Source organism: Bradyrhizobium erythrophlei (assembly GCF_900129425.1).
Taxonomy (GTDB): Bacteria; Pseudomonadota; Alphaproteobacteria; order Rhizobiales; family Xanthobacteraceae; genus Bradyrhizobium; species Bradyrhizobium erythrophlei_C.
In genome coordinates, this window is sequence record NZ_LT670817.1 from 908375 (window position 1) to 966045 (window position 57671).

The window sequence follows — 57671 nt, forward strand, 5'->3', positions numbered from 1 at the left end:
GCCGATATGGGCCAGATGCACCCGGATCTGGTGGGTGCGGCCGGTCTCGAGCTGGCAGGCCAGCAGCGCCGCGACCGGTTTACCGTCGCGCCCGTTGAAGGTTTCCTGGATTTCCCAGTGGGTGATGGCCTCACGGCCTCCCTCGCGGACCGCCATTTTCTCCCGGGCATGGGGATGGCGGTCGATCGGGGCATCGACGGTGCCGCGCTGCCGGTTCGGTACGCCCCAGACGAAGGCCATGTAGCCGCGCCGCATCGCGCCGGTGCGGCCGTGGTCGGCAAATTGCTCGGTCAGCGATTTGTGCGCCCGGTCGTTCTTCGCCGCCACCATCAGCCCGGTGGTATCCTTGTCGAGCCGGTGCACGATGCCCGGACGCTTGACGCCGCCGATCCCGGACAGGCTTGTCCCGCAATGGGCGATCAGGGCGTTGACCAGCGTACCGGTCTCATGGCCGGCGGCGGGATGCACCACCAGGCCCCTGGGCTTGTCGATGACGACGATGTCGTCATCCTCGTAGACGATATCGAGCGCGATATCCTCGCCGGAGGGCTCGGCGGCGACCGCTTGCGGCACGTCGATTGTGATCGTATCGCCTGCGGCGACATGATAAGCGGGGTCGCGGATGGGGGCGGTTTTGAGGGTGACCTGGCCGGCGAGGATCAGCGCTTTCAGCCGCGAGCGTGACAGCTGCGGCAGGCGCACCGCGAGCACCCGGTCGAGCCGGGGCGAGCCCTCGTCGCCGGCGACGGTGACCTCAAGCCTTTGACCGCTATTCGAAGACGAGCCTTGTTCCAAAGATGAGCCTTATTTCCCTGAAGGGTCTCGTATGACCGAAACCGTTGTGCCCGAACCGACACAAGAACAGGCCGCGTTGTTCGCGAAGGTGCGGCGGATGATGCTGATTGCGGGCCTTACCACGACGCTGGCGGTAGCCGCCGTGCTGATCGCCATCGGCTACCGTCTTTTTCGGTCAGAGGGAAGCGCCGTCGCCACCGACGTCACGGCGACGCTGCCGAAAGGCGCCCGCATCGTCGCCACCGGCACCGCCGGCGACCGGCTGGTGGTGACGCTGGATGTCGGCGGTATGACCGAAATTCGCACCTTTGATGCGCGCACGCTCAGGCCCACGGGCCAGCTGAAATTCGTCAGCGAACCCTGACGCATGATTCCCCGAAGCAGGCCTCGGGCTTGGCCCCAAAACTTGACCCCCAAAACTTGACCACAAAGGCTTGACCCCAAGGCGTGGGCGACGGGACCGGGCTGTTCCGTCGGACCGCCAAACCGACCTTGCAGCCAACGGATTTCAAGGCTATTGCCTCAAGCCGCACGCTCCCTTCGTCTAGCGGTTAGGACACGGCCCTCTCAAGGCTGAAACAGGGGTTCGATTCCCCTAGGGAGCGCCAGCAGCTTTTGAAGCCCCGATAATTCAAGAAGTTAGCGCAAATACTGGCTTTGTCTGCCCTCGACTGGTAGCAAATGCTGGTAGCTTTCTGATGCACTCGATGCCCTACCTAATCAAGAATCCTGCAGGCACTTGGTGCGTTCAGCGCAAGGTCTCTGAGAAGCTCCAAGCCGCCGTTGCCCGCATCCTTGGTGGCAAGAGGTCAACACAGGTCTACCTGAAGAAGTCGTTGGCAACGAAGGACCGCCGTGAAGCGACACGGCGCGCCCCGCATGCTCTCGCCGACATAGACCGCACTCTTCGAGAAGCTGCAGCGCTCTCACAGACGAAGCCCAAAGCCGCTGTACGCACCACTCTTACCGATGCCGAAATCAAGCGCATGGCGGAATACGTCTACGCCAACGCTCTCGCGTGGGACGAGCGCCCAAGGTACGGGCGCGATGAGATGAAGCGAATGGAGGCGGAGCACATCCGTCTGGAAGGCCGCCCGTTGAGCGGGCCCTGGCTTTTTCCATAAGAGACGTTGCCTCAGTACGGGTTCTCACCAGAGCAGTTGGCTCTGGTCCGTGAGCATCTCGTGGAAGACCTTCAGAACATGCGCGAGTATCTTGCCCTTGGCGATATCTCGGCGGTCGAACACCACATAACCGAAGCGTTGGACGCCTTTCAGATCAACCTAGACAGAGAGAGTGCGGCCTATCCTAAGCTGGGCATTGAGGTGCTCAGGGCCTACGTGCGCGCACTGCAGGACATCGAGCGGCGCAATGCGGGCGAGCCCGTGTCGACGCCACCGCTCCCCACGGCCCCCAGCACCGCAGCATCAGGTAAGGGGCTATGCGTACAAGAGGACCACTCGGTGGCCCTGGGGCAGCGCAAGATTTCCGCGAGCGATCCGGCGTCAACGTGGTGGCCGGGCGAGCGATAGTAATGGTCGCGCCTTGCCGGTAGGAAGACGGCGTCGCAATTTTCGGAGAGATAGGTGGCACGTACAGCGAAAACAGTACGATGGACCCGTCACGCGTTTCTAAAGGCTTTGGAGGAACTGCCGCCCGGATTGTATCAGGAGAGATGGATAAAGTGGGTCTCGAACTACAACAGAGGCCGGAAGCGAAAGAACGCATCCGCTAAAACCATCTACAATCGGGTGCAACAACCATCGTGGATTTTATGGCTTGCCGAAGCAGGCGGAATCGATAAGGCTTCGATCCGGGACGCGAAGAAGAGGGCCGCCGGTCACGATAAAAACCAAACGCGCACCAAGGAGATGCGGGTTACCTTGAGTTGGGCGCGAATTGCAGGCCAACTTGAGCAGATACCGTCTAGGAAACATCTCACCGAATATCACACCACGACGGGTCTCGGCGGTAAGGAGCCGACTAAGAATAAACAAGAGCGAAATAGTTCTAGTGCGGCTAGCGATTCCTATTCCAGATATGTGGAAACTTACGAGGTCGAAATCACGCCCGCGCACAACACCCTCCAAAAACGGTTCGAATGCTTCCTTTCGAGGGATGGAGCAACAGAACTCAAGCCCAACGTGGATGGTGTCGATTTGCGCTATCAAGACGAGACCAAGGGAACGATTTTGGTGGAAATCAAGCCCTGCGAACGCGCAAGCGCTCGATACGCGATCCGAACCGCAATCGGGCAGTTACTCGACTATGAGCAACGTGTGAAGAAGCACGCGTCGCTCCTAATTGTCGTTGGGACCAAACCGCTGGAGGAGGATCGGCTCCTCGCGACGTCCAACGGCTTTGGCATCGCGTATCCTGCCAAAGGATTATTCGAGGTTCTGTGGCCAACCTTGAGAACGAGGTAGGGAGCAAATGTTGCTTCGCAAATGCTTTCGGAGGTGCTCAGACGCCGTGGCCGATCTACCAGATTGCCGCTGCGCCAAGACTTTCTGCGCGACCACGACCACGCCGCGTAACAAGACCTTGCGTAAGTCATCGCACTCGTACGCGACGCGTTGGAGCACAAGGCAGAACGAGAACAGCATGGCAGTGCGCGGTTCAAGTGGACTGTTCTTTTGCGTCGTCTTCTGCTTGCGATGCCGGCCCTCAGTGGGCGGTCTATATGCCTCGACGCAGTGGGAGCTGTTGAGGCATTTTACCGCGCCGTAGCGCGTCGGCGGAAATCAGTGGGTCAATGGGCTTGTATTACCTGGGCCAGCGAGGGCCGCCCGGAAATGGGTTTATGACCCCCTTTTTGGCTTTCTTGACGGCCTTCGCCTTTTTGGCCGCTGCTTTGGCTTTTCGCGGAAAGTGCGGGCCGCCTGGAAACGGGTTGACCTGCTTTTTGGCTTTTTTGACTGACTTCCGCTTTTTGCCTTTCCCTGCTGCGTTCTTCCTGGCTGCTTTACGCGTCTTCGCCTTTTTCGCGGTCTTCGATGCTTTGGCCATAATCATTACCCTTCCTATTACGGAGATGGCAGGAGCATAAATTGCTGGCTCTTGCGTTGGTCGACGGCATAAACGGCCAACGTCTCAGAAGGTGTACCTCCACCAATAACGCGCGCACCCAAGACTAACGAGGTTCCGAAGCCAGCGCGGCCGCGTTCTCTGTCACCGACCACAACAGCATTGGTCGGCGCGAAAATGAAGGCCCGCAAACTGCTCAAATACGCCGTAGCACTTGTTGGCAAAGCCAAACCGACCGTCACTTCATGCATATCGGTCCTCTTCACCTCTCCCGTCAAGGAGGCGTCCGTAAGCTGAAAGGCCGTGCCCGTTGGTGTGAACGTAATCTTTGGTGTCGCTGAGGCGTCGAGCGTCGTCGTGAATGTCAGATCGTCGGTCATAGTGGGAGGCGCAGTAGGTTTTGCTTTCGTCCCTGCTAAGTTTCCGAACAAAGTGAGGTCAAGATAGTCGTAAACCATCCTGTCCATGCCAATATGGCCGACGATAGGATAAACGTAGTTGGCTTCAACGAGGTACCCATCGCAGTCTCGACGGCCACCTTCCCTCACAGTCGTGTTTAGCTTGGTGAGCAGATTGCTGAATGTGTCGGTAACCGTGAAACTACGCTCGTTATTGCGCTTTCGCGTCACGGACCCGCCGAGACCCAACTTGAACAAGGAGTTTGATGGTCCGCCTTGAAGGTTTGCAGCCCCGGCCGAGAGGTCATTATTTTCGGTCATCGTCAGATCGAAGTTGTAGGCAACGCCGATGGAATAGAAGATATCGACCACGTTTCGAACTTCTTGAAACTCGTCTCCTTTGAAGAGAGCTGAACTAAAGCCAGAAATTTCATTTGGATTGTTCTTGTACCGCGCCGCTAGAGTTCGGGCGAGGGGAACACCCGCCTGACTTGGATGATCCCGGCCGAGGTCTTCGAGCCACGTAACGAGAGCCTGAATAGCTGCGTCCCGGGTTTCGCAGCGAATCTGCTGAACAATTTGCGGTGTAGTTACGCCTGTATAATCATCAGGCAAAGGGTGGATGGCGCACGCCGCGAGGAAGACCAGCCCCGGAAACATAACCGCCAAGCGCCATGACATGTTGCGCCTCGATCCACTGTTCAAATATCAATCGATAAAATGAATTACACGCTAAGCGTGCATCAAAATCTGCTCGTTAGCAATAGGCGGTCGGCGCGATTTAGCTTCGGCCACAAATAATCGGTGTTCGCATGACCAAGACCTGACGGACCTAATCGGCTCGTCTTAGCCCGGCAGCGGCTGGCCAGCGAAGCCGACAAATCTGACGCCGGGGATGTCGGCCATTTTGAGAACCGTAGGTCGACCGGAGGAGGACCCCCAGTCCCATTGGGGCTGCCCAGCTTGATGTCGCGCTCCTTCGCGGCTGCAAGGTTGTTCTCCGAGATGTTACGGCCAACAGGCTTCGCGTATAAGAAGATTAGCCCTTTGGGACAGAAGTTGATCGTGATTATTGAAGTGGCTACGGAAACTAATGCGAGCACGGCAATTCTTCGAACGCTTGAGTCCCACGTTCCTCCTCCGGGCGATGCCCTGCAAGAGTGGCTGGTTAGCGCTGAGCGGGATGGCGTGGGCCTTAACACAGGATGAGCATGATTATGACCATGTGATCCTATAGAGTCGTCGCCTACTGGAGGGGCACATCAGGATTTGCTGTCGATAGACGTCCCACTCGACTATCCGAAATCGTCGTGTCGTATCGCTCGATGAACTTCAGTAGCTTGTCGCGATCGCTGTTGAATTTATCGCCCCATTTGCCGATCGCATTTCCGACAGCCATGATTAAACCAAAAAGATCAAACGGCTTCGGTGCGCTTGATGCCGCCAACGGCATGGTGAAGGCACCGCCGCCCACGAAAGGCATAATCGGCGAAACTTTCCCCGCAATGACCTTTCTTGAAGAAAGGTTAGTCATGTGCAGAACCGAATTTCGGAACTCCCATAACTCGTCCGCCGAGATGCCGAGCGGTTCAAGGTCAACATACGCCGTAACCCATCTCGCGAAATTGCCTGACGAATCGCCGTGCTCCACAAAAGCGAGCGTATCGACACACGACATCAGCAGTTTGGAACACGACACATAGAGCTTCGCATTGAAGAGCGTGCGAATAGCCTTGAAATAGTCGTCGTGGATAAGGTCGGTGAATCGGAAGCCTTTCTCGCTGGTGTATTCCACGAGGTAGTCGGGCATGTTTCCCCAACCTTCTTGGTGGGTCACCGCGTCGCCACGGTAAGGCCCGCTCCCAATCTGTTTGTCTACCTTCGGCAAACCATCAACGATCGGAGTGATGCAGTACATTGGCGCTGGACGGGCCCGAAAGTGAACGAACGCTTCTTCAAAATATTGGAGGGGCTGTCCATAACGATAGACCGCAAGCCATTCTTCGGGCGTGAAGCTTCGGGAAAGACGAAACCGACGAGCGATCGAGTGATCTTGATCAATTTTCGACAGGAGGAGATCAATCTTCTCGCTATCACTTCCGTCGAACTGGTGATGACGAACTCCATACTCGGTCGCCGTTCCCTCGACGAAATAGACGAAGATGTTGAATATCCGTTCGGTCGACATCGACACTGCCTCAAATCAGTAGTTCTTCATTTATGGCAGAGCTCCGCGACATTTCTGAACCGACCCGCAGCGCGAACTCGCCGTTCTCGACCGCATGCGCCATCGGAGCAAATTCGGCGTCGAATTTCGCAAGCACCTTCTCGCACGGAGATTTGGTTGGCAGTTGACGCCAGCGCCACGTCGTCTCCCATTTCGACACGATCGGCGTCACCCTGAGCGGGTCGACACTACTTCTCAGCGTAGGGTTGTCCAGTGCGGAAAGAGTTGCTTCGCCTGTGCCACAATTGCATTGATCGGCGCTAGTTGGCCTCATTTGCCAGAATTATCCAGGGTTGTAAGAGGCTAGATGTGCTACGTTGCGGTATTGATAGGGGGTTGAGAATGATCGCCAAGACCGCCTGCATTGTTACCTGCCGCTGTGCAAACGCATACCTCGACTGGAGCCTCCGGCCATGTGTCCAGCGCATTTACGATTCGTTAACGCTCGCGAAGGCCGTAGGATTTCAGCAACGCAACGAACTCCTGAACAACGTCGTCGGGCGAGAATGGGGGCTTGCGCTCGCGTAGGGCGTCGAGCACGCCAGCGTAAGCGGAACGGACATCAGAGGCGTCAGCATTGTTACCCGTAAGACGCTTGAACCAGCTTTGAAAAGGGCCAGAGAATTCATCAAACGAGGCTGCTACGACGTTCGGATAACTACACCCGAAGGCCGCATTTATCATTCGTCAGAGTTCGGGGATCTTCCACGGACACCCGTCGCGAGGCGCCCAACTCCAAAGCAGTCTCCTGCACCGTAAATGGTCTACCAGACTATATTTTCTTGGCGCCACCAATTGCGTGAGACGACGAAGTTCGCCACTCGGTCGTCAGTGGCATCAGATCGGAACGACTCAAAGCGGCTAAATCTCGAATTTATCCGCCAATTGCGATAATCAAGTTCGCGAGGGAAGCCGGAAGGCGTTGCCGTGGCTCCCTCGCATTTTTGATTTAGTAGCCACCAAAGCCGAAGGCGCCGCCGATCACACCACTGGCGATCGCGGCCGCGGGATTGTAGCCGCATCCACGGTTATAGCCGTAGTATCCATAGTAGCCGTTGCAATAGCCGCCGCCGTAGGCATAGCCGCCACCGTAACCGCGACGGCCGGCAAAGTGACGTCCGCCGTAACCACCCCGGGCGCGACCTGCCATCGCATGTCCACCACCCATCGCGCGACCTCCCATGGCATGACCGGCGTGCCCTCCGCCTCCGTGGCCTCCATGTCCAGCGGCCAGGGCACCGGTCACCGGCACGCAACCGAGGCCGACCGCGGCCACGAAAGCAATCAGTTTACGACGAAGCATGTAGCTCTCCTGTCATGATGGATTTGAACGCTATGACAGGATGAAAAGCTCTGTCTCGACGAATGGTTGCAATCCGCGCCAACACATTCGCGTGCACGGCAGTTCGCGATGCCGCCGTTTGCCACAAGGTCCCGCCGACGGTTCCGTGGCCGACGCTGGAGCGACGCGCACCGCATCGCCATATATCCCGCGCCCGCACTGCAGGATTGTTTCGCATTGTTTCTCTGCGTCGCTTCTCTGCGTCGTCTGTGGCTGCAGCCTTTTTCGTTGGATCCCATCGCGCGATCAGCCGAAATCGCAATGCGCGAGAGCTCAATTCATTCGCATCGATGTGATTTCGCGCGCCCAGGCTTTTGAATCTCGAAGCAAAAGCGGGCTGAACAAAAAAAGAAATTTGGATCACGCGCCAAGTCGTTGGTAGCTGTAAGTCGTTCCGTCGCGCCTCGATCGGCCTGGACGCGCGCCCGACGGGCAAATCACTGCTCGACCGCTTCCGCGACGTGTCCAGCCCCTTTTGAAAAAATATTCTGTTTTTCCGAAGACGCAAATCACCTGTATATTCCCACCGTCCTGTCCCAACAGAGGGGGCGTTGCGCAACGTCACCGACGCGGGGCTTGGATGCGGTGGACGCGGATGGTGCTCCTGACGAGGGTACTTGAGGCGGACGGCGAAGACGTGTGGTCCTGACACCCCGACGCTGGTGTCAAGTTTGCGGAGCGATCCGCGTAACGACGGTGGCAAGAAAGCCGATCACCGGGGAGAGCGCGGTATAAGCCGTAAACCATTGCGTGGGGAATGCCGGGTGATTCCGGTGTGACCTGACTAACGCGTGTGCTCACTACCACTACCCCTGCACGCGCGGCGGCGGGCGCATCGGGCGCCCGGCATTCCCTGCGCCCTCTGTTCAGAGAGGGCGAAACGAGCAGGCCAAACCTCGCGCAACACATGCGGCGAGATCGCGGAGCTGTGTTTTGCAACGATCAGATGATGCAAACTCACGCTGGAATGATCGCGCCAGCCGCACCAATTAAAGTAGCTCGGCTTCTCCTTCGGTGGGACGAAATGCTTGTGGCCGTTTTATCAGGATTTTTCAAAGCGCCCTTCGTCTCCCCCAGGGAGCGCCACTCTGCTTCAGATTGCCGCTTGCGACACGTCGTCAAAGAAGTGCAATCGGTCGGGATTGAGCGCGAGACGAAGCCGGTCATGAACTTTGGCCTGGACGCTCGGTTCGACCGCGGCCACCATCGAGTTGGGACCCGCCTTCACGTCGAGAAGGATCTGCGATCCGAGTTTCTCGATGACCTCGATCACGACATCGAAGCTGAGGTCCGTCGCATCGCTGTTGGACGCCACGCGAAGGTCCTCGGGACGGATTCCGAGTATCACCTTCTTTCCAACATGCCGACGGAGCTGGCGAGCGACCGCGTCCGGCAACTTGATGCGGATGCCCTCGTGGTGGGCCCAGAGGGCGCCCTCGCCGTCGGCGAGTGCGACCGTCGCGAAGTTCATGGCTGGGGAGCCGATGAAGCCGGCGACGAAGCGGTTGGCAGGCTCGTTGTATAGCTCGAGCGGCTCGCCTATCTGCTGAACGACACCATCCTTCATGACAACGACACGGTCTCCGAGCGTCATTGCTTCGACCTGATCGTGGGTCACATAGACTGCGGTGGTGCCGAGGCGATCGTGGATCTTCTTTATTTCCACGCGCATCTGGACGCGCAGCTTGGCGTCGAGGTTCGATAGCGGCTCGTCGAACAGGAACACCTGTGGATGCCGAACGATGGCGCGGCCCAAGGCGACGCGCTGCCGCTGGCCGCCGGAGAGCTGCCGCGGCTTGCGTTTCAGGTGTCCCTGGATGCCGAGGATTTCCGCCGCCACCTGCACGCGTTTGGCGATCTCGGCGCGATCGAACCGCCGCATCTTCAGGCCGAACGCCATGTTGTCGTAGACGCTCATGTGCGGGTAAAGGGCATAGTTCTGGAACACCATCGCGATGTCACGATCCATCGGCGGCAGTTCGTTGACGACCCGCTCGCCGATCAGAATTTCGCCCGAGGTGATCGATTCGAGCCCAGCCACCATCCGCAGAGTCGTCGTTTTGCCACAGCCCGAGGGGCCGACAAGAACCACGAATTCCTTGTCGTGAATCTCAAGGTTCAGATCCTTGACGGCATGGAATTCGTCAAACTTCTTGTTCAAGTTCCGTATAATGACCGGTGCCATCGCTCTCTCCGGCGTATTTGCTCACCCCTTGACGGACCCGGTGATGCCGGCGACGTAGTACTCGACGAAGAACGAATAGATGATCGCCACGGGCACCGAACCAAGAAGCGCGCCGGCCATCAGCGAGCCCCAGTAGAATACGTCGCCGCGGACCAGCTCCGACGTAATGCCGACGGAGACCGTCTTCTGCTCCGGCGAGGACAAAAAAACGAGGGCGTAAATGAATTCGTTCCACGACAGGGTAAAGGCGAAGATCCCGGCCGAGAGGATACCCGGCACCGCGGCCGGGAAAATGATGTAGACCATCGCCTGCCACCGCGTCGCGCCGTCGATGCGTGCGCATTCCTCGAGCTCGCGCGGGATCGCCTTGAAGTAGCCCATCAGCAGCCAGGTGCAGAAGGGGATGAGGAAGGTGGGATATGTGAGAATGAGCGCCCAGGGCGTGTCGCCGAGGCGGAAGTTGCGGATGATATCGGCGAGCGGAATGAACAGCAGCGTTTGCGGCACAAGATAGGTAATGAAGATTCCGGTGCCGAGGCTGCCGGCGAACGGAAATTTGAGCCGGGACAGCGCGTAGCCGGCAAGAAGCCCGCAGAAAAGCGAGATCGCCGTTGCAAGCACGGAGATGAAGAAGGTGTTCAGCATCCATCTGCTGAACAGCGTCTCCTCCAGCAGGTAGCGGATGTGGTCGAGCGTCGGATGGAGCGTCCAGAACGGCGTGTAGTTCGGCGCCATCCACGGCCGGTAAAGCTCGGCGTCAGGCCGTACCGTCGTCACCATCATCCAATAGAACGGGAACAGCAGCCCGACGACGAACAGCACGAGCGGGAGATTGAAAAAGATCCAGCGCCGCCAGCGCGCACCCTCGATCATCATAGCGTCTCCACGCGGCGGATATAGAGAAGCTGCACGACGACGACGACGAGCAGCACCGGGAACATGGCGAGCGATATCGCCGCGCCCTCGCCCAGCAGACCCGTGCCGACGCCGATCTGATAGGCGTAGGTGGCGAAGAGCTGCGTGGCGTTTGCCGGTCCGCCGCCGGTCAGAATATAGACGAGCTGGAAATCGGCGAAGGTCTGGATCACCGAGAACAGCACAACGACCATGGTGACCGGCAGCAACAGCGGCCACGTAATATAGCGGAAGCGCTGCCAGGGCCGCGCTCCATCGATTGCGGCGGCCTCTGCCAGCTCCGGGCTGATGGTCTGCAATCCAGCCAGCAGGCTGATCGCGTAGAACGGCACGCCGCGCCAGATATTGACGATCATCACCGAGACGAGCGCCAGAACGGGATCGCCCAGCCAGTTGATGCGAGTGCGGATGATGCCGAGGTGAAACAGCGTCCAGTTAATGACGCTGAAGGTCGGATCGAACATCCACTTCCACGCAAAGGTCGAGAGCACGGTCGGGATGATGAAGGGCAACAGGACGAAGGCGCGGGTCATGGCCTTCCCCCTGAAATGGCGGTTGAGCAGCAGCGCAAGCCACAAGCCCAGCGCCAGCTTAAAGACGGTCGTCACCGCCGTGTAGAGGATGGTGTTCCAGACTGCGGTCCGGAAGATGCTGTCGTTCAGCAGCAGCGCGAAATTCTGTAGCCCGACGAATTTTCCGGGCACGCCAACCTTCGCGTCGGTCACCGCCAGCAGCACGCCCCTGATGAAGGGATAGGCGATGAAGAGGCCGAGCAGCACCGCCGTCGGCAGCAGGAGAAAGAAGGCGAACCAGCGTTCGTTCTCAAGGACCCGCGTGACCGGCCCGCGCCGCGACGTGGTGACATAGGGCTTTGCACCGACGATGGATTCGACGGCCATCGAGCGTACCCCCGAACCTAATGCGGAAGCACTGCGGCTGCGCGCCGCAGCGCCGAGCCGATAACGAAACTACTGCGCCGGGGCAGAGACTTCAAGCGAGATGGATCTTCGCGACCTCCTCGTGCGCCCATTTCACAGCGTCTTGCGCCGGCGTGCCTTGTATCGCCTTGGCGGTCATGTCGACGATGATGTACTTGCTCAGCACCTCGGCCGCGTGCCGGTCGGCCTGTCCGGCGTAGCCGGGGAAACGCCCCGCCCGCGCGGCCGTCCGGAAGGGCAGCATCACGGGGTCCTTATCCCAGAGCTTGTCCTTCTCCCAAATCGTGGTCGCCCCAACGGAGTAGCCCTGCTGCGAATCGAACCACGCCTGATAGACCTGTTTCGAGGTGATCCAGCGCAGGAACTCCTTGCCGGCCTTTGGGTCCCTCACATACTTCATGAGCATGTTCGACATCGGGAGGTGATAGCCGAACTGGCCGGCTGCGCCCTTCGGCAGCGGCGCGTGCAGAATGTCCTGAAAAAGGGGCTGGCCGGTTTCGGTAAGATAGACGTCGGGCTTGCGCTTGGCCTCAAGATAAATCGACGCGCCGTTTAACGTGCTGCTGATCGTGCCTGCGAGGAAGGCCCGGTTGTTGCTGGTGTCGTCCCAGGCGAGTCCGCCGTCATCATAGGCGTCGCTCCAAAAGCCAACGGCGAACTCGACCGAATCGACCGTCTCCTTCGAGTTCAGCACCACCGTCTTGCCGTCCGCTTCGATCTCCTTGCCGCCCCATGACCAAAGATACGGATAGGCATAAGTCGGCGGGTCGCCGAAGCTGTGGCTGACCGCTTGACCCAATGGCCGGCCCTTCGCCTTGAGCTTCTTGCCGGCCTCGCGATATTCCTCCCAGGTTTGCGGGAATTTCGGCGCGTCGTAGCCGATCTCCGCGAACCAGGATTTCCGGTACGCCAATTGTGCGCCGAGCACGCACCACGGCACTGCGATCCATTTCTCGCCGTCATTGGCGACGACGTGTGATTCCTCATAGAAGCCGCCTTGCGCTTTGCCGATCTCCTCGGCCACGTCGCTCACGTCGACGACACTCTCAGGATAGAGCTGCGCCCAGTTGTTGAGCGCGCAGATCACGTCCGGCCCAGTGCCGGACTGAATCGCCGAGGTGGTCCGTGCCTGGATGTCGTTGCCGTTGATCGTCTCGATGTTGAGCTTGATGCCAAGCGTCTTCTCGCATTCGGGCGCGATCACTTTGCGCAGTACCTCGTCTGACGCAGGAACAAAATCGTTCCAGCGCAGCCAATGGATCGTCGTCCCCTGTGCGTAGGCCGGCGCTTGCCTCAGGGCGAGAATTGCGGCGATTCCGCCGGTTTTTGCTGCGACTGCACCCCCGCTGGAAAGCGCAAGAAGCTTGCGTCGAGTTATGCGGGCCATGATTGTCCTCCCTGTTATTTGTAAGTCGGGGCCTCCTTTTTTGAGCCTCGCCAAAAGACTTGGGAGTGACGGATTTGAGATTCAATGCCGGGCTCGCCCGATAGCCATTCCTGACGTGCTTGCTGCACTGCAGGCATCGGCCGCGGCGGTCCTTGCGGTGCAGCGAAACATCTTTGAAACGCGCCGACAGGTCTTTCAGTCTCAGGCCGCCGTTATCAGGGAAAAGAGGCTGCAAACCCTCGAGAGGTGTCAGAAGCTTGCTGCCATCGGCAAGCCCGGCGCGCCACCGGCCCAGATACATCGGGACGTCGACGGTCATGAGGAACGCCGGGTAGGCTGAAATCCTGTTATCGCGATGGCGAGGACCGGAGCGCCCTATTCCGCCGCCCGGTTCGGAACGAGGTCATGTTGCTCTTCAGCCTTGGAATGGGTTCCGGGCTGGTGGTCACTGTGCGATCGACGCGTGAGCTTGCTCAGATAGATGTAGATGATCGGGGTCGTGAACAGCGTAAGAAACTGTGACAGCAGAAGGCCGCCGACGATTGCAATGCCAAGCGGACGGCGCAACTCCGAACCAGCTCCCGATCCGAGAGCCAATGGGAGACTGCCAAGCAAGGCCGCCATAGTCGTCATCATGATGGGACGAAAGCGCAGCAGGCATGCTTCGTAGATGGATTGCTCCGGTGTCAAATGCCGGTTTCGCTCCGCGACCAAGGCAAAGTCGATCATCATAATTGCGTTCTTCTTCACAATTCCCACGAGGAGAATAACGCCAATTAACGCGATCAGGGAGAAATCGTAGCCGAGAACGATCAGGGCCAAAAATGCTCCGACGCCTGCCGAGGGCAGCGTCGAAAGAATCGTAATGGGATGGATAAAACTTTCGTAGAGAATCCCGAGAACGATGTAGACGGCGATGACCGCAGCCGCGATCAGGTAAGGCTGGGTTGCCAACGATGTTTCGAAAACCTTGGCCGATCCCTGATAGAGGGCCGTGAGCGCAGCAGGCTTTGCGATTGTCTGTTCCGCATTCTGAATTGCGGTGATTGCCTCGCCCAGGGAGTGTCCTTGTGCGAGGTTGAACGACAACGTTACCGAAGGGAACAGATCCTGATGGTTGATCGTGAGTGGGGAGACCGAGATCTCGGATTTCGTCAGCACGGATAACGGTACCATCTGTCCTGTCGCCGACGGCACGTAAAGCTTCTCGAGTGAAGACGCGTCTTCCTGAGAGCTGGGCGTGGCTTCAAGGATGACACGGTGCTGATCGAGTTGACCAAAAATTGTCGCGACCTGCCGCTGTCCGAATGCATCGTAGAGCGTATCGTCGATGACCTGCGGTGAAATCCCCAATCGGCCGATGGCGTCGCGATCGATCTTGAGCATCATGCGGGGCGCAGTCGCCTGCAGATCGCCGGTCACGTCCTGCAGTTCCGGTAGTGACGAGAGCTTCGCCAGCATGATCGGGGCCCATTTGAAGAGCTCGGCAACGTCGGGATCCTGCAGGGTGTATTGATATTGAGTCTTGCTGACGCGGGCGCCGATCTGCACGTCCTGGCGGGCTTGGGCGAAGAACGCGATCGCCGGCACCCGGGCGGTCGTTTTCCGCAGCCGGTTGACGACATCGGTCGCGCTCGCCTTGCGCTGGCTTAGGGGCTTGAGGTCGATCATCAGGCGAGCGCTGTTCACGGTGGGATTGGCGCCGACCCAATAGTAAACCGTCTGTACATCCGGATCGGCCATCACGACCCTGGCCAGTTCATGCACCCGTTCCACCATGGCCGCGTAGGAAATGTCCTGGGCGGCTTCTGCGGTTCCCTGGATGGTGCCGTTGTCCTGCTGCGGAAAGAAGCCTTTGGGAATGGCAATGTAGAGCAATGCGGTGGCGGCAAGCGTCACAGCCATCACGGCTATCATCGTCAGCCGGTGGCGTAGCGTCCAGCGGAGACTGGCCGCGTAGGCGTCCAGCGATCGCGTGAAAGCGGCATCGAGAAAAGTCTCGATCGTTCCGGGTTTCGAGTGGTTCTCGTCCGCCCGCAGCAGCCAGCCGCACATCATGGGCGTCAGCGTCAGGGCGACAATTCCCGAGATGACGATCGCCACGCTCAACGTGACGGCGAATTCGCGGAACAGCCGTCCGATCAGTCCGCCCATCAGCAGCAACGGCAGAAAGACGGCTATCAGGGAAAATGTCATAGAGAGAATGGTAAAGCCGATCTCCCGCGATCCGATCAGGGCCGCCTGCAACGGGCGCTCGCCGGCCTCGATATGGCGAATGACATTTTCCACCATCACGACGGCGTCGTCGATGATGAAGCCGACCGCGATGGTGAGCGCCATCAACGATACGTTGTCGATGGTGTAGCCGACCAGGTACATCACCGCGCAAGTCGCCAGAAGGGAGACCGGGATGGTGACGCTTGGGATCAACGTGGCGCGCGAATTGCGCAGGAACAGGAACATGACCAGCACGACAAGGCCTATGCTGACGGCCATCGTGAACTGGACGTCGCCGATCGACGCTCGGATGGTCTGGGTGCGGTCACCGAGGATTCGCACAACGATCGAAGGCGGCAGGGTGCGCTGCAGCCCCGGCAGCGCATCTTTGACCAACTGGACCGTTTGGTTGACGTTGTAGCCGGGCTGCTTGTGCACGTCGATGACGATGGCCCGCTCGCCATTCAGCCATGCGGCCTCACGAACGTTTTCGACGCCGTTGACGGCCTTGCCGAGGTCGCTGATTCGGACCGGCGCCCCGTTGCGGTAGGCGACGATCACCGAATTGAAAGCCGACGCGTCGAAAATCTGGTCGGTCGTGTCGAGCGTCAAGGATTGCCTTTGGCCGTCCAGAGTGCCCTTCGGAGCATTGACGGTGGCCGTGCCGATGGCCGCCCGGACGTCCTCGAGGCTCAACCCCATGGCCGATGCTACGCTGGGGTCGACCTGCACGCGCACGGCGGGCTTTTGTTGGCCGTGAAAATCGACCAATCCGACGCCGGTGATGCGGGATATCTGGGGAGCAAGGTAATTTTCGACATAGTCGTCGACCTTCGCGATCGGCAGGTCGGGCGACATAATCGCAATGGACATCAGGAGCGCGTCGGCCGGATTGATTTTTTCATAGGTCGGAGGATTGGGCAGGTTCTTGGGCAATTGGCCGCCGGCTGCGTTGATCGCCGCCTGGACGTCTTGTGTGGCGCCGTCGAGGCTGCGGCTGAGGTCGAATTCCACCTGGATGGAAGTCTGCCCGAGCGAGCTCGCGGAGCTCATCGAGGTTACCCCCGAAATCAGCGACAATTGCCGTTCGAGCGGCGCTGCCACCGATGTGGCCATGGTCTCTGCATTCGCCCCGGGCAACTGGGCCGATATCTGGACAGTCGGGATGTCGACTTGCGGCACTCCGGCGATCGGCAGCAGGAAGTAGGCGACCAGGCCGAGCAGGATCAGGCCGATGACCAAGAGCGTCGTGGCTGTCGGTCGTACGATAAAAGGAGCTGAAAAGTTCATGGTGAATTTGCAGAACCGGTGTCAGCGGGCGGTGCCGTTTGTGCGGCGACTTCGACTTTGCTTCCGGCCTGAATTCGATATTGACCGTCGGTCACGATCTGCTCTCCGGCTTGCAACCCGCCGTCGATGATTGCGATGGTCTTGTTCAGTACGCCGACCTTCAAGGGCCGCTTCTGCACGATGCGGTCGCCGTCGACCACGAAGGCATAGGGCCCGTCGGGGCCCTGCTGCACCGCCGTCACCGGTACCGCTATTACGTTGCGGCGGACCGCAAGCTGGATGCGAAGGTTGACGAACTGCCCAGGCCACAAGACGTCGTCGCCGTTTTCGAATTTGGCCTTATAGTTGATCGTTCCGGTGGCCGGATTGATCTGATTGTCGATCACGGCAAGCACGCCGGTGGCCAGAGTCCGTCCGTCTCGATCGAGCGCCGTCACGACGACGTCCCCGGTCTTCGATGCGGCGCTGAGCTGCGGCAGCGAATCGGCGGGCAGCGCGAAGCTGACGAAAATGGGGTGGATTTGATTGATGGAGACGATGCCGGTCGTATCGCTTGCTTTTACGATGTTGCCTGCATCGACCAGGCGCGTCCCGACACGGCCGTCTATCGGCGAACGGATGGTGCTGTAGTTCAATTGGACCTGCGCCGTGTCGATCAACGCCTGATCGGCCTTGACGATTGCCTCGGTCTGCGCAGCCAGGGCTCGGGTGGTGTCGAGCTGCTGGGCAGTGACCGCACCGTTCTTCGCGAGATCGGTATACCTGGCCAGATCGTGGCGAACGTTGCCGAGTTGCGCCTGATCCTTGAGCTTGTTGGCTTCTGCCTGCGCCAGCACCGCTTCAAACGGCGCCGGGTCGATCTCGATCAGTATGTCTCCGGCATGGACATCCTTTCCCTCTTCGAACCGGATCTTGACGATTTGACCGTCTACCCTCGGCTTGATGAGCACGCTGTTGAATGCTTGAACCGTCCCGAGACCCGCCAGGAAAACCGGCACATCCGCGCGCCTTGCCTTGTCGGTCATGACCGGGACGGCGACCTCGCCGCCCCGCGCGGCCGACTGCGCAGGGGAAGGCTGCCACCAGCGGGTTTCGACCAGAATAGCGGCCGCGCCGGCTGCAAGCAGGGCCGTGATCAGGACTAAGCGGCGCACTTCTGCTCCTGGCTACCGATTTTTGGCTGGTGCGATGGCCGAACGCGTTACGAAGCCAGTCATGGGCCTACCTGACTTCAACCGTTTGAGGAAGGTGACGCTTTGGCCATTGAGGATGGAAGAAGCCGCGGGTGGGATAATCCAACACGCCACGCGTATAAGCAAGATATGGCCGCATTGAGCCCGCCGTCCCGATGGCGATCACGATGATTACCAATGGTGTGCCCGGACAATAGAGACCCGGCGGGTCCGCGCAAGGCGCAGCGCGGTGACAGGCTCCGGTCAGCCGGCGTGCGCCTAAACGCCGGGGCGCGCCATTACCGGGGCTGCTGGCCGATGACTGCCAGCGCGTCCGGCGACCAGCTTGCGACCGTCGCTTCGGTGCGATAGCGCGGGAGATGATCGTCGAACGAGTAGAAAACGCACAGCGCGAGGCTGGCCCAGACCGCCGCACTGAAATAAAGCGACATCCAGACAATCTCGTCCTTCCACTCGGCAAGGTCGTGGGTCACGACCCAACGCGTGCTGACGTCACGGAGACCCTCGAGAGGTGTCAGAAGCTTGCTGCCATCGGCAAGCCCGGCCCGCCACCGGCCCAGATACATCGGGACGTCGACGGTCATGAGGAACGCCAGATAGGCTGCAATCCCCGTTATCGTGATGGCGAGGACCACGCGAACCGGACCATCGAACTCCGGCAGCAGCCGGCAAAGGCCAATCCCGACGACGAAAAAGGCAACAGCCCAAAGCGAGTTTTCGATGGCGTTGCCCAAATAGTTGGTGGTCAGCACCGCATGCCATGAGAGGCATTCCGCGATCAGGATCAACGGCAGGATCACCCACGCGGCGTTCAGGGTGGTGTCCGCTGCCGTCATCGTGCCGAGCTGGTGCAGGATCATCGCCCACTGCGCCGCGAAGCAGATCTCGGCCACGGTTGCGACCGACCGGCCGACGACCACGCTCGACAGCCACGTGTCGAACAAGCAAATCCGCTGAACGTCCGCGCGAGGAAGAACCGACCTGAATGCGCAGCCAAAAACGTAGGCCGCACAGAGCAGAAGCATGAGCCCGATGCCGGACATGCTGCCGAGACTGCCCGTCGGTTGTTCGTGGAGCTGGCGGTACAGCAGGAACCAGACCGCGATATTTGCGCCGCTGACCAGGGTCAACAGACTCCACCACCAGGCCAGCGGATTTGACCACCCCAGCGAACTTGACCGCACCCGCCATTCCATACTCATGGACCGCTCCGCGTGTAACCGAACCGACATCGGATTGTAGTAGTTCTGTCACAAATCGCGGCCGGTCACGACAAAAATATGCGTGAGACGGGTGCCCGCGGGAGCCCATCGAGCCAAAGCGATTTCAGCTCAGGGGGCTTCGCGCTCGAGCCATTCGATATGCCGGGCGACCGAAACCTCCATGGCATGTTCGGCGTTTTCCGGAATGACCGCGTTCCAGAACGCGCCATAAATCGCGTCGTATTTGAACGGCATGACGCGCTCCGCGATGGTCCGGACCGCGCTCGCGCCGAGCGGAATGAAGTTGGGATAGGAGCGCATGAAGCCAAGATGCTTGCGGTCGGCCACCACCTGCAGCAGATCGCCGGAGAGCAGCGCGCCGCGGCCGTCGCATCCTTGCGCCCAGTGCATGATCGTTCCGCCATCGAAATGGCCGCCGGTGCGCAGCAGCGTCAGGCCCGGGGCGATTTGCTTGGTCTCGTCGGTCCATAGTTCGAGGCAGGGATCAGGCCACATGATCCATTCGCGATCCGCGGCATGAAGATAAACCGGTATGCCGCCAAATGCCCGGCTCCAGTCGACCATCGTCGTGTAGTAGTGCGGATGCGAGATCGCGATGGCGCTGAGGCCGCCGACGCCCCTGATCAGATCGACCATCACATCGCTGACCAGGCTGATGCAGTCCCACAACACGTTGCCTTGTCCGCTGGGGACCAGAAGCGCGCGCTGGTTGATGCCAAATGCCGGCGTCATGCCGATCCCGATCAGGCCGGCTTCATTCCGGAATGTCGGCATATGGCTTCGCTCAAGACGCTTCAGCGTGGTCCAGGCCTGTCCGCTCGGCGGCACGAATTGCCGTTCCTCGTCGCAGATCGCGCACGCGTCCGGCGGATCGGGCGTCGGCGCATATTGGGTGCCGCAGGTGGTGCAGATGAACGCGTCCATGACATCGCCTCAAGGCAGAAACAGGGGGGCGCGTGTAATAACATGAAAGGCCGACTGGCATCCCTGACGTTCGATCGGAGGAACAGCCAACATCACTATCAATTGAATCGCGCGCAGCGAAGGCGGAACCAAGGCCTATTCCCCCGTTTTTCAGACGAGTGCCGGGCCTCGTTCAGCTGCCGCGGCGTCGCATACACTCAAGCGTGATGAGCATGGTGCTCGCTTCTTCCCACATTTGCCTTTAGTGGGGGCGAACAACGAGAAGCGACCTGGAAGCAGGGCCAGCATTCGCGAAAACGCTACGGTAGACGATCTTCAGGCAGCGCGCCCGCGCCGCCGGACTCACTCACCCGATAGACCTCGTGAGCTCGGCTGTCGTCAAGTCTGACGCGGCTGATTTCGTTTTGTTGCGCCTCAAGGATGCTGGATAGGAGTAGTTGATGCGGGAATATGACGTGCGACCATCGGATCTGACGCGGCGCCGCGTGCTGGGTGGAATGGGGGTCGCCGGCCTGGCGCTAATGTCCTCGCCGGCATTGGCGCAGGAGACGGTCGATCTGCACGTGCCGGGCGGTCCGAGCACGCGGATGATCACCACTTCCTATCCGCAAAAGGGCCGAATGATCCTGCAGCGTTCAAGCCCGCCATGGCTTGAGACGCCTTTCGAAGTCTTCGACAAGGGCGTGTTCACCCCCAACGACCAGCACTACGTCAGTTGGCACTGGGCGACTTTTCCGGGCGACATCGATGTGGACAGCTTTCGTCTGACGGTGCGAGGCCAGGTCAATCAGACGCTTTCGCTGTCGCTCAAGGACATTTTGCAGGGCTTGCCGAGATTCGATATCGCCGCCGTCAACCAGTGCGCCGGCGCTTCGCGCCTCTACGCCGTTCCCCGCGTCGCTGGTGCTCAATGGGCCAACGGTTCGATGAGCAACGCGATCTGGACCGGTGTGCGTCTCAAGGACGTGCTTGACCGCGCCGGTGTAAAACCTGGCGCGATTCAAGTCCGCTTCGGCGGCCTGGACGAGCCGGTGATGCAGGACGCGCCGAAATTCCTGAAGTCGCTCACCATCGACCACGCGCGCGACGGCGAGGTGATGATCGCTTTCGCCATGAACGGCGAGCAGCTTCCATTGCTGAATGGATTTCCGTTGCGGCTCGTCGTGCCCGGCTGGTGCGGGGTTTACTGGATCAAGATGCTGAACGATATCGAAGTGCTGGATCAGCCCGACACCAATTACTGGACGGCGACCGGCTACCGCGTGCCCGATACGCCGCACAATACCGTCAAGCCCGGCGAGACCGGATTCAAGATGGTGCCGGTGACCCGCAATGTTCCGCGGTCGTTCATCACCAACATCCGTGACGGCGACAGCGTGCCGGCGGGGACGCCGGCTTCGGCGCGGGGCATCGCCTTCGGCGGCGATTGCGGCGTTGCCCGCGTCGATTTGTCGATCGATGGCGGCAACAGCTGGCAACCGACGAAACTCGATGCCGATCAGGGGACATACGGCTTTCGGCGATGGCAGACGCAATTTACGCTGCCCGCGCGCGGCGCGCGCACCCTGATGGTTCGCTGCACCAACACCAGGAACGAGGCGCAGCCCGATTTCAAGATCTGGAATCCGTCCGGCTACATGTACAACACCATTGAAACGACCCATGTGGTCGCGGCCTGAGGAGGAATCAGGAATGCTCCGTGCTGTTCTGCCGATGGCCGCCGTTCTGGGTCTCGCTCTGTTGCCGCATCCCGGCGAGGCCGCAACGATCACCACCTTGAAGTCGCTGAAACTGGATGTCCCCCTCAGCGACGCGATGTTCCCCGCCGGTCCGGGATCGGACGCGATCAACAACAACTGCCTCGCCTGCCACTCGGCCGACCATGTGTTGAACCAGCCTTCGCTGTCCAGGGAAGCCTGGCAGGAAGTCGTCAACAAGATGATCACGGCCTACAAGGCTCCTGTCAGCCCTGACGACGCCAAGGCGATCGTGGACTATCTGGTTCGCACCAAAGGCGCGTCATAGGTCCCTCGCGCGCGAAGCCGCGGCGCTAATATGGCTGTCATCCGTCGGCCATTTCGCGCGCCCCGCCCAGCAGCTTGACGTTGAGCTTGCCACCCGCGAACAGCATATCGTCGAGCGCTTCGCCGATGTCGCCGGGTTCGACGGTTGTACCGCCATCGCGGGTAATGCTTGCCTGTGCGATGCGCCGCATCAGTTCCTTGATGAAAGCGGCGCTGACGCCCTTGGTCCGCTGCGCGGCCTCCTCCACGACGGCATCGCCGAGCGGCAGACCCGTGCCATAAAGCTGGACGAGCTTTCTGCGGCCGATGTCGTCTGGAAGCGGCACCTCGATCGCCTGGTCGATGCGGCCGGGGCGGCCCGCCAGGGCGCCCTCGAGCTGCTCCGGCCGGTTGGTGGTGAGGATGAAAAGGATATCCGCGTCCTGCTTCAGTCCATCCATTTCGTTGAGCAGGGCGTTGAGCAACGATTCTTCGCAAGCCCCCATCTCGTCGCGATCGCGCGCAATGAGATCGACGTCCTCGATCACGACCATCGCCGGCTGCAGAAGACGGGCGAGACTCATGTATTGGGCGAGCAATGCGACCTGCGCGGCGGTAATGATCAGCGTGGTGTGACCGGGCAGGTTGCTCGCCAGATACCGGATGGTGTGGGTCTTGCCGGTTCCGGGCGGTCCGTAAAGCAGGATGCCCTTGCGGGTCGATTGCCCCAGCCGGCGCAGCTGCGGGCGGCTCCCGACAAAGCTCACGACGTTGCGGTCCAGCAGCTTCAGCGTGGCTTCGGGCAGGATCACGTCCTCGCGTTGAACCGGCGGCAATTTGTGGACCATGACGCCTTTCGAGCGTCCCCGGTAATCATCGTCGCCATCGAGCGACAATATCTTGCCGCGATAGGAGCGCGCTGCGTTGACCGCGCCCTCCAGCTCGGAGAAACAGCGTTGCACGAACTCCGCGCCGTCAGCGCCGGCAGGCACGGCGATCTCGATGCGGGTCCCAGGCTCGTTCCTGTATTCCCGATGCGAGGAGAGGACGACCGCGTAGCGGAGGCCGCCGGTTCGGCAGAGCCACAAGCCGTTGACGAGACATTTCACGGGGTCGCTCTCGCCGACATCCACATCCTGATACTGCGCCGGTGCGAGAGCGATCGCATTCCGGCCATCTCTGGTCAGGGCGGCGATGTTCACTGTCTCGTAGCGGTATTGCTCGTGGATGCCAAAAAATCGGATCGGTGATGCGAACAGCCTGTCGATGGCCACCTGAACGTCCGCGCGCATGTGCCCTGGGAACTGGCGCGAGGAGGCGACCAGCTGATCCCGCGGGATGCCGGCGAAATGCCAGTCGAGCGCTTCGCAGGCATACTCGAACTGCTTCCTGCCGGTGACCTCGGAGAGGTTGTTCGTGATCTGGTGGACGCAGTCATTGCAGACCAGGGTGTCCTTCCCTCTCAGTGAAAGCCGGTTCTCGCCGGAAAGCGCGCCGCAGAGTTTGCATCTGTCTGGTATTTCGACGCCCTCCGCAGCCGGCTCGCTCGTGATCAGGAGCGGATGACCCGAGGTGCGGATGCGCCGTCGGGCAGCTTGAAGCATCTTGTTCGCAACATCGCGCGGATAGGCCCCGGAGATGGCTTGTCCGTTCTTGTCGATCGTCGCGACGAATTTGATCGCGTCGAGCATCGGCTTCTTGAACACCAGGCATAGAAGCTTGATGACGAAATCCTCTGGAGTTTCACCGTCCTTATGAAAGGTGACCTGGAGGTGCCCGGCAGCCGCCTGAACAGTATCCATGAAATATTCCCCCGCACTGGTTGTGGTTTCGAAGACATGCTCGCGACTATGGCACTGGAGACGGAACGGAACAAGAACATATTTCTGCGCATTTCCGGCGCGCAAGAACATGAAAGGGCCGGCGGCGAGGAATGCTAGTTTCCAGGACATCGAAACGTCTGACGGAAGGCCACCCCGCATGCTGGAAAAGTTCGAACGCTATCCGCTCACTTTTGGACCCACGCCGATCGAGAAGCTGGAGCGCCTCGGCGCCCATCTCGGCGGCAAGGTCGAGCTCTACGCCAAGCGCGAGGACTGCAATTCGGGACTGGCCTTCGGCGGCAACAAGCTGCGCAAGCTCGAATACATCATTCCCGACGCGATCGCCTCCAACGCCGACACCCTGGTCTCGATTGGCGGCGTGCAGTCGAACCATACGCGCATGGTCGCCGCGGTCGCGGCCAAGATCGGCATGAAGTGCCGGTTGGTGCAGGAAAGCTGGGTGCCGCATGAGGATGCGGTCTATGACCGGGTCGGCAATATTCTTTTGAGCCGGATCATGGGCGCCGAGATCGAGATGGTCGACGAGGGATTCGACATCGGCATCCGCCAAAGCTGGGAAGACGCCATCGCCGACGTCAAGGCCAGGGGCGGCAAGCCCTACGCGATCCCGGCAGGCGCCTCGGTACATAAGTTCGGCGGCCTCGGTTATGTCGGCTTCGCCGAGGAGGTGCGGGCGCAGGAGAAAGAACTCGGTTTTGCCTTCGACTACATCATCGTCTGCACCGTCACCGGCTCGACCCACGCCGGCATGCTGGTGGGTTTTGCCAAAGACGGCCGCGCGCGCAAGGTGATCGGCATCGATGCCTCCTTCACGCCGGCGCAGACCAGGGCGCAGGTACTTGCGATCGCGCAGAACACGGCAAAACTCGTCGAACTCGGCCAGGAGATCGTCGACGAGGATGTGGTTCTGCTCGAGGACTACGCCCACCCCGCCTACGGCGTTCCCTCTGCGGAGACCAAGGACGCGATCCGGCTATGCGCGCGCCTCGAAGGCATGATCACCGATCCCGTCTACGAGGGAAAATCCATGCAGGGCATGATCGACCTCGTGCACAAGGGCTATTTTCCGGAGGGATCGAAGGTGCTCTACGCCCATCTCGGCGGGGCGCCGGCGATCAACGGCTATGCCTATGCGTTTCGCAATGGGTGAGGGCGGTGGTCGTTACAATTCTGCCAAGCCGTTTGAGGGACACAGAGCTCTTCGCGCTCCCTCGCCCCGCTCTTCGCGGGGAGAGGGTTGGGGTGAGGGGCTCTCTCAACCAGCGCGACTCGCCGAGAAACCCCCTCACCCGCCCGGCTTCGCCGGGCGACCTCTCCCCGCAAGCGGGGCGAGGTGAGGGCGGCAGCGCCGCTCGTGCTGCCGTAAGTGAAAGCCTTTCTCGCGAGCGATCCCTGAACTATAGAAGATAGTCCTCATCCGGCGCCGCCCGCGCCATCCGTGAAACGCGATCTCCACCATGCCCGATTTCCACGGCGTCTTTCCCTATCTGGTCTCGCCGGTTGACGCCAACGGGCAAATCCGCGCCGAGGTGCTCGGCCGCCTCTGCGACGATCTCATCACGTCAGGCGTGCATGGGCTGACGCCGCTCGGCTCGACCGGCGAGTTCGCCTATCTGAACAACGTGCAGCGCATCGCGGTGGTGCAGGCCACGATTGAAGCCGCGCAACGCCGGGTCCCCGTGGTCGCCGGCGTGGTCTCGACCTCGACGCCGGATGCGTTGGCACAGGCGAAGGCCTATCAAAAGATGGGCGCCGACGGGATCCTGGCCATTCTCGAGGCGTATTTTCCTTTGGCCGACGCGCAGGTCGAATCCTATTTCCGCGCCATCGCCGACGCCGTCGATATTCCCGTGGTGATCTACACCAACCCGCAATTCCAGCGCTCGGACCTCTCGCTCGACGTCATCGCGCGGTTGTCGGAGCATCCGCGCATCAATTACATCAAGGATGCGTCCACCAATACCGGGCGGCTGCTGTCGATCATGAACCGCTGCGGCGACGCCATCCGCGTGTTCTCGGCGTCAGCTCATATTCCGGCCGCGGTGATGTTGATCGGCGGGGTGGGGTGGATGGCGGGTCCCGCCTGTCTCGTGCCGCGGCAAAGCGTCGAACTCTACAATCTCTGCAAGGCTTCGTGCTGGGACGATGCGCTGGTGCTGCAGCGGCGGCTGTGGCGCCTCAACGAAGCCTTCGCGCGCTACAATCTCGCCGCCTGCATCAAGGCCGGGCTGGCGATCCAGGGCTACGACGTCGGCGATCCCATAGCACCGCAGGCGGCGCTGACGCTCGACGAGCGCCGGGCGGTCGAGGCGGTGTTGCGGGAGATCGGGTGAGGCCGTTGCCGGAGGTGTCGTCGTTCCCGGGCGCGAAGCAGGGATCCGGAACCCCCGCGCAGCGCTTTTGGATTGCGAGGCTGCGCCTGCACATTCCGGGTCACGGAGCCGAGGATATGGATGAGGTCGAGATCGTCAATTATGATCCGCGCTGGCCGGTATTGTTCGACGAAGAGGCCGAGCGGTTGCGGGCCGTACTCGATCCGTCCTTGATCGTAGGGCTTGAGCATTTCGGAAGTACGGCCGTTCCCGGCTTGTCGGCCAAGCCCATCATAGATATCCTGATTGCGGTCCGATCATTGGCAGACGCGCAAGCCACCTTTGTCGAAGCCCTTCGAAATCTTGATTACGTCTATTGGGCCGATAATCCGAAGAAAGATCGAATGTTCTTCGTTAAAGGCATGCCGCCCTTTGGATCGAGGCGCTCCCATCATGTGCATGTGACCGAGCCACAGGCGGAGATGTGGCATCGGCTGGCGTTCAGGGATTATTTGCGCACTCATCCAGAGGAAGCCCGGACTTACGAGCAGTTCAAAAGACGATTTGCCGCCGAACATCGGACGGATCGCGAGGCTTACACCGACGCCAAATCTGCCTATGTCGAAAGTGTGATGCGCAAGGCAATAGCTTGTTGACGAGCGGCGGAGTGCGTCGTGTATGCACCGAGGCAGTCTCTGCCCGTGAATTCCCAAAGCCGATTGCTCTGCTGATTTGCCCGACGGGCTCCGGCCCAGGAAGTCTGTCCAGCCCCTTTTGAAAAAATATTTCTGATTTTCAGAAAACCCAAATCAGTTGTATATCTCTGGCCGTCCCGTCCCACTCAGAGGGGCGGCTCGCGACGTCACGGACGCGGGGCGGGATGCGGTGGACGCGGCGGCGCGCTTGACGGGCGTTGCTTGCAGCGGACGGCGAAGACGTGTGGTCCTGACACCCCGACGCTGGTGTCAAGTTTTGCGGATTAATCCGCGTAACGACGGTGGCAAGAAAGCCGATCACCGGGGAGAGCACGGTATAAGCCGTAAACCATTGCGTGCGGGAATGTCGGGTGTTTTCCGATGGCTCGCTGTGAATACTCGTGTGCATACTTACTACCCCATGCGCACACGAGGCTGCGGGTGCATCGGGCGCCCGGCATTCCCCACGCCCTCTGGTCAAGAGGGCGGAAGTTGATGGCAAAAGCCCGGGCGCCTCGCGCCGCGGGGCGCAAACGCGTGTCTGGATTGGGCGCTTTCAAGAGCAACTCGTCATGCCCGGGCTTGTCCCGGGCATCCACGTCTTTAGTTTCTCGGTCTGGAAAGACGTGGATGGCCGGGTCAAGCCCGGCCATGACGATTCCTGGAAAGGCTGGGGTTGGCCTCTTCCTTGCCTATCGGCTAGAACCAACCCAATCGGACAAGAGACTCGAAGGACAAACTGATGAATATTCTTCCCGGCAATATGCGTTTCGGTACGGGCCAGCCCGTCAAGCGTCTTGAAGACCAGAGACTTCTGACCGGGAAGGGGCTGTTCATCGACGACAAGCCGGAAGACGGCGCGCTGTGGCTGCATGTGGTGCGCTCGCCGCACGCCCATGCCAATATCCTGTCCGTCGATACCAAGGCGGCGTCTGACATGCCGGGCGTGGAAGCGGTCTACACCGGCGCCGACCTGATCGCCGACGACATTGGCACGCTGCCGACGCTGTTGATTTTCCAGCGGCCCGATGGCTCGGCGATGACCGCGCCACCGCGCCGGCTGCTGGCCCATGAGATCGTGCGCTTTGCCGGCGAGCCGGTCGCAGCCGTGGTCGCGACATCGCGGGTCGCGGCGCAGACCGCGGCGGAAGCGATCGCGATCGAATATAAAGTGCTGCCGTCGGTGGTTGACCCCGTCGAGGCGATCAAGCCCGGAGCGCCGGTGGTGTGGGCCGATGCGCCCGACAATATCGTGGCGGCGATGAGCTATGGCGACGCGGCCGCGGTCGAAGCTGTATTCGCCAAGGCCGCGCATGTGGTCTCGCTCGATCTGGTCAGCCAGCGGCTGATCCCCTCGGCGATGGAGCCGCGCTCGTCCATCGCCGAGGTCGACAAGAAAACCGGACGGCTGATCCTGCATACGCAGTCGCAGACCCCCGGCTCGGCCCGCGACCTTCTCGCCGAAGCCGTGCTGAAGCGGCCGAAGGAAAGTGTGCGCGTGCTGGTCGGCGACATCGGCGGCGGTTTCGGCCAGAAGACCAGCCTCTATCCGGAAGACGGCATGGTGGCCTATGCCGCCGTCAAGCTGGGACGCAAGGTGCGCTGGCGCGGCGACCGCACCGACGAGTTCGTCGGCGGCACCCATGGCCGCGACCTGACCTCGACCGGCGAGTTCGCGCTCGACGCCAAGGGCCGGGTGCAGGCCTACCGGGTGCGCTCGCTCGGCGGCACCGGCGCCTACATCGCCGGCGCCGGTACCATCATTCCGCTGGTGCTCGGCCCGTTCGTGCAGTCCGGCGTCTATGACCTGCCGCTGGTGCACTACGACATCAAGGCTGTGATGACCAACACCGCGCCGGTCGGCGCCTATCGCGGCGCGGGCCGGCCCGAAGGCGTGTTCATCGTGGAGCGGCTGATGGACGCAGCCGCGCGGCAGCTCGGGATCGACCCGCGCACCATCCGCAAGGTGAATTACATCAAGCCCGCGCAACTGCCCTACACCAACGCGGTCGGGCAGATCTACGATTCCGGGGCGTTCGCGCACATGCTCGACCGCGCCTCCAAGCTCGCGGACTGGGACGGCTTTGCCGCACGCAAGAAGGCGGCCAAGAAGAAAGGCCTGCTCTACGGCCGCGGCCTGACCAGCTACATCGAATGGACCGGCGGGCGCGCGCATACCGAAAAGGTCAGCCTGCACGCCACAGCCGAAGGCCGCGTCATCCTGCATTCCGGCACCATGGCGATGGGGCAGGGGCTGCAGACCACCTACACCCAGATGGTGTCGGAAGCGCTCGGCATTGCCATGGACAAGATCGATATCATCCAGGGCGACACGGATCTCGCGACCGGATTCGGCAGCGTCGGTTCGCGCTCGCTGTTCGTCGGCGGCACCGCGCTGGCGGTCTCCGCCAACGACCTGATCACCAAGGCCCGCGAAAAAGCGTCGAACGTGCTGGAAGCCTCCGTCGAGGACATCGAATATCGCGACGGCTGGCTCACCGTGGTCGGCACCGACAAGCGCATCGGCCTGTTCGACATTGCGAAGAAGGAAGCCGGCGCGCGGCTGAGCGTGGACAGCGAGGGCGAAGTCGACGGGCCGAGCTGGCCCAACGGCACCCATATCTGCGAGGTCGAGATCGATCCGGAGACCGGCGTCAGCCGTGTGGTGCGCTACACCACGGTCGACGACGTCGGTGTTGCCGTCAATCCGATGCTGGTGACCGGGCAGGTGCACGGCGGCGTCGCGCAGGGTATCGGGCAGGCGCTGTACGAAGGTGTCTCCTATGACCCGGAAGGGCAGTTGCTGACCGCGAGCTACCAGGATTACTGTGTGCCGCGCGCCGACGACGTCCCGCCGATCGAGGTCACGCTCGATGATTCCGCGCCGTGCCGCACCAATCCGCTGGGCGCCAAGGGTTGCGGCGAATCCGGCGCGATCGGCGGTCCGCCCTGCGTCACCAACGGCGTGATGGATGCGCTCAGCGAGCTCGGTATCAAGGCCCTCACGACGCCGCTGACGCCGATGAAAGTCTGGCAGGCGATCGAGGGAGCGAAGGCGGCGGGGGTGGCGTCTTTCCCGTCGCGTTGAACCAACCACCGTCATTCCGGGGCGATGCGAAGCATCGAACCCGGAATCTCGAGATTCCGGGTTCGCCCTAACGCGCGCCCCGGAATGACGAGCGAGAAATTATAAGGCCCATGCCGCATCATTCTGATACCCTCCGTCAAATATTTGCAGGAGAATTACATGCGCAAATTATGGACCGTGCTGGCGGCGCTGGTGATGTTGAGCCTGACCAATTGTGGTTACAACGCGATCCAGACCAATGAGGAGCAGGTCAAGTCGGCCTGGTCCGAGGTGCTCAACCAGTACCAGCGGCGCGCCGATCTGGTGCCCAACCTCGTCAATTCGGTGAAAGGTTTCGCCCAGCAGGAAAAGGATGTGCTGCTCGGGGTGACCAATGCGCGGGCCAAGGTCGGCAGCATCCAGGCGACGCCGGAACTGATCAACGATCCCGGCGCCTTCGCCAAGTTCCAGGCCGCGCAGGGCGAACTGACCAGCGCGCTGTCGAAGCTTCTGGTGGTAACCGAGAACTATCCGCAGCTCAAATCCGATGCGCTGTTTCGCGACCTGATGGCGCAGCTGGAAGGCACCGAGAACCGCATCACCGTGGCGCGCAATCGCTACATCAAGTCGGTGCAGGATTATAATGTCGGGATTCGCACGTTCCCGAACAACCTGACGGCGATGGCGTTCGGATACAAGGAGAAGGTGAACTTTACGGTCGACAACGAGAAGGAAATCTCGACCGCACCGAAGGTCGACTTCAATCCGGCGCCGGCGCCCGCCAAGTAATTCGGCAACCGATTGATCACCGCGATGAACGCTGCAAGAGCCTCCATTCTTGCGCTGCTGATGTGCTGGGCTTTTGCAGCCTTTGCCGACGTCGCGGTGCCGCCGCTTACGGGGCGGGTGGTCGATCAGACCGGGACGCTTTCCAGCGGCGACGTCGCCTCGCTGACGCAAAGCCTGAAGGATCTGGAAACGCGAAAAGGCAGCCAGGTCGCGGTTTTGATCGTGCCGACGACAGCGCCCGAGACCATCGAGCAATATTCAATCCGGGTCGCGGAAGCCTGGAAAATCGGGCGCAGGAAAATCGACGACGGCGCGCTGCTGGTGGTTGCCAAGGACGACCGCAAGCTCCGGATCGAAGTCGGCTACGGCCTCGAAGGCGCGCTCACCGACGTCAGCGCCCGGCGCATCATCGATGAAGTCATCACGCCGAAATTCCGTAGTGGCGATTTTGCCGGCGGGATTTCCGCCGGGATCGACCGGATCATCCGGGTGATCGACGGCGAACCGCTGCCGGCGCCGGAGCCGCAGCAGAGTTTCGGCGGCGGCCAGGACCGTTTCGACATCCTGTTCAATCCCCTCATCATCTTCGCTGTCTTTGTGATCGGCGCGGTGCTGCGCACCGTGCTGGGAAGGCTGATAGGTTCGGTTGCGACCGGCGGCGTCGTCGGAGTGCTGGCGTGGCTGACCGTGGGATCGCTGGCGTTCTCGGCAATCGCGGCGATGCTGGCCTTCGCCTTCGCGATGTTCGCCGAGAGCATGGCGTCGTCGAGCGGCCGCGGCGGATTTGTCGGCGGCGGCTCGTTTTCCGGCGGCAGCAGTTCGAGCGACAGCGGCGGGTTCAGCGGCGGTGGCGGCAGCTTTGGTGGCGGCGGCGCGTCGGGGAGCTGGTAGCATGGGCATCAAACGCATCGGCAGGCATCTTCTCGAACACCATTGGCGGGTGCGGCGGATCTTTACGCCCGCCGTGCTGGCCGCGATCGAACAGGCGATCAAGGCGGGCGAGGCCACCCATTCCGGGCAAAGCCGCTTTGTCGTCGAAGGTGCGCTCGACGGCGTGCCGCTGTTCAAGAATCAATCGGCGCGGGAGCGTGCGCTGGATATTTTTTCGCATCTGCGAATCTGGGACACCGCCCACAACAGCGGCGTGCTGATCTATCTGCTGCTGGCCGACCGCCAGGTCGAGATCATTGCCGACCGCGGCATCGACGCCAAGGTCGGCGCCGCCGGCTGGGAAAAAATCTGCGCCGACATGGAGACGGAGTTCAGCAGCGGAAATTTCGAGCGCGGCGTCATCCAGGGGATTGAAGCGGTGTCGCGACAGCTGGCGGCGCATTTTCCGAAGCATGGGGCAGGGAAGAACGAACTGCCGGATGCGCCGGTGGTGATGTGAAATAACTGTCATTCCGGGGCGCGAGTGAAACGAGCGAACCCGGAATCTCGAGATTCCGGGTTCGCGCTGGCGCGCGCCCCGGAATGACGGCGGGTGGTTGAAGGCCCACGCCTTGATCGAAGACCGATGCGCCCGAAAAACGAATCAGCCGTCGTCGAGCTTGTTGAGATCACGCACCGATTGCATGATGGGCTCGAAGTTCGACCGCGCGTCGAGCGCGTCGAACAGTTGCGCGGTGTCCGACAGCAGCCCGTGCGATCGCGCAATCGCGATCCGGACGTCGTCCTGCGGCGTATCGGACAACCGGCCGTGTCCCGACAGCAGGATTCTGGAATTCAAGCCCTTCAGCCGCTCCAGCGACTGGATATAGTCGCTGATGCTGCCCGATCCGAACACGCCGCCCATCACGCCGCCGGGCATCAGGGTGTCGGCGGCAAACAGCAGTCCCTGGTCCTGATCGAACAGGCTGATGCAGGCCGAAGTGTGCCCCGGGGTGTACATCACGTCGAGGCGGAAATTGCCGAGGTCGATCAGGTTGCCCTCTTCCAGCCAGATGTCCACATTGATCGGCACGTCCGGCTCGTTGAACATCTTGCGCAGCATCGAGAAGTCGTCGCGCAGCATGATCTTGTTGGCGGCCAGCCGATGCGCGGCAATGATGGTTCGACCGCCGAAATGCCAGGCGGCGCCGATGTGATCGAGATGTTCGTGGCTGAGGATCACCATGTCGATCTTGTCCGGCGGACAGCCGACATGATGCAGGCATTCCAGCAACGCGGGGAAGTTCGACGACAGCCCGACATCGATCATGATGGTGCGGGATTTGCCGCGCACCAGATAGGCGTTGGCGGCCCGATTCTTGAAACGGATCTGGTAGACGTCTTCGCTCGCCTGGATCAGCGAGCAGACGTCGTTGTTCAGCAGGATCGGAAACGGGCTCGGCTTGCGGTCGCTCATGGGTTGGCCGCCTTGAAGGTGACGGCATTGGACGCCCGCAGCCGCTTGCTCAGCGCATCCATGATCATCAGCGCAAACGCCGGCTGCTGGCTGACAAGATACACGAAGCGGGCATGATTGATCCGCATCACGCGGGTGTTGGGCGCGGCGGCGATCGCGGTCGCCGAACGGGAGGAGCCGTCGATCACGGCCATCTCGCCGAAGAATTCGCCCTTGCCGAGCGTCACGATGACGGTCTTGGTGGCGCCGCTGATCTTGACGATGTCGATCTTGCCGTCGAGCACCACGAACAGCTCGCGGCCGGTCGAGCCTTCCTCGAAGATCACGTCGTCCACATCAAATTCGTTGATGCATTTTTCGATGGCCATGGAGCTCCCCGCCTTCTGGCTGGTCTGCCCGTCCATGTTAATCGGGAAATACGACGGCGCAAACGATGCATCGGGGCGGTAGGCAGTTCCGCAGGGCAGCATAAGCCAGGGTTGCCGCCGCTGCCTTCGGCGGTTGAGCGGGGCCCTACCGGACGATTTCCTAAAATTTCGGTAAGCGCGGCTGCCGGTAACGATTTCGCAAGCAATGAAAGGTTACCAAATAGTCAACCTTTAATGGAGGTTTTGACGTGAACGAGCAACAGGCCGAGCAGACCAGCGTTGAACCGGGTTCCCTCAATGCCGGGCCAGCCGCTCCCACTTTGTCGGACGCGCAAAACGAGCCGGTGGCGGCTTCGATACAGGCGTCGGCGCCGATCGACGCTCCGGATCTCGTGCCCGAGCAGGACGCCGCGGTGGAACCCGCCAAGGCGGATGCCGCCAAGGCCGATGCTCCCAAAGTAGAAGCGCCCAAAACAGCCGCGCCCAAGGCAGATGCGCCGCGCACCCCCGGCAAGCTCATGATCATGTCGCCGGACGATCGGGCTTGGGGCAACCATGACGACGCCGCCCCGGAACTGGAGCGCGAGCCTGCTCAGGGCATGTTCGGCAAGCGCGGGCTCGCCGCACTGGCGGCCGTGGTCGCGTTGGCGGTAGTTGCAGGCGCGCTCGGCGGCGTGCTGGCAACCGCCAGTCTTTCGCATTCTGTCGGCGATGACACCGCGACCTCAGGCAATCGTGCGCTCGAAGCTTCCGTGGCGCGGATCGATGCCGACGTGCTGGCGCTCAGGGCCAGCGTCGAACATACCTCCAAAATGGGCATGGCCCAGTTCAACAAGACCAGCGACCGCCTCGACAAGCTCGAGAAGGCGCAGTTGGAGCCGGCCGCCAGGCTCGCCAAGCTCAGCGAGGCCGTGGACAAGCTCCGCGCCGCGCCGCCCGCTGCTCCCGTGCCGGTCGCCGCAGCGCCGGCTGCGCCGAAGGAAGTCACGGGCTCGATTTCGCCGCCGGCGGTGGCGGCGCCCAAGGTCGAGGTGGCGAGGCTGCCGACCGTGGAAGGCTGGCTGCTGCGTGACGTCGCCAATGGCGGCGCGCTGATCGAAGGCCGGCTGGGAATCTTCGAGGTATATGCCGGCGATCCCGTGCCGGGCCTCGGCCGGGTCGACGCTATCCGCCGCCAGGATGGCCGCTGGGTGGTCGTGACCAGCAGGGGTCTGATCGTCGCGCGCTAAAGCTTCACCGCGACGTGAAGCGATGGTTCCGCTGCATCCTGATTGCCGCGAGACAGCCTGACGGCTTTTCGGCTATTTTCCGGAGTAGAAAACGCTGCCCGCAAGACGCTTTGTTGTGGCGTCTTCGGTCGGCGGCGTTGGTCGGGAAATGAGCCCTGTGTTGCGATTTCTTGGTGCGGTCTTGATCCTTCTCGCCGGCGTGCTGCCTGTGCGTCACGCACAAAGCGCAGCTGCGCTGGAACGTGGCGCCGCGATTACCGATCCCGAAGGCTTGCGCGAACTCGATCGCGAAAGATTTGGCCTCGGCCGCATCCTGCTGCCGGCAGCATCGGTTGACGTTCCTCTGGACAACAGCCAGTTGTTCGCGCTGCCGTCGATGGCTCCGGTCCGCAAGGCGCTGGACGATGAGTTCGACCGATACATCGCTAGGCACAAAGCCGATCTTCCGAACGAAACCATCGGTGTCGGAAGTTCCTTCGATTTTCAGCTGTTCGATCGCGCGCTGCTGTATTCGGATCATTCGCGCTTCGTGCTTTCGGGCATCGTCAACCGGATGGACCGCGCCTATGTCTCGCCGGACACGTGCGGTGAAATCCGGCTGATCTATCGCCTGACGCGGACCGACGTGGCCGAGGCGGCCGACGCCGTGGCCTCGCCGCGGCTGCCGATGACCCTCAACGTCGTGCTGAAAGCCAAAGGCGCGATCGATGCCGGCGCCAAGGCGATCACCTGTTCCGAGATCGCCCGCCGCTGGCTCGCAGCCGGCGATCTGTCGGTTACCGGCGCGGAGCTCGCGGCCAAACTGACCTCGAACGACGGTCCGCTGGAATTGATCGGGCCTGAAAATGTCTACCGCATCGAGACCAATCTCCAGATCGCGCATGCGCCGAAATCCGCGATCCGCGATTTCCGCACCGACTATCTCCTGAAGGTGTTCGATTACAACGCGCAGTCGCAGGGGTTCGAGGAAGCGCCGCTGGAGAACCAGATCGACCGCGAGCGGATTCTGACGGACCAGAACCTCAGGCGCGACTTCAAGGCGTGGCTCCTTGACCCCCGGCATTTCGCCGAACTGGATCGCGGCACGATATTGATCCCGGACAAATTTCTTGCCCGCGGCGCGGTCGCCCCGACCCCGGTCGGATTTGGGGCATCGAACCTGCAGCCGGAATTCGGCCTGGTGCAGGGCGATGACACGGCGGCCGAGCCGGTGTTCAAGGAAACCGATGTCGTTGCGGCATTGAAGAAGGCGGCGGAAAGCGGCGTCAGCTTGCAAAATATCCGCTCCGTCGCCGGCTTCGAGCGCCGGCTCAACGACGTCACCTGCGCGGGCTGCCACCAAACCCGCGGCATCGGCGGCTTCCATTTCTCCGGCGTCGACTGGATGGCAGCCAGGCCCGACAATTCAACCGTGGTGCCGGCGTCGCCGCATTTCTTCGGTGACCAGATCCGTCGCCGCGATATCCTCGCCTCGCTGCGCGACAATAGGCGCCCGGATTACTCCCGCGGCTTCTCCAGCCGACCGCAATTGCGCGGTAGCCGCGAACTTGCGGGCACCGAATATGATGACGGCTGGGGCGCGCATTGTTATCTCAAGCGACCAAACAACGCCGACAATGACAGCAGCTTCAAATCGTGGAGCTGCGCCGCAGGGCTCGCCTGCCAGGCCGTCGACAAGGCCTCGCGCATGGGGATGTGCTTCGTCAAAAGCCAGTAGAACAGCGCTTGCGATGGTGCGACTGCCAGATTGACAGTGGTCTCACTAATCGTGTTCTGTTGACCCGAAATTCGCGAAAAGCGGCGCGGGCGTGCCAACGCACACCGGGGAAGGAAACATGGACGATATCATTATCGTCGGCGCCGGTGTCGGTGGGCTGACGCTTGGGCTTGCGCTGCACGCGGCCGGTATTCCCTGCCGGATCTTCGAGTCGGCCGCCGAAATCAGGCCGATCGGCGTCGGCATCAATCTGCTGCCGCATGCCACCAGGGAACTTGCAAGCCTCGGACTCGAGGCTGATCTGGCGAAGGTCGCGATCACGACCACCGACGCGACCTTCTTCAATCGCTTCGGCCAGTTGATCTATCAGGAGCCGCTGGGACGCGCGGCCGGGTACGATCATCCGCAATTCTCTGTTCATCGCGGCGACCTGCAGATGGTATTGCTTGACGCCTTCCGCGCGCGCGCCGGCAGCGACCGGCTTCTTACCAGCCATTATTGCACGGGCGTCGATCAGGACGAGTCCGGCGTCAGCGTGCATTTTTCCGACGGGGCGGGCGGCGCCCACCGCAGCACCATCCGCGGTCGCATGGCGATCGCCTGCGACGGCATCAACTCGGCGATCCGCAAGCAGTTTTTTCCCGGCGAGGGCGAGCCACGCTATTCCGGCGTCAATATGTGGCGCGGCGTGACGCGATGGAAGCCGATCCTGTCCGGCGCCAGCATGGTGCGGGCGGGATGGCTGTCGCATGGCAAGATGGTGATCTATCCGATTCGTCCGGCCTCCGAGGCGGACGGGCTGCAGCTCATCAACTGGGTGGCTGAAATCGAAACGCCAATCTACCGCAAGCGCGACTGGAATCGGCCGGGCTCGATCGAGGATTTCATCGGCGCCTTCGCCGACTGGCATTTCGACTGGCTCGATGTCCCGGCGCTGATTCGCGCCGCCGACAGCGTGCTGGAATTTCCGATGGTCGATCAGGATCCGCTGCCGCGCTGGAGTTTTGGCCGAGTAACCTTGCTCGGCGACGCCGCTCACCCGATGGTGCCGCGCGGCTCCAACGGCGCCGGCCAGGCCATTCTGGATGCACGCGCGCTGACATCGGCGCTGCTCGAAAACAATGATCCGGTTGCCGCACTCGCCTCTTACGAGAAACAACGTCTTGAGGCGACCACGCGCATCGTCCTGACCAACCGCACCAATCCGCCCGACGCGATCCTGCGCGAGGTGTTCCAGCGCACCAACGATCAGCCTTTCGCTGCGATCGACGACGTTATCAGCCGCGATGAGCTGGTCGCCTTGTCCGAAGGCTACAAGCGAATTGCGGGCTATTCGAAGGAAGCGTTGCGAAGGTAAGGAGGCGAAAAACCGTGCCGGTTTCGCCGAATCCGCGCTAGGCTATCGCGATAAACAAGCGGCCGGCAAGAACCGCGATCCGGATTTCAGGGGAGGGATAATGATGGCGGCGTCTCAGGCTCAAGGCAGCGGCGCATCGCTCGATGTCGCCGGCGCATCGCTCGTCGATGTCGCCGAATTCATCGATCAGCAGCCGGTCGGCCGATTTCAGATCGGGCTGCTGTTGACCTGTGCGGCGGTATTGTTTCTCGATGGCTTCGATACCCAGGCCATCGGCTATGTCGCGCCTGCGGTCGCCAGGGAATGGGGCCTGACCAAGGGCGCGCTGGGTCCGGTGTTCAGCGCCGGCCTGTTCGGGCTGATGATCGGCGCGTTGCTGTTCGGTCCGCTGGCCGATCGCATCGGGCGCAAGAAGATCATCGTTTTCTCGACGCTTGCATTTGGCATCGGTGCGATCGTCACCGCGTTCGTCCAGGACGTCAACACGCTGCTCGCGATCCGCTTTCTGACCGGGCTCGGCCTCGGCGGCGCGATGCCCAATGCGATTGCGATGACGTCCGAGTTCAGTCCCCGCCGCCGCCGCGCCACCATGGTCATGATCATGTTCTGCGGCTTCTCGGTCGGCGCGGCGCTCGGCGGCCTGATCGCGGCGGCATTGATCCCGCACTTCGGCTGGCGCTCGGTGTTTATCGTCGGCGGCGCAGCCCCGCTGCTGCTGGTCCCGATCCTGGCGCTGCGGCTGCCGGAATCGGTCCGGTTCCTCGCGATTACCGGCCGCGCGCATGCGCGCGTCGCTGACCTGCTGAGGTTGATCAATCCCAAGGCGGCGTTTGCGCCGGCGACGCGGTTCGTCGTGCATGAACCCGAACTGAGGGGGATTCCGGTGCTGCACCTGTTCAGGGCAGGCCGAACCCTGGTCACGCTGTTGCTGTGGGTGGTTTTCTTCATGAGCCTGCTCGATCTCTATTTCCTGTCGAACTGGCTGCCGACGTTGCTCAACGACCTCGGCGCCTCGGTATCCGAGGCGGCGGCGATCGGATCGATGTTGCAGGTGGGCGGTGTGGTCGGAACGTTTGCGCTTGGCAGCATCATCGACCGCTTCTCGTTTCGGGCGCTGGCGCTGGTGTATTTCATCGCTGTTTTCGCGGTCGGCGCGATCGGCCAGCTGGGGCACTCCGTCATTTTCGTCACCCTGGCCATTTTCGCCGCCGGGTTCTGCATTGTCGGCGGCCAGATCGCCGCCAACGGGCTGGCCGCGGCGTTCTACCCGACCTCGATCAGGGCCACGGGCATCGGCTGGGCGCTCGGGATCGGCCGGGTCGGCTCGATTGTCGGCCCTCTGGTGGGCGGCGTGCTGCTGGCCATGAAATGGAGCACCGCGTCCGTCTTCATGGCGGCCGCGGCCGCCGCGCTATGCGCCGCGCTGGCGGCGTTTTGCCTGGGCCGGCTCGCCGGCATGGGAGGAAGCGGCAAGGCTGCCGCCGATCAGCCCGCATCATTTGACGCGGCCTTGCGTCCATCGACGACGGCGGGAGCCTAGGCTAGGCTGCCACGGCTGGCAGCGCCGAGCGGGCAAGTCGACGTTCACGGGAGAGCAGGCGATGAACGAGGCGGACGAAGACAACAAGACGCGGAATCGCGAGATCGCCCAGAATGAAGCCGAACGTCAAACCATCGGCGACATCCGCGTCAGCGTGTGGGCGATCGCGGTTGCCGTGATTATCGGGCTTGCCGCCGTCGGCTGGGTGCTGATCCACAACAATTAGAGTAGTGGTGGGGTCCAACCCGAAATCGTTACGCGTAGTGCGTAAGACGCTTGCCGGGCAATAGGTCGTAGGCCGAGCGCCAGCCGGACAGGCTGGCGACGCGCAGCAGCCAGGCGTTGATGGCCGGGTGGCTCGCCGCAAAATCATATCCGGTTTCGTCGCTGGGATACGACAGATAAGCGATCATTGAAAAATCAGCCACGGTCGGCCGGTCTCCGATAGCGAACGGGAATCGCCGCAGGTGTTGCTCCAGGATTCCCAGGAAGTCGTCAAGCCGCCTGCGGAAGTGAGCCTGCACATGCGGGTCTGGAGAGGGCGTAAAGGTCCGATAATAGCGATAGGCCGCCATGTAGCCGGTTAGCTTGTGATTGTCCCAGAACAGCCAGCGCATCACTTCGAATTTCTCACGGGAGTCCTCGCCACCGAATCGGCCGTACTGCTCGGCCAGTTTCAGCAGGATGGGCGCGGTCTGCGTGAGACGCACACCATCCTCTTCCAGCACCGGAATCTCGCCCATCTCGTTGACGGTGCGCCGCCACTCCGGCGTTCGCGTTTCGCCGCCGCTGAAGTCGGTCCAGACCGGCTCGAAGGTCTGCCCGCAGAGAGTAAGCATCAATGCGAGCTTGTAACTGTTTCCTGATTCCGGGAAGTAGTGCAGTCGGTAGGTCGGCATCGCCGGTTTCCTTGTCGTCGAATATCCCACATGGGCTGGAGAAGTTACGCCACCGCACCCGACGCCCGCAATTTCTGGATTGCCGAGTCGTCGTAGCCGGCCTCGCGCAAAATCTCGTCGCTGTGTTCGCCGATCCCTGGCGGATGCCGCGGTTTCACCTTGTTGCTGCCGTCGACCCAGATCGGGCTGTTGATGGTCAGCATGGTATCGCCCTCGAACGGCACCAGCACCTCGTTCTCGAGCATCTGCTTGTCGTTCGGGATGTCGTCGAGGATGCCGACCACGCCGAACACCAGGCCATTGCCGTCGAGTATCCTGCGCCACTCGGCGAGTTCTTTGGTGGCAAAAACCTCGTCGAACAGCTTGATTAGTTCCAGCGATCGCGCATGGCGGCTGGGCTTGGTGGCGAACCTGGGATCGGTGATCAAATCCTCCCGCCCTATGCAGCAGGCCAGCGCCGGCCACTGGCGTTCCTCGTTGAGCAGCGAAAGAATGATCCAGCGGCCATCCTTGCATTTGTAGTGGTTGGTCACCGCGTTCAGCGCGCGCTCGCGCGGCCTCCGCTCGCCGAATTTCGCACCGCATAATTTGGCCTGGGCAAGCACCGAAGCGGCCCAGATGCCGTTGGCCATCAGGTTCGAGCTGACATGCGAGCCCTTGCCGGTGCGTTCGCGCTTGTAGAGCGCGGTGACGATCGCGCCGTACAACGCCATTGCGCAGGGATGGTCGCCCATCCCGGCGACCGAGCGCGCCGGCGTGGTGTCGGTATCCGCGCGCACCAGATCCATCAGACCCGAGCGTGCCCAATAGGCATTGGTGTCGAAACCAGGCTTGTTGGCTTCCTCGCCTTTTTCGCCGTAGCCGGTGAAGGACGCATAGATCAGCCGCTCATTGAGCGGCGCGAGTTCGGCATAGGTCATCCCGAGCCTCCCGCGCACGGCGGGCGGAAAATTCGTGATGAATACGTCGGCCTCGGCGACGAGCCGATACAACACGGATTGGCCTTCCGGGCTGGAGAGGTCGAGCGCAAGGCTCTTCTTGTTGCGGGCGTCCAGCAGCCACGCGAAATTGTGCTGGCTGACCGGATAGCCCGGCAAATTCGGCAGGCTCCGGTAGGGATCGCCTGACCCCGGCGGTTCGATCTTGATCACCTTGGCGCCGAAATCCGACAGCACGGTTGCGGCCGCCGGCGCTGCGATGAAGCTCGCGCAGTCCAGAACCTTGAGGCCTTCGAAGATGCCGTCTTCCATGGTGAAGTCGCTCCTGTGGTTCTTGTTGGTCTTATTCCGCGGTGTGGAATCGCAATTCACGCGATCGGTAGATTCCTGGCGCATTTGACCGATGTTGGCGATGCGATGCAACGACCGTTTTCAGCGTCATTGCGAGCGCAAGCAAAGCAATCCGGAAAGCGGCAAGGAAGGACTGGATTGCTTCGTCGCTAACGCTCTCGCAATGACGGAGATTGTGTTTATTCCATAACCGACATCAGCGCGGCGTTGCCGCCGGCGGCGGCTGTGTTGACGGTCACGGTCTGTTCGGTCGCAAAGCGCGTCAGGTAATGCGGGCCGCCGGCCTTGGGACCGGTGCCCGACAATCCCTGGCCGCCGAACGGCTGCACGCCGACCACCGCACCGATCATGTTGCGGTTGACATAGACGTTGCCGACGGAAAGGCGGTCGATCACGGCCTCGATGGTATCGTCGATGCGCGAGTGAATGCCGAGCGTCAGCCCGTAGCCGGAGCGTTCGATCGATCGCAGCACGCGATCGAGTTCGGTCGCGCGGTAGCGCACGACATGCAGAACCGGTCCGAACACTTCCTCGGTCAGCCGGTCGGCATCCGGCAACTCGAAAATGTGCGGCGCGACGTAATTGCCGGCGGGCGCAATCCCGGCGAAATGCACGCGAACCTCTTGTTTCATTCGCGCGATATGGCTCTCGAGCCGCTGCTTGGCATCGATGTCAATGACCGGTCCGATCTGGGTGGCCGGGTCGCGCGGGTCGCCAATACTGAGTTCGCGTGCGGCGCCCGATATCATCTCGATCATGCGATCGGCGACGTCGTCCTGAACGAACAGCAGACGCAGCGCCGAACAGCGCTGGCCGGCCGAGCGGAAGGCCGATGTCACGACATCGTCGGCAACCTGCTCGGGAAGCGCGGTTGCGTCCACGATCATCGCGTTGATGCCGCCGGTCTCTGCAATCAGTGGCACGATCGGGCCGTCTTTGGCGGCCAGCGTGCGGTTGATCGCGCGCGCGACCTCGGTCGAACCGGTGAAGACCACGCCGGCGATGCCGGCTTGCGCGACCAGCGCCGCGCCGATATGGCCCTCGCCGGGTAACAGCTGCAGCGCTGATGCCGGCACGCCGGCCTCATGCAGCAGGCGGATCGCTTCGGCTGCGATCAGCGGCGTCTGTTCGGCGGGTTTGGCCACCACCGCATTGCCGGCCATCAGCGCCGCCGTCACCTGGCCCAGGAAGATAGCCAGCGGAAAATTCCACGGCGATATCGCGATGAACACGCCGCGACCGCGCAGCTTAAGCACATTGCTTTCGCCGGTCGGGCCCGGCATCGTTTCGCCATCGCCGAAAAGTTTGCGTCCTTCCGCGGCATAGTAGCGGCAGAAATCGACGGCCTCGCGGACTTCCGAAAGCGCGTCGTCAAGGGTCTTGCCGCCCTCGCTTTGCAAGAGCGCGATGAAATGTGCGCGGCGCTGCTCCAGCAGGTGTGCGGCCCTCTCCAGGATTTCCGCGCGCTTCCCGGCCGGCGTCCGGCTCCAGGCTTTGAACCCCTCGCGCGCGGTAGCAACCGCCTCACTGGCGTATTCCGGCGTCCCGTCGATGACGCTCCCGACGGATGTTGCCAGATCGATCGGGCTGACCAGTTCGCGCGCCGCGCCGGTGCGTGTCTGGCCGTCGATCAGCGGCGCCGCGGCGACCACCGCGTTGTCCGCCGTGACCGCCGAAAGCAGCTCCGACAATGCCGCGCGCTCGCCGAATTCGATGCCGTGCGAATTTGGCCGCTGCGGCCGGTAGAGATCGCGCGGCAGCGGGATGTTCGGATGCCGCGCGTTGTCGGCGCTACCGATCAGTTCAGCCGGCCGCCGCAACAGGGTTGCCACCGGCACGGTGTCGTCGGCGGCGACCGCCACGAACGACGAATTGGCGCCGTTCTCCAAAAGGCGCCGCACCAGATAGGCCAGGAGATCGCGATGGCTGCCGACCGGCGCATAGGTCCGATAGGCCAGTTCGGGGCGATCTTCGCCCAGTCGCGCATACAGTGCCTCGCCCATGCCGTGCAGGCGCTGGAACTCGAATCCGCCGCCGTCGCCGGCCAGTTCGAGAACGGTCGCAACCGTCAGCGCGTTGTGGGTTGCGAATTGCGGAAAAATGCGGGGCCGCAGCGCCAGCAGTTTTTGCGCACAGGCGATGTAGTTCAAGTCGGTCATGGCCTTGCGGGTGAACACCGGGTAGTCCGGAAGGCCGCGTTCCTGCGCGCGCTTGATCTCGGTATCCCAATAGGCGCCCTTGACAAGGCGCAGCATTATTCGCCGGTTCAGCGCCCTGGCGAGGCCGTCGCTGTAGTCGATCACCGCGCCGGCGCGCTTCTGGTACGCCTGGATCGCGAGTCCAAAACCGTCCCAGCCTGCGAGCGACGCGTCGCTGAGCGCAGCCGCGATCACTTCCAACGACAATTCGAGCCGATCCGCTTCCTCGGCATCGACCGTGAAGTTCAGATCATGGGCCTTGGCCTGCCGTGCCAGATCGATCAGTCGCGGAACCAGTTCCGTCATCACCCGCCGATGGCTTAGCGGTTCGAAACGCGGGTGCAGCGCGGAGAGCTTGACCGAGATGCCGGGCCGGTCGGGCAGCGGCCGGCCACCGGCGGTGTGGCCGATGGCTTCGATCGCACTGGCGTAAAAATTGAAATAGCGCTCGGCGTCGGCGGCGGTGCGCGCGCCTTCGCCGAGCATGTCGAAGGAATAGCGCGGGCTTCCAACGGAACGCGGCGCTGCCCGCGCCAGGGCTGATTCGATGGTCTCGCCCAGCACAAAATGGCTGCCCATCAGCCGCATCGCCTGCCGCGTGGCGGCGCGTATAGCGGGCACCCCCAGCCGTTTTGCGAGCCGCCCGATGGTCCCTTCCGGAGTTTCACCCGGTTGAATCACGCGTGCCGACATGCCGAGCGCCCAGGCCGACGCATTGACCAGGAAAGCGCTGGATTTGGTCTCGTGGTGCACGAAGTCGCCCTGGCCGAGCTTGTCCTCGATGAATTGATCGGCGGTGCGGGCGTCCGGCACGCGCAGCAGGGCTTCCGCGAGCACCATCAGCGCCAGGCCTTCCTTGGTCGAGAGTGCGAATTCGCGCAGCATGTCTTCGACGCCACCGAGCTGGTCGTCGTTGGCGCGAATGGCGTCGATCAGGCGCGTTGCCGTGCAGTCGATTCGCTGTTCCTGCGCCGCGCTCAATCGGGCCGTTTCGAGAAGCCGGGCCGCGAGGATACGATCGTCCGGCGCGTAGGGCGCATCGAATGGCGGAAAGGCAGATGGATCGGGTTTCATGGCGCGTCTCTTCTGCCTCCATCATGCCGCCGGTCTTGGCAGGGCGAAAGCGCTGCGATAGTTTTGGCGCGACTATTTGGCTGGAAGCGTGGTGGGGATGGGGTTGACCGAGCGGCGGGAACGATTTGGCGGAGGCGGCCGAACTCCGGCGGTTTTTGCTCTGGCCCTTGCGGGGTTGGCCTTGACGGCTATGGCGTTGCCGGCGCGTGCCGTCGAATTGAGCGCGCCGCAGGCCGCGCTGTACACCACGGTGTCGATCTTTCCGCCTTCGGCGCAGCGCATGACGGTTTGTTACGGCTTCGTCTGCAGACGCCGCGAGATCCTCGATTTCAGCGCCGGCGACCGTAGCGCGCTGACCCAGATCCTCGCGGCGGGCCGGGCCTCGGCCGCCGCCGAACGGGCTGCGGTGCAGAAGGCCGTGATCTGGTTCGATCGCCGCATGGGACCGGTGATCGGCACCAACAAACGCGTCGCAAAAGCGGATTTCCGCTACTTCGACGACAAGCACAATTTCGACTGCTGGGACACCACCCGCAATACCACAAGCCTGTTGCTGGTGCTGCAGGAGTGGGGCCTGTTAAAATATCATGTGGTGGGCGACCCGCATTATCGCGGCAATGCGTTGGTGCTGCAGACGCCGCACAATACCGCGGTGCTGGTCGAGCGCGCCACCAAGGTCGAATGGGTCGTGGATATGTGGCCGCGCAGCTATCTGCAGCCGCCCGATGTCATGACGGTGGAAAAATGGGTCACGGAGGACTGAGCGTCGCGGTCGAACCAGCGCTTTCTGCGCCAGTTCGAAAGCGCGCAAAAGCGGTGCCCGCTCCTGCGAGGATGAAATCTTTTTTTATATTCTTTTGAAGCCCCACTCCCGGATTGCGTCCGAGAGTGCGCTGTTACTGACCGCGCGCTCGCGTCAAACCTTGAGGTTCTCGGCCGAGGTCTTGCCGCGATTGGCAACTTCCTCGTATTCGACCGTCTGTCCTTCGTTGAGTGTCGAAAGGCCAGCCTTCTCGACTGCCGAAATATGAACGAAAACGTCCTTGCCGCCACTGGAGGGCTGGATAAATCCAAAACCCTTGGTCGCGTTGAACCACTTTACAGTACCTTTAGCCATCACGTCGTCTCCGCGGGATCAAAAAAATAATAACGAACTGCTGGTCCCCGCAAACCGGCCATGCCCGGAGGGGCAGGATACGCGGTATGGGGCAAGCTTGATAGCTTAAACGACAGCCCGATTCCGGCAGAAAATCGTCATTTTGCGGCGCATTTGCGGTTTTTGCCTCCCTTATCGATCATTTGAGGGGCCAAAGACCGGGCAGCGCGCCGGTTCCGGTCCTGTTTAGACGGGGAACCTGCGCGCCTGCGCCATCGAAACCGGCTCTCGGGGGCCGGCCTGAACCGCCGCGGGACGGCCACGGCGCGGGAAGAACATCCGCATCAGGTCGGCGGCCGGCCTTGCCGGACTGAACAAATAACCCTGCATTTCGGTACAGCCGAGCGTGCGCAGCAAATCGCGCTGCGCTTCCGTTTCCACGCCTTCCGCCGTCGTGGTGATATTGCGCGCCGCGGCGATGTTGACCACCGCCCGCACAATGGATGAAGATTCAACGATCCCGTCGACGAAGCAGCGGTCGATCTTGATCTTGTCGAACGGAAATCGCTGCAGGTAGCTCAGCGAAGAATAGCCGGTGCCGAAATCGTCGAGTGCAATCCGTATGCCCGCCGCCCGAAGCTGATGCAGGATCGCAAGCGCCGTTTCGTCGTCGCGAATGAGAACAGCTTCTGTAATCTCCAGCTCCAGCCTGCTGGCCGAGAGTCCGGACGTCGCAAGAGCCGCGACGACCTTAAGCGCAAAGGTATCGTGCTTGAACTGGACCGGCGAAACGTTGACCGCCACTTTGATGTCGTCAGGCCATGTCGCGGCCTCCACACACGCGGTTGTCAGCACCCATTCGCCAAGCTGATTGATCAGGCCCGTCTCTTCCGCAACGGGGATGAACTCGGATGGCGGGATCATGCCGCGCTCGGGATGCCGCCAGCGCAGCAAAGCTTCGCAGCCGGTGATCTTGTTGTCGCGCAGGCTGACGCAGGGCTGGTAGTGCACTTCCAACCCGCCGTCGGCGAGTGCCTGTCGCAGATCCATCTCCAGTTCACGGCGCGCCTTCACGCGCGCGTCCATCTCCGGTTCGAAGAAGCGATAGGTTCGGCGGCCGGCGGCCTTGGCGGCATACATCGCGAGGTCCGCATTCTTCAGAAGCTGATCGAGTTCGCCGCCATGCTGCGGCGCCAGCGCAACGCCGATGCTGGCGTCGGTCGTGACCTGGTGGCCGAGACATTCATAAGGCTCGCGGATGGCCCGGTAGATTTGTGTCACGAGGTCGGCGACATCCTGGCGGCTTTTGACCGCGGTCAGCACGATGGCGAATTCATCGCCGCCCAGCCGGACGACGAAATCGGACGCCGTGATACAATTGACAAGGCTCACGGCGACGGATCTCAGGAGTTCGTCGCCGATCAGGTGTCCGAGCGTATCGTTGACGCTTTTGAATTCGTCGATGTCGATATAGAGCACCGCCAGTTGCTCGCCTTGCCGGATCCGCGCGAGTTCGTGTTTGAGCCGTTCGTGGAACAGCACGCGGTTGGGCAGATCGGTCAACGCGTCGTAGTGCGCGAGATGCCTGATGCGCTCCTCGGTGTTCCTGCGCTCGGTGATATCCTCCAATGTCGCCACCCATCCGCCATCCGGGAGCGGTCGGTACAACACCTGGATCGAGCACCCGTCTGGCGACTCCAGGATTGCCTGAAATACTTCTCCTTGCGCCATTTTCCGCACGAGAGTTCCGCAATACTCCTCGACGTCGCCCTTGAACGATCCAATGGCCTTGCGGTGGTACAGCAGCTGGTAAATGGTGCAGCCCGGCTTCACCACATCGGTGGATACGCCGAACATCTCGACATAGCGCTGGTTGCAGACCACCAACCGCTGCGACGAGTCGAACAGCAGCAGTCCTTGCGTCATGTTGTTGAGCGCGGTGTCGAGGCGCTGCTTTTCAAACCGATGCTGCTGCAACAGCTTTCGAACGATAAGAAACAGCATCGCGACGATGATCAGCACGGACAGGGCCGCAACCCCGATCAGGAACCTGGTCTGCTGCTGCCAATCGGCCAAAGCTGCCGCTACGGTTGTCGTCGCAATGATGGAAATCGGAAACTTGCCCAGGGCGCGAGCCGCGGCCAGACGCTCAAGGCCGTCAATGGGGCTGGTCAGACGCAACGTCCCATGATCGGTCTTCGATAGAATTTTTTGATGGACCATGCCGGTTCCGAAATTACGCCCGATCATATCGTCGACATGAGGATAGCGGGCCAGTAACGTTCCATCCCGATGGTACATGGAAATGGCGGTACTCTCCCCGAGAGCCACGCTCGCGAAGTATTTTTCGAAGGTTGCCGGCGTAATGCCCCTTGTGAGCAGCCCCAGAAACTCTCCGTGCGGGCCGCTCACCTTACGGGCGATGATGGTGGCCCAGGCCCGGGTGAAACGGCTCTGCACCAGTTCGACCAGAACCGGCGTGGCCGCCGTTCCCGATTTGAGGGCGTTGAAGTAGGCTCGATCGGAAACGTTGACCTTCGGAGCCGGCCAGCTTTCGGACGAATTGATCAGCACTCCCTCCGAATCGAACACATTTATGCCGGCGACGTCGGAGTATCCTCCGACTCTGCTTCTTAGCATTTCGTGCCATTCAAGAGTGGCCATCCGCTCCCTGAAAATATCGGGTGAGCTAATTCCGGCCAGCCTGATTTGCGCGACCACGTCAATTTGAATGACCGTGAAATCCTCGATTTGCTGATCGAAATGGCGCGCCAGCAGCAGCACCGCATTTGCCAACTCGCGCTCGCTGCTATTCAGCGACCGCTCGCGGAAATTGCCCACCATGACGGCGGTCCCGATCGCGATCGCGGCGATCAGCAGCCCACCACTAAGCACAAGCCAGCGGATCGGACTTCCCAGAACCGGCAGTCTAAGATCGGGCAAGGAAACTCGGTTAGCCTTCATTCGGTCCATCGCCAAAGCGGAATGTTGCCCGTTACAAGAGCTCGTCCATACATTGTGCGAATGGAAACGGCGTTAGGAAGTCCGGTTAACAGGTGGTTACGATCGCCCGAGGGGTTTGCTGAGCCGGGCGAAACCTTGAAGTCTTATGGGTTCATCAAACGACGAACACCGGGAAAAATGGTAATCCGCCAATGAGATGCCGACACCGTCCTGCCAAAAAAGCCCCGCACTTGCGGGGCTTTTTTCTTTAACGCCTTACCTGCTGAGGCCGGAGCCTGGACCAGTCGGAGTTAACGTCGATCCGCTCGGCGAAGGCCTGGCGCCTACCGTGCTGCCCGACGGATTCCTGGAGTTGTAAGGGGCCGGGGTCGGCGCGCTGTTCAGCGTCCCGGCCGCGTTTCCCGTCGTGGTTCCGCCCATCGACGAGCCTGTCGTCGTGCCGGCTGTCGCGGGGCCTGCGGTAGAACTTCCGCCTGCAGAACCTCCACTGCTTTGTGCAAGTGCAAACGTGCTCGAAAGCGCGAACACGCCGGCTAGTGCGATTGTCGTCAGTTTCATGATCGTTTCCTTTCTCGGATGACCACCGGATAAATCGCAGCGTTGTCTTATGTTCCGGTTCGCCATGTCAGCGCGCCATATCGTGAACTCATACAGGAGCGTCAACGGAGGCGATGCGAAGCGGGTCATCCTGTCGCTTGGACCATGAGATATAGTAGGCGACGAGGGTCATGATGGAGACGCCCGCCGCGCTCACGAAAATCTGAGCAGTCAGGGAGCCCGAACCTATCATCAAGGCAAAATGGCCGACAAACGAGAGTAAGACCCCGGTGCAAAATACGGCGAGCGATTGCTGGCCGCATGTGATGACCGGCTTGAAGATCGGCCATTCCAGCCTACGCCAGTCCTTCGATACATGTCGCGTCACAAAGAATGCGATGACGATGAAATGCAAAACCCGATACGGGGCGAGATTTGTCCTGTCGTTGGGATTGAACGCGTCGAACAGCCATGTCGGGAACATTTTTCCGAACTCCGGGAAACGCCCCGCCATCGTCATGACGAGAGCAAAAACCAGGTAGGCGATTCCGAAATAAGGCAGGACCGGCAACCTGAGAACCGCGCGGCATTTGTCGGCCCCGCCGAGCGCGAACCATGCGCCGAACACGAAAAGCAGTTGCCAGCAAAACGGGTTTAAGTTCCAGCTGCCGTCGGGAAATGCCGGCAAATTCCATTCGGACGCACGCGCGGCGAAATAGAGCGCAACGGATCCGGCCAGCGTCAGGTCAGGCTTGTGTAACATGGCCCACAGCACCGGCGGAAAGAACGCCATCAACACAACATACAGTTGCAGCACATCGAGGTTGAGCGGCTTGGATACCAGGAACAGCCCGTAGGCCAGCGCGTGGATCGGATGCTCGACCAGACCGGTAACATTGAATTCGTAGATGATGTCGGAAACAGCATATCGTGCCGCGACATAGGCGATCGCTGAGATGTAGATCACGAACAGAACGATGTAGGCGGCGTAGAGCTGCCATGCACGCTTGAAGAGCCGGGTTGCTCCGACAAGGTAACCGCGTTCCAGCATCATTCTTCCGTAGACGATCGACGCGGTATAGCCGGAAATGAATATGAACAGATCCGCGGCGCCGCTGAATCCGTAATTTCTGATCGTGATCCAGTTCACAACATCATTGGGGATGTGATCCAGAAAGATAAACCAGTTCGCAATTCCGCGAAACAGATCAAGCCGGACATCGCGCCCATGCGTTGCGAGAATAGCTCTGGTGTCCATAGAGGCGGTTCGGGTGTGGATTTCGAAAGGCGTCGTCAGAATCAACGAAGCAACAGCGGGAGTCGTAGTGCATACGCGCTCGCAACCCCAATAGACTTTACGTGATGGACCTGACGGACACGGGTCCAGGCGGACAACCTGTCGGCGATGCCATCGCAATCATGCCGGCCGGTTTTGCGGCGGCCATGGCAATCGAAACGACGGCTGCAACGCAGCCGCTAATTTTCTGAACGGCTGTTCAGGCGTGAAAAACATCACACATCGATGTCGCGCCGCTTCAAGCCGCGACGACATCCACGTCGCCGACCAGCGCGGACAGCGTTTTCGCGTCAGCAACAGAGCGTACAATCATCACATCTGTACGCCCGCGGATTGCGACTTCATGCTCGGGCAAAGCATCGGCCGCCGCAAGGCCGGCGGTCATGCGAATCTCTTCCGAGAAGATCGCTTCACAGGCGAGACTCTTTGTCATGTCCTGCAGCCTGGCGGCGACATTGACGGCGTCGCCGAGCGCGGTGAACACCATGTGGTCGCGATAGCCGATGTCGCCGATGATCACTTCGCCGCCATGAATGCCGATGCCGAAGCGGATCGGCTCGTGCAGGTCATGCCTGAGAAATTGGTTCAACTCCTCGACATTGACGGCGATCATGGCGACCGCCCGCAGCGCCTGGCGGCAGGCGGTTTGCGGATTGGTCGCGAGCCCGAACAGCGCCAATTGTCCGTCGCCGACGAACTGGTTGGGCTGGCCGCCGCACTCGATCACGGCCTGCGACACCGCGCCCAGGAAGCGATTGACGATGAATACGGTATCGAACGGCAGCCGATGTTCGGCGAGCCTGGTCGATCCACGCATGTCCACGAACATGCTGACCAGATAGCGCTCCTGGCCGATGCGGTGCGGATGCGACGCGTGCGCGTTTGCCGACATCGCGTGCGGCGTGAAGAGCTGGAAAAAGGAGAGGTCGGTCTCGGGCCTGAGCTGGCAGGCAAGGCGGATCGACGGGTCGGTCGCACCAACCCGGTTGAGCACGAATGCCTCGCGCTGGGACGGCATTGGCAGCGAGGCACAATCCCCGATCACGCGAATGCGGCAGGTGGAGCAGCGTGCGCGGCCGCCGCACACGCTGGCATGCGGGACATTATAGCGCAGGCTTGCCTCAAGCACGCTGAGGCCCTTCGGTACGCGAACCGTTCGGCCATTGCCGTAGGACAGGGTGATCATGCCGCCGCGGCGCTCGTGCAGGGCGCGCACGCCCCTGGCCAGAAAGACAAATCCGATCAGGCCGAGATAGAAGATCAGGAAATAATCCACGATGTTTTCCAGCGTGTCCTGCTCGGCCGGCGTGCCGACCTGATGCGGCGAAAGATTGTCCGCCTTCCACTCGGCGCTATCGCTGTCGGCAACAACGCTGCGTCCGCCCTGATAGAGACCGAGCAGGGCCAGCGTCGGAACCAGCACCGCTGCCGCCAGCAGAAACGGTGCCGCGCGTTTGTAGAACGTCTTCATCCGCAGCCAGAAATAAAGGCCGATGCTGCCGTGGATCCAGGCGATGGTCAGCACCGCGAACATCAGCCACATTTTGTAGGGCCATACGACCCAGTACGCATAAAACACCTGCGGATAGAGCTTTTCCTGCCCGTAAAGCGCCTCGCCTAGCCGCACGCCGGTAATGTGGGCAATGATCAGCGCCGGAATGCTCAGGCCGAGCACCAGTTGAAGCGGCTCGATCGCCTTCCAGCGAAATTGCCGGCGCTGGTAGAGTGCCCAGATCCCGAGACCGGCGTGGACCAATGCCGCGGCATAAAACACGATCGCCACGGGGAGAAATTGCCAGAACGCCGTATGGTAGTAGATGCCGGTGGCAAGGGCATCCAACGAGATGTTGCCGAGCGCATGGTTGAGAAAATGGCTGATCAGATAGGCAAACAGCACCATTCCGCAGACGAGCCGGATCTGCCGGACACCAATGCCGCGGATGAATTCCGTCAGCCGCTGCCGAGAAAATCGGGCCATGCTGTGCAACCGAACAATCATCTACAATAGACCGGCGATAGTAGAGTTTAATTCCACCAGTGACCACCTTTCCGCGCGCCGACCTGGCGGCTGCCGCGACGCCGCCGAGGACTTGAACACGTTGACACTCCCTGAGGAGTCGGGGAGAAAGCGCCGTGACGATCGCCCCGCCAGACAACAGCGCCCCGAAACCGGACCATTCCGCCTTTCGTCAATGGCTCGCCATTGCGGCGTTGATCGCCGCAATGACAGCCTTGCGGGTGGTCTACGCAAGCGTGATCGATCTGCGGACCGACGAGGCCTATTACTGGACCTGGTCGAAGGAGAACGTGCTCTCCTTCCTCGATCATCCGCCGATGATTGCGTGGTTCATTCGTTTCGGCACCGCCATCTTCGGCGACACCAATTTGGGTGTGCGTTTCGCCGGCATCGTCGCGATGCTGATCACCCAGCTGCTGCTCGCCGATATCGCCCGGCGCGTGACGCACGACATCCGCGCGGTGGTGCTTGCGTTGCTGATGCCGGAGGCCGCTGTCTATTATGGGCTGCTGATGGCCAAGGTCTCGCCCGACGTGGCGCTAATTCCGTTTGCGGTCGCGATGCTGTGGGCGCTGGTCCGGCTCAAGGAAAGCGACGATGCGCGCTGGTGGCTGGCCGCCGGCGTGTTCGCGGGACTGGCGCTGTTGTCGAAATTTACCGCGGTCATGCTGGTTCCGGCGGTAGCGGCCTTCATGCTGGTGCCGGACTGGCGCCGGCGCTGGCTATCCAGCCCATACCCCTGGCTGGCGGCGCTGATCGTGGTCGCGTTGTTTCTTCCGGTCCTGATCTGGAATGCCGGGCACGACTGGGCGTCGTTCCGGTTCCAGTTGGTTCGGGCGACCGCTACCCACGAGATATCGCTTCGCACCGTCGGGGATTTCATCGGCCTGCAGTTTGGGCTGGTCGGATTTGTCCTGCTGCCGGTGGTGTTGTCGGGCGTGGCCTTGACGGCGTGGCGGGGCTATCGCCGGTTGGACGCCGTCGCCATCCTGCTGTCGACCGCCGTCATCGTTCCCCTCGGTTATTTCTTCTGGAAATCGCTGACGCTGCGGGTCGGCGATACCTGGCCGATGTTCATGTGGCCGGCCGGATTTGCCGCCGCCGCCATTAACGTCGCAATGTTGCCGCGCGAGGGCTGGCCGGCATGGATGGTCAAATCGACGGTTTCGTGGGCCAACGCGGCGATTGCTTCCGGGATCGTCACGGTCGTCGTGGTGTTTCTCTATTATGTCGTCGCGCCCTGGAATTTCATCGGCCAGACCGATCCGATCGGCGGCGAGGCGGGCTACCAGCAGGTGGCCGACCGGGCGCAGGCCGAATTGCAGAAAACCGGCGCGACCTGGATCGCCACCACGGACTACCGGACCTACGCCATGCTGCGCTGGTATTTTGGCGATCGCGTGCCGGTGATCCAGATCAACGAGCGCGGGCGGTATCTCGGTTTTCACGATCCCGGCATGGCTTCAATCAAAGGTCATGCCGGCCTCTACGTCGCGCGGGAGCCGGACAATGCCAATCCGGTGTGGGCTTCCACCACGGCGATCAGGGAGCCGCTCGAACGGGTCGAACGTCGCTGGCGCGGCACCGTGATGGACACTTATGCGCTGGAAAAGCTGACCGGCTGGACCCCTGAGCTTTCGCCGCCGGCGGATTCGCCGCTGTACCGCTGGCGCGTGCTGGCGGGCGAGATTGAGCCGGCCTGGCGTGGCAATGACAGCGGCTTTGCGGTTGCGGCCTTGATGTGCCATCAGGACGCCCAATCGGAGCAGGGAGGATTCTAGATGTTGTTTCGGACGGCTACATTGGTGGCGCTGTCGCTTTGGCCGTGCGCCCTGCCGGCGTCGGCGGGCAATTACCCCGACCACGCGATCAAAATGATCGTGCCGTTCGCCGCCGGCGGCGGCACCGACGTGCTGGCGCGCATCATCGCGCAGAACCTCAACAGCAAATGGGGCCAGCCGGTCGTGGTGGAAAATCAGCCGGGCGCCTCGGGTGCGCTCGGCACAAGGTACGCCATGAAGGCTGTGCCCGACGGCTACACCTTGCTGATGGCATCGACCGGCGCGCTGATGGCGGTTTCCGCCGGCGCCGACGGCGACGGTCCGTTCGACGTCAACAAGTACCTGTCTCCGATCGTCGTCGCCGCGGCGCCGCCCTATCTGCTGGTTGCCAGCCCGACGCTGCCGGTCAACTCGACCGCCGATCTGATCAAATACGCCAAACAAAAGCCTGACGGATTGACGTTCGGCTCCTCCGGCGTTGGTGCTGCGTCGCATCTGTCCGGTCTGCTGTTCGCGAGCGAGACCGGCATCAAGATGCTGCACATTCCCTACAAGGGAACCGGTCCTGCCGTGACCGATCTGCTCGGCGGCCGCATCGACATGATGTTCGCGCCGGGTCCGGTGGTGCAGCAACTCGTGGCGTCGGGCCAGTTGAAAGCGCTCGGCGTGACCGACACCAAACGATCCAAATTCTATCCCGACGTCCCGCCGGTCGCCGACGCCGTGCCCGGCTACGAATCGGTGGGCTGGTTCGGGCTGCTGGCGCCGCCGCATACGCCGCCCGAGATCGTCAAACAGCTCAACGAGGTCATCGTCGCGGCGATGCAGACGCAGGAGTTTCGCGACCATCTGGCGACGCTGGGCGCCGAACCGAAGCCGCAAACGCCGGAAGAATTCGGCCGCTACATCAATGCCGACGTCGCCAAATGGAGCAAGCTTGTGAAAGACAACGACGTGCAATTACCGGGAGGAAAGTGAATATGCGTTTGGCATCTTTTGTCGATCCGCAAGCAGGCTATGAGGCGCGTTTCGGCATCGTCCGCGGCGATGACATCGTCGACGTCGTAGCCGCTGCGAATGCGCTGCAGCGGCCGGTTCCGGCGACGTCGGTCAAGATCGCGCTCACGAGCGGCCCACAGACCATCGCGGCGCTGCAAGAACTCGCGGGTTCAGCCGAACGCGCGAAACTGCTTCGCCCGCTTGCCGGTCTGAAATTCCTGCCGCCCATTCCCGATCCGTCAAAGTTCTTCTGCGTCGGCAAGAACAACAGGAAACATCGCGAGGAACTCGCCGCCAACAAGATGCTGACCGAAGTCCCGAACGAGCCAACCGGGTTCATCAAACTGAACTCCACGATGTCCGGTGATGGCGACGAGGTCGTCAAGCCTGAGGACATCACCACGCTCGATTACGAGCCGGAGCTTTGCTACGTCGTCGGCAAGCGCGCCCATGGCGTCAAGAAGGCCGACGCGATGGATTACATCTGCGGCTTCACGTTGACAAACGATGTCAGCGCGCGCGAAATCCAGAAGCGCGAGGTCGCCTCCGGCAGCCGGTTCTGGACCGCGAAGAACATGCCGGGCTTTGCGCCGGTCGGTCCGTTCGTTCTCACCATGGATGAAGTCGCCGACACCGATAATCTCTGGGTCACCTGCGATGTCAACGGGAAGCAACGTCTGCGTTCTAACACCGGCGACTACCTCTACAAGATCGCCGACGTGCTGGAGCACTTTTCCCGCTACGTCGTGTTCGAGCCCGGCGATCTGATCGCGATGGGTGCGCCGAGCGGCGTCGCGGTCGGACAACCCAACGCCGCCGAGCTTTATTTGCAGCCCGGCGACGACATGGTGATTGCGTTCGAGGGCCTGATGTCGCTGCGAACCAGGATCGTCGGGCCGCGATAGATCTCGCCTTGTCGAAGTTGAGGTTCGATATTTCGGCAACGGCAGTGAGCTCCCTCTCCCCTTGCGGGAGAGGTTGGGGTGAGGGGGCGCGGTCCATCGATAGACCTGAACCCCTCACCCGGATCGCATCTGTCGATGCGATCCGACCTCTTCCGCAAGGGGAGAGGTGGCACCGAGCGCGTGTCGAGCGCCAACCACCAATTCCAGATTCGACCAGCACCAGAATAGATTTCACTCACCATTCAATCAGCAGTTCTCACTCCTCGCCATCCCGCTTGCGCAGCAAGTCTTTTGCGAGATCGCCGAGCGCCGGCCGCGGCAGGGCGGTGAACGGCAGCGGGCGCGTGACGTCGATGGCCGCGAGTCCGAGCCGCGCAGTGAGCAGGCCGTTGAGGATTCCTTCGCCGAGCCGCTGCGACAGTTTTGCCGCGATGCCGTGGCCGAGCACCTGCTGCACCAGGCTGTCGCTCGCTGCCATGCCGCCGGTGATCGCGACATGGGCGATGACGTGGCGCATCAGCCGGATCATGCCCAGCGCTCCCGGCCTTCCGCCATACAGCCGCGCCAGTTGGCGGATCAGGCGCAGCGATGCCGCGAATACGAAGAGCACGTCGACCAAAGCGCGCGGACTGACGGCGGTGACGATCGAGACGCGCTGCGCCGCCACCGACACCAGCCGTCGCGCCTCCTGATCGAGCGGCGTCATCAGCTCGCGCTCGGCGAGGCGGATCAGGTCGGCGCCGTCGATGATGTCGTCGGCATGGCCCTGCAGCGTGGCGCGCGCCCGCGCCAGTTGCGGGTTCTGGTGCGCGAGCTTCAGAAGGTCGGCCACGATGCTCCGGCTGTCGGCGCGGTCATCGCTCACGAGCACCGCGGCTGCGCGCCGATGCAGTTTTTCGATCGTCGCCAGACGCGCAAGCCCGAGCGCTTCGCGCGCGACGACAACGGCAAAGGCCAGCAAGGCGATGAAGGCAAAGGCCAGTCCGAGGAATCCGAGACTTTCGCTGCGCGCGAACAGATCCTCGATCAGATGGGTCACGCCAAGCCCGGCACCGAGCACGACCAGTCCGGCGGTCGCGGCCCAGAACACCGCGCCCCAGCGAAAACCGCGTCGCGCGGCGAGGACAGGCATCTCGACCGGCACCGGCAGCAGCGCGGGGTCAGTTTCCGGCGCGACGCGGACCGTGCCGCGGGGCGGGCGGCTTGCATCGTCCGGATCGATCACGATTACGCCGGGATCGTCGAGCCTGAAGGTCGCCGGCCGCCGAGGGTGGGGTCGCTCGCTC

General features: G+C 61.7%; 49 protein-coding genes and 1 tRNA gene (3 of these 50 only partly in view). 24 read left to right on the forward strand and 26 right to left on the reverse strand.

Annotated elements, in window-relative coordinates:
* Positions 1–795, reverse strand: the 5' portion of a protein-coding gene (locus B5527_RS04445; RefSeq protein ID WP_079600193.1) for an RluA family pseudouridine synthase. 222 nt of this gene lie to the left of the window's left edge; the window shows 795 of its 1017 coding nt (coding positions 1–795); its start codon is at positions 793–795; the stop codon falls past the left edge of the window.
* A 31-nt stretch (positions 796–826) separates the two neighbouring features.
* Here B5527_RS04445 and B5527_RS04450 point away from each other — a divergent pair, with 31 nt between their 5' ends.
* The 5 genes from B5527_RS04450 to B5527_RS04470 all read left to right on the forward strand — a co-directional run bounded on the left by B5527_RS04450 (position 827) and on the right by B5527_RS04470 (position 3221).
* Complete coding sequence (locus B5527_RS04450) at positions 827–1159, forward strand: hypothetical protein (protein WP_079600194.1); 333 nt, start codon at positions 827–829, stop codon at positions 1157–1159.
* 169 nt (positions 1160–1328) lie between these two features.
* Positions 1329–1403 (forward strand) — tRNA-Glu (locus tag B5527_RS04455).
* Between the two features lie 99 nt (positions 1404–1502).
* Positions 1503–1919, forward strand: coding sequence for a DUF6538 domain-containing protein (locus tag B5527_RS04460; protein WP_154072006.1), 417 nt, complete (start codon positions 1503–1505; stop codon positions 1917–1919).
* 60 nt (positions 1920–1979) lie between these two features.
* A complete protein-coding gene (locus B5527_RS04465) occupies positions 1980–2327 on the forward strand; it encodes a hypothetical protein (RefSeq protein ID WP_154072007.1) in 348 nt (115 codons plus the stop codon).
* 54 nt (positions 2328–2381) lie between these two features.
* Positions 2382–3221 carry a hypothetical protein gene (locus B5527_RS04470; protein WP_154072008.1) on the forward strand — a complete coding sequence of 280 codons (840 nt, stop codon included), beginning with the start codon at positions 2382–2384 and terminating at the stop codon, positions 3219–3221.
* Between the two features lie 340 nt (positions 3222–3561).
* Here B5527_RS04470 and B5527_RS04475 read toward each other — a convergent pair whose 3' ends face one another.
* The 4 genes from B5527_RS04475 to B5527_RS04495 all read right to left on the reverse strand — a co-directional run bounded on the left by B5527_RS04475 (position 3562) and on the right by B5527_RS04495 (position 6619).
* Positions 3562–3810 (reverse strand): hypothetical protein, encoded by a 249-nt coding sequence (locus B5527_RS04475; RefSeq protein ID WP_079600198.1) that lies wholly within the window; start codon positions 3808–3810, stop codon positions 3562–3564.
* A gap of 11 nt (positions 3811–3821) precedes the next feature.
* Positions 3822–4901, reverse strand: a complete 1080-nt coding sequence (locus B5527_RS04480; RefSeq protein ID WP_079600199.1) for a hypothetical protein — start codon at positions 4899–4901, stop codon at positions 3822–3824.
* A gap of 565 nt (positions 4902–5466) precedes the next feature.
* Positions 5467–6408 (reverse strand): hypothetical protein, encoded by a 942-nt coding sequence (locus B5527_RS04490; RefSeq protein WP_079600201.1) that lies wholly within the window; start codon positions 6406–6408, stop codon positions 5467–5469.
* A gap of 10 nt (positions 6409–6418) precedes the next feature.
* Positions 6419–6619 (reverse strand): hypothetical protein, encoded by a 201-nt coding sequence (locus B5527_RS04495; protein ID WP_079600202.1) that lies wholly within the window; start codon positions 6617–6619, stop codon positions 6419–6421.
* A 170-nt stretch (positions 6620–6789) separates the two neighbouring features.
* Here B5527_RS04495 and B5527_RS43415 point away from each other — a divergent pair, with 170 nt between their 5' ends.
* A complete protein-coding gene (locus B5527_RS43415; protein ID WP_154072009.1) occupies positions 6790–6975 on the forward strand; it encodes a hypothetical protein in 186 nt (61 codons plus the stop codon).
* Between the two features lie 421 nt (positions 6976–7396).
* Here the strand turns inward: B5527_RS43415 and B5527_RS43420 are convergent, their stop codons facing one another.
* The 9 genes from B5527_RS43420 to B5527_RS04550 all read right to left on the reverse strand — a co-directional run bounded on the left by B5527_RS43420 (position 7397) and on the right by B5527_RS04550 (position 20061).
* Positions 7397–7750 carry a hypothetical protein gene (locus B5527_RS43420; RefSeq protein ID WP_197689272.1) on the reverse strand — a complete coding sequence of 118 codons (354 nt, stop codon included), beginning with the start codon at positions 7748–7750 and terminating at the stop codon, positions 7397–7399.
* A 1132-nt stretch (positions 7751–8882) separates the two neighbouring features.
* Entirely contained in the window at positions 8883–9974 is a 1092-nt protein-coding gene (locus B5527_RS04510; protein WP_079600205.1) for an ABC transporter ATP-binding protein, read from the reverse strand.
* Positions 9975–9995: 21 nt separating this feature from the next.
* Entirely contained in the window at positions 9996–10847 is an 852-nt protein-coding gene (locus B5527_RS04515; RefSeq protein WP_079607064.1) for a carbohydrate ABC transporter permease, read from the reverse strand.
* Positions 10847–11788, reverse strand: coding sequence for a carbohydrate ABC transporter permease (locus tag B5527_RS04520; protein ID WP_079600206.1), 942 nt, complete (start codon positions 11786–11788; stop codon positions 10847–10849). The genes B5527_RS04515 and B5527_RS04520 overlap by 1 nt, the downstream gene beginning before the upstream one ends.
* A 91-nt stretch (positions 11789–11879) precedes the next feature.
* Entirely contained in the window at positions 11880–13214 is a 1335-nt protein-coding gene (locus B5527_RS04525; RefSeq protein ID WP_079600207.1) for an ABC transporter substrate-binding protein, read from the reverse strand.
* A gap of 375 nt (positions 13215–13589) precedes the next feature.
* Positions 13590–16721, reverse strand: a complete 3132-nt coding sequence (locus B5527_RS04535) for an efflux RND transporter permease subunit (protein ID WP_079600209.1) — start codon at positions 16719–16721, stop codon at positions 13590–13592.
* Positions 16718–17875, reverse strand: coding sequence for an efflux RND transporter periplasmic adaptor subunit (locus B5527_RS04540; RefSeq protein ID WP_079600210.1), 1158 nt, complete (start codon positions 17873–17875; stop codon positions 16718–16720). Before B5527_RS04540 ends, B5527_RS04535 begins: the two co-directional genes overlap by 4 nt.
* Positions 17876–18192: 317 nt before the next feature.
* Positions 18193–19110, reverse strand: a complete 918-nt coding sequence (locus tag B5527_RS04545) for a hypothetical protein (protein ID WP_079600211.1) — start codon at positions 19108–19110, stop codon at positions 18193–18195.
* A 135-nt stretch (positions 19111–19245) separates the two neighbouring features.
* Positions 19246–20061 (reverse strand): MBL fold metallo-hydrolase, encoded by an 816-nt coding sequence (locus B5527_RS04550; protein WP_079600212.1) that lies wholly within the window; start codon positions 20059–20061, stop codon positions 19246–19248.
* 440 nt (positions 20062–20501) lie between these two features.
* On the opposite strand from B5527_RS04550, the gene B5527_RS04555 reads away from it, so the two are divergent.
* Together B5527_RS04555 and B5527_RS04560 are read left to right on the forward strand one after the other, a co-directional pair.
* A complete protein-coding gene (locus tag B5527_RS04555) occupies positions 20502–21740 on the forward strand; it encodes a molybdopterin-dependent oxidoreductase (protein WP_079600213.1) in 1239 nt (412 codons plus the stop codon).
* A gap of 13 nt (positions 21741–21753) precedes the next feature.
* Positions 21754–22086: a sulfite:cytochrome C oxidoreductase subunit b precursor gene (locus B5527_RS04560; protein ID WP_079607065.1), complete on the forward strand. Its 333-nt coding sequence runs from the start codon at positions 21754–21756 to the stop codon at positions 22084–22086.
* 37 nt (positions 22087–22123) lie between these two features.
* Here B5527_RS04560 and B5527_RS04565 read toward each other — a convergent pair whose 3' ends face one another.
* Positions 22124–23866, reverse strand: a complete 1743-nt coding sequence (locus B5527_RS04565; protein ID WP_079607066.1) for an ATP-dependent Clp protease adaptor ClpS — start codon at positions 23864–23866, stop codon at positions 22124–22126.
* 178 nt (positions 23867–24044) lie between these two features.
* Here B5527_RS04565 and B5527_RS04570 point away from each other — a divergent pair, with 178 nt between their 5' ends.
* The 7 genes from B5527_RS04570 to B5527_RS04600 all read left to right on the forward strand — a co-directional run bounded on the left by B5527_RS04570 (position 24045) and on the right by B5527_RS04600 (position 32161).
* Positions 24045–25058: a 1-aminocyclopropane-1-carboxylate deaminase gene (locus tag B5527_RS04570; RefSeq protein ID WP_079600214.1), complete on the forward strand. Its 1014-nt coding sequence runs from the start codon at positions 24045–24047 to the stop codon at positions 25056–25058.
* A gap of 307 nt (positions 25059–25365) precedes the next feature.
* On the forward strand, positions 25366–26241 hold the full coding sequence (locus tag B5527_RS04575) for a dihydrodipicolinate synthase family protein (protein WP_079600215.1): 876 nt from the start codon (positions 25366–25368) through the stop codon (positions 26239–26241).
* A 116-nt stretch (positions 26242–26357) separates the two neighbouring features.
* Positions 26358–26876: a GrpB family protein gene (locus tag B5527_RS04580; protein ID WP_079607067.1), complete on the forward strand. Its 519-nt coding sequence runs from the start codon at positions 26358–26360 to the stop codon at positions 26874–26876.
* Between the two features lie 781 nt (positions 26877–27657).
* Positions 27658–30003 carry a xanthine dehydrogenase family protein molybdopterin-binding subunit gene (locus B5527_RS04585; RefSeq protein WP_079600216.1) on the forward strand — a complete coding sequence of 782 codons (2346 nt, stop codon included), beginning with the start codon at positions 27658–27660 and terminating at the stop codon, positions 30001–30003.
* Between the two features lie 159 nt (positions 30004–30162).
* The gene (locus B5527_RS04590) at positions 30163–30771 is read left to right on the forward strand and encodes a LemA family protein (RefSeq protein WP_079600217.1); all 609 of its coding nucleotides are present in this window, start codon (positions 30163–30165) and stop codon (positions 30769–30771) included.
* A 24-nt stretch (positions 30772–30795) separates the two neighbouring features.
* On the forward strand, positions 30796–31662 hold the full coding sequence (locus B5527_RS04595; protein ID WP_154072010.1) for a TPM domain-containing protein: 867 nt from the start codon (positions 30796–30798) through the stop codon (positions 31660–31662).
* A gap of 1 nt (position 31663) precedes the next feature.
* Positions 31664–32161: a TPM domain-containing protein gene (locus B5527_RS04600; RefSeq protein ID WP_079600218.1), complete on the forward strand. Its 498-nt coding sequence runs from the start codon at positions 31664–31666 to the stop codon at positions 32159–32161.
* 144 nt (positions 32162–32305) lie between these two features.
* On the opposite strand, the gene B5527_RS04605 is transcribed toward B5527_RS04600, so the two are convergent.
* Positions 32306–33118: an MBL fold metallo-hydrolase gene (locus B5527_RS04605; protein ID WP_079600219.1), complete on the reverse strand. Its 813-nt coding sequence runs from the start codon at positions 33116–33118 to the stop codon at positions 32306–32308.
* Complete coding sequence (locus tag B5527_RS04610; RefSeq protein ID WP_079607069.1) at positions 33115–33486, reverse strand: Crp/Fnr family transcriptional regulator; 372 nt, start codon at positions 33484–33486, stop codon at positions 33115–33117. Before B5527_RS04610 ends, B5527_RS04605 begins: the two co-directional genes overlap by 4 nt.
* A gap of 248 nt (positions 33487–33734) precedes the next feature.
* Here B5527_RS04610 and B5527_RS04615 point away from each other — a divergent pair, with 248 nt between their 5' ends.
* From B5527_RS04615 to B5527_RS45180, 5 genes are all read left to right on the forward strand, one after another.
* A complete protein-coding gene (locus B5527_RS04615) occupies positions 33735–34715 on the forward strand; it encodes a hypothetical protein (RefSeq protein WP_079600220.1) in 981 nt (326 codons plus the stop codon).
* Positions 34716–34863: 148 nt separating this feature from the next.
* Positions 34864–36432 carry a hypothetical protein gene (locus B5527_RS04620; RefSeq protein WP_079600221.1) on the forward strand — a complete coding sequence of 523 codons (1569 nt, stop codon included), beginning with the start codon at positions 34864–34866 and terminating at the stop codon, positions 36430–36432.
* A 118-nt stretch (positions 36433–36550) separates the two neighbouring features.
* Entirely contained in the window at positions 36551–37789 is a 1239-nt protein-coding gene (locus tag B5527_RS04625) for a flavin-dependent oxidoreductase (protein ID WP_079600222.1), read from the forward strand.
* Between the two features lie 100 nt (positions 37790–37889).
* Positions 37890–39329 carry an MFS transporter gene (locus tag B5527_RS04630; protein WP_245332497.1) on the forward strand — a complete coding sequence of 480 codons (1440 nt, stop codon included), beginning with the start codon at positions 37890–37892 and terminating at the stop codon, positions 39327–39329.
* A gap of 61 nt (positions 39330–39390) precedes the next feature.
* Positions 39391–39555, forward strand: coding sequence for a hypothetical protein (locus tag B5527_RS45180; protein ID WP_172842479.1), 165 nt, complete (start codon positions 39391–39393; stop codon positions 39553–39555).
* A 28-nt stretch (positions 39556–39583) separates the two neighbouring features.
* On the opposite strand, the gene B5527_RS04635 is transcribed toward B5527_RS45180, so the two are convergent.
* The 3 genes from B5527_RS04635 to putA form a co-directional block, all read right to left on the reverse strand.
* Entirely contained in the window at positions 39584–40228 is a 645-nt protein-coding gene (locus tag B5527_RS04635) for a glutathione S-transferase family protein (RefSeq protein WP_079600223.1), read from the reverse strand.
* Positions 40229–40272: 44 nt separating this feature from the next.
* Complete coding sequence (locus B5527_RS04640; protein ID WP_079607071.1) at positions 40273–41478, reverse strand: CaiB/BaiF CoA transferase family protein; 1206 nt, start codon at positions 41476–41478, stop codon at positions 40273–40275.
* 218 nt (positions 41479–41696) lie between these two features.
* Positions 41697–44789, reverse strand: a complete 3093-nt coding sequence (gene putA, locus B5527_RS04645) for a bifunctional proline dehydrogenase/L-glutamate gamma-semialdehyde dehydrogenase PutA (protein WP_079600224.1) — start codon at positions 44787–44789, stop codon at positions 41697–41699.
* A gap of 190 nt (positions 44790–44979) precedes the next feature.
* Here putA and B5527_RS04650 point away from each other — a divergent pair, with 190 nt between their 5' ends.
* Positions 44980–45552, forward strand: coding sequence for a hypothetical protein (locus B5527_RS04650; RefSeq protein ID WP_154072832.1), 573 nt, complete (start codon positions 44980–44982; stop codon positions 45550–45552).
* A gap of 153 nt (positions 45553–45705) precedes the next feature.
* Here B5527_RS04650 and B5527_RS04655 read toward each other — a convergent pair whose 3' ends face one another.
* The 4 genes from B5527_RS04655 to B5527_RS04670 form a co-directional block, all read right to left on the reverse strand.
* On the reverse strand, positions 45706–45906 hold the full coding sequence (locus B5527_RS04655; protein ID WP_079600225.1) for a cold-shock protein: 201 nt from the start codon (positions 45904–45906) through the stop codon (positions 45706–45708).
* 225 nt (positions 45907–46131) lie between these two features.
* The gene (locus B5527_RS04660) at positions 46132–48849 is read right to left on the reverse strand and encodes an EAL domain-containing protein (RefSeq protein WP_079600226.1); all 2718 of its coding nucleotides are present in this window, start codon (positions 48847–48849) and stop codon (positions 46132–46134) included.
* A gap of 646 nt (positions 48850–49495) precedes the next feature.
* A complete protein-coding gene (locus B5527_RS04665) occupies positions 49496–50644 on the reverse strand; it encodes an OpgC domain-containing protein (RefSeq protein WP_079600227.1) in 1149 nt (382 codons plus the stop codon).
* A gap of 277 nt (positions 50645–50921) precedes the next feature.
* Positions 50922–52661 carry an adenylate/guanylate cyclase domain-containing protein gene (locus B5527_RS04670; RefSeq protein WP_079600228.1) on the reverse strand — a complete coding sequence of 580 codons (1740 nt, stop codon included), beginning with the start codon at positions 52659–52661 and terminating at the stop codon, positions 50922–50924.
* Between the two features lie 245 nt (positions 52662–52906).
* Here B5527_RS04670 and B5527_RS04675 point away from each other — a divergent pair, with 245 nt between their 5' ends.
* The 3 genes from B5527_RS04675 to B5527_RS04685 are packed head-to-tail and all read left to right on the forward strand — an operon-like array spanning position 52907 to position 56385.
* A complete protein-coding gene (locus tag B5527_RS04675) occupies positions 52907–54481 on the forward strand; it encodes a glycosyltransferase family 39 protein (RefSeq protein WP_079607073.1) in 1575 nt (524 codons plus the stop codon).
* Positions 54482–55459 carry a Bug family tripartite tricarboxylate transporter substrate binding protein gene (locus B5527_RS04680; protein ID WP_079600229.1) on the forward strand — a complete coding sequence of 326 codons (978 nt, stop codon included), beginning with the start codon at positions 54482–54484 and terminating at the stop codon, positions 55457–55459.
* 2 nt (positions 55460–55461) lie between these two features.
* Positions 55462–56385, forward strand: coding sequence for a fumarylacetoacetate hydrolase family protein (locus B5527_RS04685; RefSeq protein WP_172842480.1), 924 nt, complete (start codon positions 55462–55464; stop codon positions 56383–56385).
* 256 nt (positions 56386–56641) lie between these two features.
* Here B5527_RS04685 and B5527_RS04690 read toward each other — a convergent pair whose 3' ends face one another.
* On the reverse strand, positions 56642–57671 hold the 3' portion of the coding sequence (locus B5527_RS04690) for a YcjF family protein (RefSeq protein ID WP_079600231.1). Its footprint extends 2 nt past the window's final position; 1030 of the gene's 1032 nt are visible here — the last part of the coding sequence; its start codon straddles the right edge of the window (only 1 of its three bases is visible, at position 57671); the stop codon is at positions 56642–56644.
* Positions 57670–57671 carry a 2-nt sliver of a YcjX family protein gene (locus tag B5527_RS04695; protein WP_079600232.1) on the reverse strand. It continues 1468 nt past the right edge of the window, so just 2 of its 1470 coding nucleotides fall inside the window; the start codon falls outside the window, past its right edge; its stop codon straddles the right edge of the window (only 2 of its three bases are visible, at positions 57670–57671). Before B5527_RS04695 ends, B5527_RS04690 begins: the two co-directional genes overlap by 4 nt.

What these genes read in the sequence shown, in the direction of transcription:
- B5527_RS04450 (WP_079600194.1), top strand. Translation starts at nt 827, where the DNA reads ATGACCGAAACCGTTGTGCCCGAACCGACACAAGAACAGGCCGCGTTG.
- B5527_RS04460 (WP_154072006.1), top strand. Translation starts at nt 1,503, where the DNA reads ATGCCCTACCTAATCAAGAATCCTGCAGGCACTTGGTGCGTTCAGCGC.
- B5527_RS04475 (WP_079600198.1), bottom strand. Translation starts at nt 3,810, where the DNA reads ATGATTATGGCCAAAGCATCGAAGACCGCGAAAAAGGCGAAGACGCGT.
- B5527_RS04480 (WP_079600199.1), bottom strand. Translation starts at nt 4,901, where the DNA reads ATGTCATGGCGCTTGGCGGTTATGTTTCCGGGGCTGGTCTTCCTCGCG.
- B5527_RS04490 (WP_079600201.1), bottom strand. Translation starts at nt 6,408, where the DNA reads ATGTCGACCGAACGGATATTCAACATCTTCGTCTATTTCGTCGAGGGA.
- B5527_RS43415 (WP_154072009.1), top strand. Translation starts at nt 6,790, where the DNA reads ATGATCGCCAAGACCGCCTGCATTGTTACCTGCCGCTGTGCAAACGCA.
- B5527_RS43420 (WP_197689272.1), bottom strand. Translation starts at nt 7,750, where the DNA reads ATGCTTCGTCGTAAACTGATTGCTTTCGTGGCCGCGGTCGGCCTCGGT.
- B5527_RS04510 (WP_079600205.1), bottom strand. Translation starts at nt 9,974, where the DNA reads ATGGCACCGGTCATTATACGGAACTTGAACAAGAAGTTTGACGAATTC.
- B5527_RS04515 (WP_079607064.1), bottom strand. Translation starts at nt 10,847, where the DNA reads ATGATCGAGGGTGCGCGCTGGCGGCGCTGGATCTTTTTCAATCTCCCG.
- B5527_RS04520 (WP_079600206.1), bottom strand. Translation starts at nt 11,788, where the DNA reads ATGGCCGTCGAATCCATCGTCGGTGCAAAGCCCTATGTCACCACGTCG.
- B5527_RS04525 (WP_079600207.1), bottom strand. Translation starts at nt 13,214, where the DNA reads ATGGCCCGCATAACTCGACGCAAGCTTCTTGCGCTTTCCAGCGGGGGT.
- B5527_RS04535 (WP_079600209.1), bottom strand. Translation starts at nt 16,721, where the DNA reads ATGAACTTTTCAGCTCCTTTTATCGTACGACCGACAGCCACGACGCTC.
- B5527_RS04545 (WP_079600211.1), bottom strand. Translation starts at nt 19,110, where the DNA reads ATGGAATGGCGGGTGCGGTCAAGTTCGCTGGGGTGGTCAAATCCGCTG.
- B5527_RS04550 (WP_079600212.1), bottom strand. Translation starts at nt 20,061, where the DNA reads ATGGACGCGTTCATCTGCACCACCTGCGGCACCCAATATGCGCCGACG.
- B5527_RS04555 (WP_079600213.1), top strand. Translation starts at nt 20,502, where the DNA reads ATGCGGGAATATGACGTGCGACCATCGGATCTGACGCGGCGCCGCGTG.
- B5527_RS04560 (WP_079607065.1), top strand. Translation starts at nt 21,754, where the DNA reads ATGCTCCGTGCTGTTCTGCCGATGGCCGCCGTTCTGGGTCTCGCTCTG.
- B5527_RS04565 (WP_079607066.1), bottom strand. Translation starts at nt 23,866, where the DNA reads ATGGATACTGTTCAGGCGGCTGCCGGGCACCTCCAGGTCACCTTTCAT.
- B5527_RS04570 (WP_079600214.1), top strand. Translation starts at nt 24,045, where the DNA reads ATGCTGGAAAAGTTCGAACGCTATCCGCTCACTTTTGGACCCACGCCG.
- B5527_RS04575 (WP_079600215.1), top strand. Translation starts at nt 25,366, where the DNA reads ATGCCCGATTTCCACGGCGTCTTTCCCTATCTGGTCTCGCCGGTTGAC.
- B5527_RS04580 (WP_079607067.1), top strand. Translation starts at nt 26,358, where the DNA reads ATGGATGAGGTCGAGATCGTCAATTATGATCCGCGCTGGCCGGTATTG.
- B5527_RS04585 (WP_079600216.1), top strand. Translation starts at nt 27,658, where the DNA reads ATGAATATTCTTCCCGGCAATATGCGTTTCGGTACGGGCCAGCCCGTC.
- B5527_RS04590 (WP_079600217.1), top strand. Translation starts at nt 30,163, where the DNA reads ATGCGCAAATTATGGACCGTGCTGGCGGCGCTGGTGATGTTGAGCCTG.
- B5527_RS04595 (WP_154072010.1), top strand. Translation starts at nt 30,796, where the DNA reads ATGAACGCTGCAAGAGCCTCCATTCTTGCGCTGCTGATGTGCTGGGCT.
- B5527_RS04600 (WP_079600218.1), top strand. Translation starts at nt 31,664, where the DNA reads ATGGGCATCAAACGCATCGGCAGGCATCTTCTCGAACACCATTGGCGG.
- B5527_RS04605 (WP_079600219.1), bottom strand. Translation starts at nt 33,118, where the DNA reads ATGAGCGACCGCAAGCCGAGCCCGTTTCCGATCCTGCTGAACAACGAC.
- B5527_RS04610 (WP_079607069.1), bottom strand. Translation starts at nt 33,486, where the DNA reads ATGGCCATCGAAAAATGCATCAACGAATTTGATGTGGACGACGTGATC.
- B5527_RS04620 (WP_079600221.1), top strand. Translation starts at nt 34,864, where the DNA reads ATGAGCCCTGTGTTGCGATTTCTTGGTGCGGTCTTGATCCTTCTCGCC.
- B5527_RS04625 (WP_079600222.1), top strand. Translation starts at nt 36,551, where the DNA reads ATGGACGATATCATTATCGTCGGCGCCGGTGTCGGTGGGCTGACGCTT.
- B5527_RS04630 (WP_245332497.1), top strand. Translation starts at nt 37,890, where the DNA reads ATGATGGCGGCGTCTCAGGCTCAAGGCAGCGGCGCATCGCTCGATGTC.
- B5527_RS45180 (WP_172842479.1), top strand. Translation starts at nt 39,391, where the DNA reads ATGAACGAGGCGGACGAAGACAACAAGACGCGGAATCGCGAGATCGCC.
- B5527_RS04635 (WP_079600223.1), bottom strand. Translation starts at nt 40,228, where the DNA reads ATGCCGACCTACCGACTGCACTACTTCCCGGAATCAGGAAACAGTTAC.
- B5527_RS04640 (WP_079607071.1), bottom strand. Translation starts at nt 41,478, where the DNA reads ATGGAAGACGGCATCTTCGAAGGCCTCAAGGTTCTGGACTGCGCGAGC.
- putA (WP_079600224.1), bottom strand. Translation starts at nt 44,789, where the DNA reads ATGAAACCCGATCCATCTGCCTTTCCGCCATTCGATGCGCCCTACGCG.
- B5527_RS04650 (WP_154072832.1), top strand. Translation starts at nt 44,980, where the DNA reads ATGGCGTTGCCGGCGCGTGCCGTCGAATTGAGCGCGCCGCAGGCCGCG.
- B5527_RS04655 (WP_079600225.1), bottom strand. Translation starts at nt 45,906, where the DNA reads ATGGCTAAAGGTACTGTAAAGTGGTTCAACGCGACCAAGGGTTTTGGA.
- B5527_RS04660 (WP_079600226.1), bottom strand. Translation starts at nt 48,849, where the DNA reads ATGAAGGCTAACCGAGTTTCCTTGCCCGATCTTAGACTGCCGGTTCTG.
- B5527_RS04665 (WP_079600227.1), bottom strand. Translation starts at nt 50,644, where the DNA reads ATGGACACCAGAGCTATTCTCGCAACGCATGGGCGCGATGTCCGGCTT.
- B5527_RS04670 (WP_079600228.1), bottom strand. Translation starts at nt 52,661, where the DNA reads ATGGCCCGATTTTCTCGGCAGCGGCTGACGGAATTCATCCGCGGCATT.
- B5527_RS04675 (WP_079607073.1), top strand. Translation starts at nt 52,907, where the DNA reads ATGACAGCCTTGCGGGTGGTCTACGCAAGCGTGATCGATCTGCGGACC.
- B5527_RS04680 (WP_079600229.1), top strand. Translation starts at nt 54,482, where the DNA reads ATGTTGTTTCGGACGGCTACATTGGTGGCGCTGTCGCTTTGGCCGTGC.
- B5527_RS04685 (WP_172842480.1), top strand. Translation starts at nt 55,462, where the DNA reads ATGCGTTTGGCATCTTTTGTCGATCCGCAAGCAGGCTATGAGGCGCGT.